Annotated in this window: 37 protein-coding genes (1 of these 37 running past the window's edge); 13 read left to right on the top strand and 24 right to left on the bottom strand. The window is 54.0% G+C overall.

Going from position 1 to position 57671, the window contains the following annotated elements; all coding sequences use genetic code 11:
* The 12 genes from ABGT88_RS11780 to ABGT88_RS11725 form a co-directional block, all read right to left on the bottom strand.
* On the bottom strand, positions 1 to 1880 hold the 5' portion of the coding sequence (locus tag ABGT88_RS11780; protein ID WP_298662483.1) for a family 20 glycosylhydrolase. Its footprint begins 193 nt before the window's first position; only the first 1880 of its 2073 coding nucleotides appear in the window; the start codon lies at positions 1878 to 1880; its stop codon lies off the left edge, out of view.
* 15 nt (positions 1881 to 1895) lie between these two features.
* On the bottom strand, positions 1896 to 4238 hold the full coding sequence (locus tag ABGT88_RS11775; protein ID WP_346702285.1) for a family 20 glycosylhydrolase: 2343 nt from the start codon (positions 4236 to 4238) through the stop codon (positions 1896 to 1898).
* A 38-nt stretch (positions 4239 to 4276) separates the two neighbouring features.
* Positions 4277 to 6547 carry a GH92 family glycosyl hydrolase gene (locus tag ABGT88_RS11770; protein WP_346702283.1) on the bottom strand — a complete coding sequence of 757 codons (2271 nt, stop codon included), beginning with the start codon at positions 6545 to 6547 and terminating at the stop codon, positions 4277 to 4279.
* Positions 6548 to 6611: 64 nt separating this feature from the next.
* Entirely contained in the window at positions 6612 to 9956 is a 3345-nt protein-coding gene (locus ABGT88_RS11765) for a beta-N-acetylglucosaminidase domain-containing protein (RefSeq protein ID WP_346702281.1), read from the bottom strand.
* A 211-nt stretch (positions 9957 to 10167) separates the two neighbouring features.
* Positions 10168 to 12198: a LamG-like jellyroll fold domain-containing protein gene (locus ABGT88_RS11760; RefSeq protein ID WP_346702279.1), complete on the bottom strand. Its 2031-nt coding sequence runs from the start codon at positions 12196 to 12198 to the stop codon at positions 10168 to 10170.
* Between the two features lie 102 nt (positions 12199 to 12300).
* Positions 12301 to 16086: an endo-beta-N-acetylglucosaminidase gene (locus ABGT88_RS11755; protein ID WP_346702277.1), complete on the bottom strand. Its 3786-nt coding sequence runs from the start codon at positions 16084 to 16086 to the stop codon at positions 12301 to 12303.
* A gap of 106 nt (positions 16087 to 16192) precedes the next feature.
* Entirely contained in the window at positions 16193 to 17893 is a 1701-nt protein-coding gene (locus ABGT88_RS11750; protein ID WP_346702275.1) for a SusD/RagB family nutrient-binding outer membrane lipoprotein, read from the bottom strand.
* 14 nt (positions 17894 to 17907) lie between these two features.
* Positions 17908 to 21465, bottom strand: a complete 3558-nt coding sequence (locus tag ABGT88_RS11745) for a SusC/RagA family TonB-linked outer membrane protein (RefSeq protein WP_346702273.1) — start codon at positions 21463 to 21465, stop codon at positions 17908 to 17910.
* A 127-nt stretch (positions 21466 to 21592) separates the two neighbouring features.
* The gene (locus tag ABGT88_RS11740; protein ID WP_087408363.1) at positions 21593 to 22525 is read right to left on the bottom strand and encodes a FecR family protein; all 933 of its coding nucleotides are present in this window, start codon (positions 22523 to 22525) and stop codon (positions 21593 to 21595) included.
* 140 nt (positions 22526 to 22665) lie between these two features.
* Positions 22666 to 23208 carry an RNA polymerase sigma-70 factor gene (locus ABGT88_RS11735; protein ID WP_087408364.1) on the bottom strand — a complete coding sequence of 181 codons (543 nt, stop codon included), beginning with the start codon at positions 23206 to 23208 and terminating at the stop codon, positions 22666 to 22668.
* 341 nt (positions 23209 to 23549) lie between these two features.
* Positions 23550 to 23675, bottom strand: a complete 126-nt coding sequence (locus ABGT88_RS11730; protein WP_346702271.1) for a hypothetical protein — start codon at positions 23673 to 23675, stop codon at positions 23550 to 23552.
* A gap of 112 nt (positions 23676 to 23787) precedes the next feature.
* Positions 23788 to 24378 (bottom strand): RNA polymerase sigma factor, encoded by a 591-nt coding sequence (locus ABGT88_RS11725; protein ID WP_087408366.1) that lies wholly within the window; start codon positions 24376 to 24378, stop codon positions 23788 to 23790.
* A gap of 330 nt (positions 24379 to 24708) precedes the next feature.
* On the opposite strand from ABGT88_RS11725, the gene ABGT88_RS11720 reads away from it, so the two are divergent.
* The 3 genes from ABGT88_RS11720 (at position 24709) to ABGT88_RS11710 (ending at position 28263) form a co-directional block, all read left to right on the top strand.
* Entirely contained in the window at positions 24709 to 25611 is a 903-nt protein-coding gene (locus ABGT88_RS11720) for a nucleotidyltransferase (protein WP_087408367.1), read from the top strand.
* Between the two features lie 640 nt (positions 25612 to 26251).
* Positions 26252 to 27613 (top strand): MATE family efflux transporter, encoded by a 1362-nt coding sequence (locus tag ABGT88_RS11715; RefSeq protein WP_258327088.1) that lies wholly within the window; start codon positions 26252 to 26254, stop codon positions 27611 to 27613.
* A complete protein-coding gene (locus ABGT88_RS11710) occupies positions 27610 to 28263 on the top strand; it encodes a helix-turn-helix domain-containing protein (protein ID WP_258327089.1) in 654 nt (217 codons plus the stop codon). The genes ABGT88_RS11715 and ABGT88_RS11710 overlap by 4 nt, the downstream gene beginning before the upstream one ends.
* An 82-nt stretch (positions 28264 to 28345) precedes the next feature.
* Here ABGT88_RS11710 and ABGT88_RS11705 read toward each other — a convergent pair whose 3' ends face one another.
* A complete protein-coding gene (locus ABGT88_RS11705) occupies positions 28346 to 30796 on the bottom strand; it encodes a phosphodiester glycosidase family protein (RefSeq protein ID WP_346702267.1) in 2451 nt (816 codons plus the stop codon).
* A 735-nt stretch (positions 30797 to 31531) separates the two neighbouring features.
* Here ABGT88_RS11705 and ABGT88_RS11700 point away from each other — a divergent pair.
* Both ABGT88_RS11700 and rpe read left to right on the top strand, forming a co-directional pair.
* Entirely contained in the window at positions 31532 to 32857 is a 1326-nt protein-coding gene (locus ABGT88_RS11700; protein ID WP_346702265.1) for a retropepsin-like aspartic protease, read from the top strand.
* A gap of 97 nt (positions 32858 to 32954) precedes the next feature.
* The gene (gene rpe / locus ABGT88_RS11695; RefSeq protein ID WP_258327092.1) at positions 32955 to 33605 is read left to right on the top strand and encodes a ribulose-phosphate 3-epimerase; all 651 of its coding nucleotides are present in this window, start codon (positions 32955 to 32957) and stop codon (positions 33603 to 33605) included.
* Between the two features lie 91 nt (positions 33606 to 33696).
* On the opposite strand, the gene ABGT88_RS11690 is transcribed toward rpe, so the two are convergent.
* The 5 genes from ABGT88_RS11690 to ABGT88_RS11670 form a co-directional block, all read right to left on the bottom strand.
* Positions 33697 to 34893 carry a transglutaminase family protein gene (locus tag ABGT88_RS11690; protein WP_087408373.1) on the bottom strand — a complete coding sequence of 399 codons (1197 nt, stop codon included), beginning with the start codon at positions 34891 to 34893 and terminating at the stop codon, positions 33697 to 33699.
* Between the two features lie 12 nt (positions 34894 to 34905).
* The gene (locus ABGT88_RS11685; protein ID WP_346702875.1) at positions 34906 to 35640 is read right to left on the bottom strand and encodes a copper homeostasis protein CutC; all 735 of its coding nucleotides are present in this window, start codon (positions 35638 to 35640) and stop codon (positions 34906 to 34908) included.
* Between the two features lie 371 nt (positions 35641 to 36011).
* Positions 36012 to 36641 (bottom strand): DedA family protein, encoded by a 630-nt coding sequence (locus ABGT88_RS11680; protein ID WP_258327095.1) that lies wholly within the window; start codon positions 36639 to 36641, stop codon positions 36012 to 36014.
* Between the two features lie 108 nt (positions 36642 to 36749).
* Positions 36750 to 37334, bottom strand: coding sequence for a uracil-DNA glycosylase family protein (locus ABGT88_RS11675; protein ID WP_346702262.1), 585 nt, complete (start codon positions 37332 to 37334; stop codon positions 36750 to 36752).
* Positions 37335 to 37349: 15 nt separating this feature from the next.
* Positions 37350 to 37700 carry a hypothetical protein gene (locus tag ABGT88_RS11670; protein WP_346702260.1) on the bottom strand — a complete coding sequence of 117 codons (351 nt, stop codon included), beginning with the start codon at positions 37698 to 37700 and terminating at the stop codon, positions 37350 to 37352.
* 112 nt (positions 37701 to 37812) lie between these two features.
* Here ABGT88_RS11670 and ABGT88_RS11665 point away from each other — a divergent pair, with 112 nt between their 5' ends.
* From ABGT88_RS11665 to ABGT88_RS11655, 3 genes are all read left to right on the top strand, one after another.
* Entirely contained in the window at positions 37813 to 39147 is a 1335-nt protein-coding gene (locus ABGT88_RS11665; protein WP_346702258.1) for a DcaP family trimeric outer membrane transporter, read from the top strand.
* Between the two features lie 277 nt (positions 39148 to 39424).
* Positions 39425 to 40150: a polysaccharide biosynthesis/export family protein gene (locus ABGT88_RS11660; RefSeq protein WP_158096847.1), complete on the top strand. Its 726-nt coding sequence runs from the start codon at positions 39425 to 39427 to the stop codon at positions 40148 to 40150.
* 5 nt (positions 40151 to 40155) lie between these two features.
* The gene (locus tag ABGT88_RS11655) at positions 40156 to 42567 is read left to right on the top strand and encodes a polysaccharide biosynthesis tyrosine autokinase (protein WP_346702256.1); all 2412 of its coding nucleotides are present in this window, start codon (positions 40156 to 40158) and stop codon (positions 42565 to 42567) included.
* Between the two features lie 237 nt (positions 42568 to 42804).
* On the opposite strand, the gene ABGT88_RS11650 is transcribed toward ABGT88_RS11655, so the two are convergent.
* Positions 42805 to 43995 carry an FprA family A-type flavoprotein gene (locus ABGT88_RS11650; RefSeq protein ID WP_346702254.1) on the bottom strand — a complete coding sequence of 397 codons (1191 nt, stop codon included), beginning with the start codon at positions 43993 to 43995 and terminating at the stop codon, positions 42805 to 42807.
* Between the two features lie 206 nt (positions 43996 to 44201).
* On the opposite strand from ABGT88_RS11650, the gene ABGT88_RS11645 reads away from it, so the two are divergent.
* Positions 44202 to 44879: an MIP family channel protein gene (locus ABGT88_RS11645; protein ID WP_087408381.1), complete on the top strand. Its 678-nt coding sequence runs from the start codon at positions 44202 to 44204 to the stop codon at positions 44877 to 44879.
* A gap of 222 nt (positions 44880 to 45101) precedes the next feature.
* On the opposite strand, the gene ABGT88_RS11640 is transcribed toward ABGT88_RS11645, so the two are convergent.
* From ABGT88_RS11640 to ABGT88_RS11630, 3 genes are all read right to left on the bottom strand, one after another.
* On the bottom strand, positions 45102 to 46022 hold the full coding sequence (locus tag ABGT88_RS11640) for an NAD(P)-dependent oxidoreductase (protein ID WP_087408382.1): 921 nt from the start codon (positions 46020 to 46022) through the stop codon (positions 45102 to 45104).
* 19 nt (positions 46023 to 46041) lie between these two features.
* Complete coding sequence (gene serC / locus ABGT88_RS11635) at positions 46042 to 47109, bottom strand: 3-phosphoserine/phosphohydroxythreonine transaminase (protein WP_087408383.1); 1068 nt, start codon at positions 47107 to 47109, stop codon at positions 46042 to 46044.
* A gap of 155 nt (positions 47110 to 47264) precedes the next feature.
* Positions 47265 to 48536, bottom strand: coding sequence for a replication-associated recombination protein A (locus ABGT88_RS11630; RefSeq protein ID WP_346702251.1), 1272 nt, complete (start codon positions 48534 to 48536; stop codon positions 47265 to 47267).
* Between the two features lie 187 nt (positions 48537 to 48723).
* Here ABGT88_RS11630 and ABGT88_RS11625 point away from each other — a divergent pair, with 187 nt between their 5' ends.
* Positions 48724 to 50355, top strand: a complete 1632-nt coding sequence (locus ABGT88_RS11625; RefSeq protein ID WP_346702249.1) for a sialidase family protein — start codon at positions 48724 to 48726, stop codon at positions 50353 to 50355.
* A gap of 207 nt (positions 50356 to 50562) precedes the next feature.
* Positions 50563 to 51054: a hypothetical protein gene (locus ABGT88_RS11620; protein ID WP_143240921.1), complete on the top strand. Its 492-nt coding sequence runs from the start codon at positions 50563 to 50565 to the stop codon at positions 51052 to 51054.
* A gap of 208 nt (positions 51055 to 51262) precedes the next feature.
* On the opposite strand, the gene clpB is transcribed toward ABGT88_RS11620, so the two are convergent.
* Together clpB and ABGT88_RS11610 are read right to left on the bottom strand one after the other, a co-directional pair.
* Positions 51263 to 53851, bottom strand: a complete 2589-nt coding sequence (gene clpB / locus ABGT88_RS11615; RefSeq protein WP_298662437.1) for an ATP-dependent chaperone ClpB — start codon at positions 53849 to 53851, stop codon at positions 51263 to 51265.
* A 282-nt stretch (positions 53852 to 54133) separates the two neighbouring features.
* Positions 54134 to 55015, bottom strand: coding sequence for a hypothetical protein (locus ABGT88_RS11610; RefSeq protein WP_143240922.1), 882 nt, complete (start codon positions 55013 to 55015; stop codon positions 54134 to 54136).
* 337 nt (positions 55016 to 55352) lie between these two features.
* Here ABGT88_RS11610 and tgt point away from each other — a divergent pair, with 337 nt between their 5' ends.
* Together tgt and ABGT88_RS11600 are read left to right on the top strand one after the other, a co-directional pair.
* On the top strand, positions 55353 to 56483 hold the full coding sequence (gene tgt / locus ABGT88_RS11605; protein WP_087408388.1) for a tRNA guanosine(34) transglycosylase Tgt: 1131 nt from the start codon (positions 55353 to 55355) through the stop codon (positions 56481 to 56483).
* 8 nt (positions 56484 to 56491) lie between these two features.
* A complete protein-coding gene (locus tag ABGT88_RS11600; protein WP_346702245.1) occupies positions 56492 to 57571 on the top strand; it encodes an LptF/LptG family permease in 1080 nt (359 codons plus the stop codon).
* The last annotated feature ends 100 nt before the right edge of the window (positions 57572 to 57671 follow it).

The following is a 57671-nucleotide window of genomic DNA, read 5'->3' as shown; positions in this document are numbered from 1 at the left end:
GAGATGGTCACCTGCTTGGGCAGCCATACATACGGGCCCTTCAGTTGCAGGAATTCGGCGCTCACCTCCTGGATGGCGGTCTCGCTGCCCAGGTCGATGGTCACGTCGAGGTCGCTGTTGAGGAATCCCTGCCAACGGTCGTCGTTGTACATCCAGCCGCCCCGTACGCCATCGACGAGCGTCTGGTCGCCCTGTGCGGCATATTGCTTGCTGTACGGGGTGGCATAGGTCACGCTCTTGTGCAGGGCCAGGTGCTCTACGGGTTGCAGCGACTCGGGTTTGTCGCCCACCTCCTTGTCGAGGGGGAAGGGGTTGTATCCCCGGCTGCGCAGGTAGTTCACAGCGTGGAGGGCACGGGTGTGGAAGCTGGACCAGTCTTTCAGTTCGGCCGGTGTCCAGCCCACCTCGGCCAAGGCCAGAATGCGGGGGTATATCATGTATTCGGTGTGCTCGGGGGTGGGCATGTACTCGGTCCACACGTTGCCTTGCACGCCCTTGATGAGGGCAGCCTCCTCGGTCGAGAGCGAGTCGGGGACAGGCTCGAACGAATAGGCCTTCTCGAGGGTGAGGTATCCACCGATAGCCAGCGGTTGGGTGTTGGGGGCATCCTGATAGGCATCGAGGTAGCAATATTTGCCGGGGGTCATGATGGCGGCGTTGCCGGCCTTGACGGCATGAATGGCACCCTCTTCGCCACGCCACGACATGACGGTAGCGGTGGGGGTGAGTCCGCCCTCGATAATCTCGTCCCAGCCGATGAGCTTACGGCCGTGGTCGTTGAGGAACCGCTCGATGCGGTGTATCATGTAGCTCTGCAGCTCCTCGACCGAAGCCAGGTGCTCGTCGGCCATCCGCTTCTTGCAGCGGGGGCAGTTGCGCCAGCCGTTTTTCGAAGCCTCGTCGCCCCCGATGTGGATATACTCCGAGGGGAAGAGGTCCATCACCTCGAGCAGCACGTTCTCGAGAAACTCGAAAGTCTTCTCGTTGCCGATGCAGTAGTCGGCATCGACATAGGGTTTGCCCGAGCAGGAGAGCTCGGGATAGGTGGCCAGCACCTCTTCGGAGTGGCCCGGCATCTCGATTTCGGGGATGACGGTGATGTGGCGCTCGGCGGCATAGGCTACCACCTCGCGGATGTCGTCTTGCGTGTAATATCCGCCCACGGCGCGCGGGTCGTCCTGGTCGCAGAAGGTGCGGCCGCCGGTCCACCAGTCGTTCAGCTTCTCAAAGGGACGCCAGGCGGCAAACGAGGTGAGGCGGGGGTATTTCTTGATTTCTATGCGCCAGCCGGCACCGTCGGTGAGGTGCCAGTGGAGGCGGTTCATCTTGAAGTAGGCCATGGCGTCGAGCTGTTTCTTCACAAACTCCTTGTCGTAGAAGTGGCGCGACACGTCGAGGTGCATGCCCCGGTAGGGGAATCGGGGTGAGTCGGCTATGGTCACGGCGGGGAGGCTCTTGCCGTCGCCGTTGTTCAGCAGCTGGAGCAGGGTCTGTATGCCGTAGAAGATACCCGTCTCGGTACTGGCCGAGAGGTGTATCCCCTTCTTGCCGATTTCGAGGCGGTAGCCCTCGGCTTCGGGCACGGTGGCCGTGTCGCAGAGGGTCAACTCGATGCCGTCGTTACCGGTGGCCTCGTCGGCAAATGCAACTTGACCGAGAGCCGTACCCTCGAGGTAGCGGGCCAGGGCCTGTTTGCTCTCGGGCGAGAGCGACGCGTAGAACTTCGTCTCGGGCGAGAGGGTGAATGTTCCCCGGTGATACTCGACCGACCGGGGCATGGGGATGATGTCGAGCTCTTTGGGTTGTTGGCTGCAACTGCTTGCCCCCACCAGCAGGAGGAGGGCAAACAGTGCGCTATGGAATAGATTGCGTTTGGTCATGTGTGTGCAGGGTGATTAGTTGATGGAAATTTCGTCGACAAAGAGCCAGCCCTTTTCGCCATGGGCGCCGTGCCAGGCGGGAATCTGGCTGGTGGTCTCGACTACGACCCGTATCTTGGAGGCCGGTACCGAGGGGAATTCGCAGGTGTATTGGCGCACACCGTCGGCATCTTGTTTGGGTGCCACGGGTATGTCGAGCTTGCCTATCTCGGTCATGGGGTTATCGCCGTCGGCGGCATAGACCGTGATTTTCGTCGGGGGGAAGATATACTCGGAGTATTGTACGAGCGAACCTATCTGCACGCTGCTTACCGACTGGGTGTCGCCCAGGTCGATGGTGGCATCGAGCGGGGTGTCGATAAAGCCCAGCCAGCAGCTGTTGCTGTAGTTGAAATCGCCGCGGATACCGTCGGTCAGTACCGAAGCTCCACCAAACGTGTATTTCGGGTTGGGAGCATCTTTGAGTTCAGCCAGGTGCCCGGTCGCTTTGTTGAACGAGAAGGGGCGCACCAGGGTGCGGGTCTTCACCTGATCGCGCACGACGATAGCCTTCAAGGTGCAGGTGTCGCTGTCGGTGCTGATTTCGATCGGGCCCGTGTAGAGGGTGCTGGCCGTGGTGGGCTCGGAGCCGTCGAGGGTGTAGTAGATGGGGGCATCGCCCTGCGTGCGCAGCGTAGCCTCGATGCAGTTTTTGCTGTCGTTTACGGTGTACTCGCCCTCTACCTCGAAGAGGTGTTTGGCGTAGTTGAGTCCCATGGCGTTGTAGATTTCCAGGATGTGGCCGATGTGGTTGAGGAATCGGTCGTAGTCCTTATTCTCCAGTTGGTCCCACTGTACTTCGCTCAAGGCGGCGAGACGGGGGAGAATCATGTATTCGAGCTGTTCGTTGGTGAGCATGTATTCGGTCCAGACGTTGGCTTGTGTACCCAGAATGTGCCGGGCCTCCTCTTCGGTCAACTCCTCGGACACGGGGTTGAACTTGTAGACCAGGTCTACCGGGTTGTATCCGCCGATGGCGAGCGGCTCGCTTTGGGTGTCGCGCGACTGGTAGTAGTCGAAGTAGAGCGGGTTGGTGGGGGTCATAATCACGTCGTGTCCTTGTTTGGCAGCTTCGATGCCGTTGCTTACACCGCGCCACGACATGATGGTGGCATGGGTCGAGAGTCCGCCCTCCATAATCTCGTCCCAACCGATCATCTCACGGCCGTGGTCGCTGAGGAACTTCTCGACACGCTCGGTTACGTAGCCTTGCAGGTAGTGTTCGGCCGTGCCGTGCTCATCGTCTTTGAGACCCAGTTGCTTGATGCGGGCCTGGCAGGCGGGGCACTTCTCCCAACGCACTTTGGGGCACTCGTCACCACCGATATGAATGTATTTCGAGGGGAAAATATCCATCACCTCGAGCAGTACGTTGTCGATAAATTCGAAAGTCTTGTCCTTACCGGCGCAGAGCACATCGTCGCGGATGCCCCACTGTCCCGAAACCTCATACGGGCCACCGGTACAACCCAACTCGGGGTAGGAGGCCAAGGCGGCCATCATGTGGCCGGGCAGGTCGATTTCGGGGATGATGGTGATACCCAGGTCGGCGGCATACTTCACGATGTCGCGCAGTTCGTCTTGCGTATAGAATCCGCCATAGGGGGTGTTGTCGTAGTTGTCCCACTCTTTGGCAATCATCGTTTTGCTGCGCATGCTGCCCACTTCGGTCAGACGGGGGTACTTCTTGATTTCGATGCGCCAGCCCTGGTCGTCGGTGAGGTGCCAGTGCAACGTGTTGAGCTTGTGCACGGCCATGACGTTGAGAATGCGTTTCACCTCGTCGGTCGAGAAGAAGTGACGGGCTACGTCTAAGTGCAGGCCGCGGTATCCGAATCGCGGAGCGTCGTCGATGGCGGCGCAGGGAACCGACCAGTTGGCACCTGTTGCCAGCGTATCGCCGTAGACAGCTGCTGGGAGCAGTTGTTTGACGGTCTGCAAGGCAAAGCGTACGCCGTTGGGGGTAGCTGCGGCAATTTCGATTTTGTTCTTACCGATGTTCAGGCGGTAAGCTTCGTCGGCCAAATCGGGGTTTGCCTTCACCACGATGGCGTTGTTGCGTTCTTCATCGGCAAACTTCAACTCCATGCCGCTGGTCTTTTGGAACTGGTCGGCAAATTGTTGCAGTACGCCGGTTACCTCGTCGCCGCATTCGGGCGAGACAAATATCTGTGTCCCTTTGTCAAAGGAGAATCGCCCCGGTATCTGTTCGATGTGGTTGGGGTAGGGAATCAGGTCGTAACTGTTTTCTTCGCTCTGGCAGGAGATCAAGGCCAGGACTGCTGCCACGAGTGCGAGATAACGATTGAATCTTTTCATACTGGATTGTGTATTATGGATGATTATTGCTTAAGAATTTATTGCTTTACCGGGGTGTTGCCCATGTCGACGACAATGCGTCCTCCCTTCATGATGTCGCTGTGCATGAAGAAGGGCGACTCGAGCAGGATGTTGTCGAGACGTATGCTTTGTATGTACTTGTTGGTACGCGAGTTGTTGTTGGCTACGATTTCGAACTTCTTGCCGTTCGACAGGTTGATGGTGACCTTGTCGAAGATGGGGCGGCCTACCGAGTAGATGGGCGAGCCGGGGCATACTTGGTAGAAGCCCATGGCGTTGAGTACGTACCAGGCCGACATCTGTCCGCAATCCTCGTTACCCGAGAGACCGTTGGGGTCGTCGAAGTATTGGTTGTAGAGGATGGTGTCGATGAGCTGTTGCGTCTTCCACGACTGGTTCACATAGTTGTAGAGGTGGGCGATGTGGTGGCTGGGTTCGTTGCCGTGGGCATACTGGCCGATGAGGCCCGAGATGTCGGACGACACGAGGTCACCCTCGAGTTTCGAGTCGGCCAGGAAGAGCGAGTCGAGCCGGTCGATGAATTGCTCCTGACCGCCCATCAGGGTTACGAGGCCGTCTATATCGTGGGGTACGAACCAGGTCCACTGCCAGGCGGTACCCTCGCAATAGTCGTCGTTGCGGTGGTCCGACGAACGGGGGTGGAAGGGCGAGTGCCATTTGCCGTCGAGGTCTTTGCCCCGCATGAATTTGGTCTGGGCATCGTAATAGTTGGCATAGGCTTGGCTGAGACTCTTGTATTTTTCGTAGGTGGTCGTGTCGCCTATGGCTTCGGCCAGTTGGGAGATGCACCAGTCGTTGTAGGCATATTCAAGACCTTTGGCTACCGATTCGTTTTCCTTATCGTAAGGAATATAACCGATTTTGTTTTTATAATATTTCGAGATGGGTACCAGGCCGTTGACCATGCGGCTGGGGGCAATGATACCGGTCGTGTCGTATACCGAGCTTCTGATGCAGGCCTCGAGCAGTTCGTGGCCGTCGATTTTGTTGAATCCTTTCATGTAGGCATCGACAATGACCGGTACGGCGTGGTAGCCGATCATGGTGGCGGTGTAGTTGCCGGCCAGCTCCCACATGGGCAGGATACCTCCCTCGTGATATTTCTCCATGAGCGACATGATCAGCTTGTCGTTCAACTCGGGTTGAGTGATGGTGAGCAGGGGGTGCAATGCTCTGAAGGTATCCCACAACGAGTATACGGTGTAGATTTCTTTCCCCGGTTTGGTCTGGTGTATCATCTGGTCGAGTCCGCGGTAGCGACCGTCGGCATCGGAGAAGAGGCTGGGGTGTATGGCCGTGTGGTAGAGGGCGGTATAGAAGATGCGCTTCTGGGTCTCGTTGTCGGTCTCGACCTCGATGGTACCCAGGTAGTCGTTCCACTTCTCTTTGGCCTGTATGGCAATGCTGTCGAAGTCCCAGTGGGGGATTTCGGTCTCGACGTTGCGACGGGCCCCGTCGATGTCGACAGCCGAGATACCTACCTTCACGAGCACCTCTTCGTCTTGGGTCGTGGCAAATTGAAGCAGGGCTTTCTTCTGCTCCAGTTTATACGGTTTGCCGTTGCGCATGATGTCGATTACCGTGTCGACAATCTGGCAGGTGAAGGGTTTCGAAAACTTCATGTAGAATCCGATCGACTGGTTGTCGGCCCACCCTTTGGTGCGTTTCCAACCCACGATTTCGGTATCGCTCAGGGTATTGAGTTTCATATCGAGATTCTGCTGCCCTTGCAGGCTGTAGTCGAGGTCTACGATAAAACCGGCCTGCTGGCTCTCGGGGAAGTGATAGCGGTGCATGGCGGCCCGTTCGGTGGCCGTCAGTTCGGCTTTGACTTGGTAGCGGTCGAGCATAACCGAGTAGTAGCCCGGGGTGGCCGTTTCGCGGCTGTGCGAGAAGGGCGAGGCGTAGGCCGTTTGCTGACTCTCGGCACCCAGGTATCGGTAGTCTTGTTTGCCTACGGTCGGCATCAGCAGAATGTCGCCGTAGTCACCGCACCCGGTACCGCTCAGGTGAGTGTGGGAAAAACCGTTGATTGTGCTGTCGGAGTAGTGGTATCCCGAGCAGGCATCCCACTCGTAAATGCGGGTATCGGGACTCGGTTGTATCATTCCGTGAGGAACCACTGCACCGGGAAACGTGTGTCCGTGACCACCCGTCCCGATGAACGGATTCACAAAATCGGAATATTGTAACTGGGTTTCCGATGAATTGGTACAGCTCGAAAAGAGGAGCAATCCCAATCCCAGCCAAAGCATTGTTTGTTTCATGTTGTTTATTTATAGATGTTTATATTCTTTCTTGTTTTTCTCCTTTATATATTAACTGATTGGATTACCATATTATTTTATAAGTCGAGATGTTTTGATTGCCGTCGCTTACTCGAGCAATGAGTACCCGGGGCATGGTGGTGTCGAGCATCGTCTCGAATGTGCTTGCCTGAGGAGCGAAGCGGGCTACGATACGGCCGCTCAAGTCGTACAGCGTAAGGCTGGTGATGGTAGCATCGGACTCTACATGCAGACGGTTGTCGCGGGTATAGAGGCGTGTGCCTGCACTGGCGGGTTGCTCGATGGCGGTAGCGGTTCCGGGCTTCTCTACATAGGGGGTACCACAGGGGAGTATCTCGTACAGAGTGGGAATGTTCTCTTCGTTCCACTCGATTTTGATGGCTGTAACCAGTTCCATTTCGTGGGTGTCGATGATGGTGCAGAGCGAGCTGAGTTGCCCCGTCTCTATCCATTCGGTACCGTTGTTGACGTAGATGGTGGGGAGCTCATACCGGTTGTCGAACGTCGTGTTGTGGAAAATCTCGATTGTCTCGATGTTGAGGTTTTCGATGAAGCGGTGCTCGATGTATCCGGCTGCGGTGGGACGATAGCTGGTCGTAAGGTCGCGGTCTGAGAGGGTGGCAATCTGCTTGCCGTCCTGGTCGGCGGTTTGGGTCTCTTTGGCGGCCATCTCGCTCTTGAACTCGGCTACTTGCAGCCAATAGCCGCCGGAGTAGCTGCGGATGACGAACCGCACATAGCGGGCCGACTCTCCGTTGGCGTTGCAGGTGAACGAGTAGGTATCGTCGAGCTGCTCGGCGGTAAATTCGGCTATGGGAGTCCACTGGGTATTGTCGTCCGATATTTCGATGGCGACCGTTCCCGAGGGTTGGTCGTTGGCGGTAAAGGTGACCGTAATCTCGTATTGCGGTTGCGAGTTGGGGTAGGTGAGCATGATGTATTGCCCTTCGGCCTGGGCTTCGCTGCTCCAGAAGAAGGAGTCGGGGTTACCGTCGATAACGCGGTCGAGGTCGTAATATTCGTATTGCGGTATGTTGGTCGATACCGTGGGGGTGGTGCTTACCGGGGTGAACAGGCACGAGCCGCTCAGCCGGTCGGAGCCGACGGTCAAGCTCTCGTCGCCGGTATTCTTGAGTCGTATGTAGGCTACGGTCTGTTCGCTGACGGGCAGTTGTACTGCGCTCCACTGTTTGCCGTTGACCGATACCTCTACCTCAATGCCGGGCGTGAGCTCGGTGGCGGCCACGTCGATTTTCTCGAGGTTGCCGAAGTAGATACCGATATATTCATTCGGGTCGAGGGTGAGGGCGTCGAGTCCGCTCAACTCGAACGAGGTAGACTCGGTCGTGAGGTTCACCCCTTCCCAACTCTCGAGGTTGGAGATGATTTGAATGGTATCCTTTTCGGGCCATGTTCCCGGCACGTTGTTGCCGGCTTTCCCGACCAGGTATTCGACAAACGGCCGCAGGTAGCTGTCGCCCGGGGTCACTTCGTAGTGTACCTCGTAGGTCGATGTGCCGTACCCTTCGAGTGCGCTGATGAGGTAGGTCGAGTCGTTGCTCATGCCGTTGTAGAGCTGTTGCAGCGAGAGGTATTTCTCCCACCCTTCGGCCCGCGACATGGAGCCGTCGTTTTCGAGTATGTCGAGGGCGGTGAGAGCAATCGCACTCAAGGTTTTGAGCTTGGCATTCCAGCAGCGCAGGTCTTCGTAGATCAGACGGTAGTCGTTGTATTCGCTGTCTTTCAGGGTCTCGATGTAGTTGCAGGCCTGGTTGAGGTTCCCCAGCTCGGTGCGCAGTTGGGCAGCTTCGGCCGGGAAGGTCGAGCCCCCGAAGTGCGATTTGAAACCGTCGTAGAGGGCAATCATCTCGTCGTCCTCGACCAGGGCGTCGGAGAAGCGGGCAAAGCATTTGAGGGCTTCGGCCGTTTGACTATCGCCCGGGCGAGCCATGCGGGCAAAGACATCTTCCCAGTTCTGGTGCACGTCGAAGGTGTTGGGGTTCCAGCTGTAATCGGCGGCGCCGAAAAGAGCTACCTTCGAGGCCTGGGCCTGGCTCATGGGGTTGAGTATAAGTCCGTTGAGAGTATTGATGGCCCCCGAGTTCTCGATGGTCCAGTGGGTAGTCATCTCGCGCATGTAGATGCGTTCGTCGTGGTCGTCGTTCACAGGGTTGTTCCACCACATCACGGGGTTGCGGCCCACGCGGCCGGCCATGTCGTTGATGGCCGAGGCCCGGATGTTGGAGAAGCAGTCGTATCCGGTAAAGGCGATGACCACCTCGCTGTCGACACTCTTCAGGTCGTTGAGGGTATAGGAGCCTCCGTAGTTGAGGGCATAGGCGGTAGGTACGAAGAAGAGGGGAGCGATTTCGTCGTCGGGGTCGTCGGTGACGAAGCGTTCGCGCAACCGCTTCTGGGTCTCGTCGGCCAGGTAGGCCTGCATGCTGCCGCTGGGGGTATACCTCATGTCGTCGATAAATACGCCGAATCCCCGTACGCCGAGGTTGTAAAGATGCTCAAATTTGGTCATCAGGGCATCGATGCCTTGGTCCATCTGGTCTTTGTAGTTGAAGTTGATGCCGTTTTGCAGGCCGGGGTGAGCCGCCCAGATGAAATTGACGTGGCAGGCTTTGGCGGCCTGGGTGATGGTGCGGAGGTCGTCCTGGGTAATCATGCCGAAAAAGCGTTGTTGCTCGGTGAGCGAGGTGGGGTAGTCGTCGCGCCAGTTACCCAGGTGGTAGGGGTCTGATTTGGGACCGTATACAAATACGTTCAGTTTGAATCGTTTGCAGAATTCAAAGAGGCTGAGTCGGTTTTCGACCGAGTAGGGGTGTCCGTAGAAACCCTCTACGATACCGCGATATTGTGTGTGAGAATAGTCTTCGAAAGTAATTTGACGGATTGAGTTCCCGCCGGCTTGCTCGAATATCTGTTCGAGCGTGGCGAAGGCGTAGTATTCCGAACCTTCGCTATTGCCCAGAACGACGATGTCGCCATGGGGTGAGTTGCTGTTGATTTGCAACAGGTAGGGGTCGAATTTGTTGCTGCCCGCATCGAATACGGTGAGAGGCAGGCTATGTTCGGAGGCATATTGTGCGGCAGCTCCGTCGGAGCCGCTCACACCGAGGTAGAGGTTGGTTGCGGTTTGCGAGGCCTCGTCGGCGTAAGTGATGGTGTATCCTGCTTTTTCCAGAACCTCTTCCATGCGGTTGCGGCTCACATCGCCGATGCTGCTTTCGCAAATTACGTTGATGAGGCTGGAGAGTTCTATGGAGTTTTCACCTTCTACGACCTTTTGCGGGGCAGGGTATATGGTATAAGATTGTGCTTGACTGCAAAAAATGGAGCTCGAGATGAATAAGGTAAGCAGGATAAATATGTTTTTCATTGCTACAAAAGAGTAAAAGTATCGGTTTTTCTATGACGTATGATAGTTACTTGCATTGAAAGTTTCAATTGTCTTGTATTCTTGTTTCTCATGGTTTTGAGGATAGTGAAATGGAAGATTCTCAGTCCCGCGATTCCATGAAGTCCGTTCTGTTTTTGAAAAACGCCCCGCACTCGTAAGAGCCGGGTACGGGGCGCACTGCAAAGGTAAATTATTTTTTGAAACGAACAATCGTGTGATTGCCATTTATCGAAACCTTGGCCAGGTAAATACCGGCGGGCAGGTTCGAGAGATCGGTGGCCGGTTCGGCACTTTCGGCTACGGCACTACCCAGCAGGTTGTAAACTACGGCTGTTGCACCTTGGGGCATGTAGAGCACGTTGCTGTTAAAGTAGATGGTCTCGGCGGCTACCTCGTCGATGGCCGAAGCCAAAGAGAAGGTAACATCGACAGTTACATCTTCGGTTCCTACTTGAATGGGGTCGGTTACGTTGGCGAGAGCTTCACCGTTTACCGTAATCGAGTTGATTTCGTAGGTGTTGCCTTGGTTTACAGCATAGAGGTTGCTGTATGTTTTCACGGCAGCAGGCGATTGAGCCAGAGCCACGTTGTAGCGTTGCAGCTCATAAGCGGCATTCTCTTCGGCCGGGGTGTTGTAGGTTACGTTCACCGTTTCACGACCGTTGGTCATTTGGATAGCCGAAGCCATGGGGAAGCTCTTGTTCGAGAGTGTTCCGTTCTGACGATAGTAGGCATCGACATCGCCGGCCAGATTCTCGACCGTAGTGCTCGTGGCCGATTCGGGGCGATAGTAAGCTACCAGACCGTCGGGGATTTCGTTGAAGCCGTACATCGAAGCTTTGATCTCCTCGGGCGTAAGCGTGCGGTTCCAGAGCTGAACCTCTTCTACTTTCGAGGCCATCTGGTTGTATTTCGAGTCGCCAAGAGCAAAGTCGCAAGCATCGTAGAGCAGGGCCAGACCACCTTGACCTACCTCTTGCGTGAGGGCTACCTCACCGTTTTTGTAGACGGTGAATGTATTGCCGTTGTTGCTGGTTGCCAAGGTAATGAAGGCAAATTCGCCGGGATAGAGCGTAGTTGTTTCCGATACGGCAGGGGCCGTAGCACCGGCACAAGCCGTCGAGTTGCCATCCCAGATACGATACCATACGGCCAGTTTACCGTCTTGTACACCTATACCGTAAGAGCCTTCGACTTTCCAGGTAATGCTGTTTTGTACGTGACCCATGAATACACCGTTGTAGCCCATGGGCGAAACCCAGGCCGAGAAGGTGTAGTTGTGCGACCGTTGATCGCTCGATACTTGATTTTGATCGGTATTGTGAGAGCCCAGAGCCGTATCGCTGAATCGCAGTTGAGCCTCTTCGCTTCCGTAACCGGGAGCCGACATCAACATGGCGTCGCCCGTGGTGGCCAGTTGTTTGAACTCGGCGGTGAAGTTGGCAGCAGCATTGACCGTATAGGTCGAGTTGGGATAAACCTCGCCGTTATTCTTTACCGATACCAGTTCATAACCGCTGTTGGGGGTAGCGGCGATGTCCAGGATAGTACCTTCGGCAACCTCTTCGCCCGGAGTAATGGCGGTTTCGCCGTTCTTGATCGAGAGCGTTCCGTTCTCGGGAGCGGTAAAGTTGATGGCATATCTCTGGATATTCGATTTGACGGTTATCTTCACGTCGTAGTAAGTACCCTCGGCATAGCTGCCATCGTAGGTAGTGACGTTGTCGGTTCCACCGATGAACATCATACGCAGCAGATAGACGGTACCCTCTTCGGCCGAAGCAGGAACCGTGAACGAGGGAAGCGTACCTTCCGATACTTTCGAGGTATTGTCCTCGACATATACCGTCACGCCATTGGTTTTATCTTCAAAACCACCTTTTCCCGAGTTTCCGCAGAGGATGAGGCGGGTCATCTCTTTCGATTCGTTGGCATCGCAGAAGGTAACGAATTGTCCCCACCACGTGTTGATCTTGATGGTGAGATCTACTTTGCTACCCGGAGCAACCAACAACTCTTGAGCGATTTTACCACCGGGTTCTTTAGGAATAGAAACATTGTTCAGATCTTCCAAAGCACCCGATGTGCTGAATGATACAATGTTCCCTACGTTCCCTACTGTGGGATAGGTAGGAGCCTCATACCCTTCGAGAGGGCTCTGGGCATTGGCTATGGCCCCGCCCAGCAGAGCCGTAAGCATCAAAAGGTAAAGTTTTTTCATAAATAAAAAAGCTATTAAGAATAAAGTGTATGAATGAAATTTATGTAATAAACTCCACCGTACACGACGGAGCGTGTGCGGTGGAGTTGAATTACTCTATGATTACTCGGCTACTACTTTGAGTGTTCTGATACGTTTGTTGTCTTTCGAGACAGCTACGTAGTAAACACCCTTGCCTCCGTTGATCGTGAGCGTGCAGATTTCACCGGCCATGGCCTCGTGTTTGCGGGTAGTTACCAGGCGACCCTGTGCATCGTATACGTCGATTACATAGTTGCCGGTGGCAGCAAATTGCAGGTTCACATTGTCAATGAAGGGGTTGGGATATACGGTGAGGTTGTTCACCAGATTATCCTCAACGGCATCGGGCAGAACCACCACGATGTATTCGTCTTTGGTCATCACGTCCTCACCCCAGCCATTGGCCAGTGTAAGCGTTACGCTGTATTTGCCGTCCTTGTCGAAAGTAACCGTAGCCTCGTCGCCGTCGTTGCTTACCTGGGCATCGGGCACGGTAAAGGTCGATGTGGTGGTGATGGGCAGTGTTCCCGACATAGCGGGGTTACCCTCTACGTTGATGTTGGCAGGCATGAGGTACTCTTCGTTGAGCGATGTATTCTCGCCACCGGCACCTTTCACCTCTACATAAGCGGCTTTGTTGTTGGCTTCGAGAGTACCTTTGTTGTCAAAGGCTTTTTCGCTTGCATTGTAGTTGTCGCTTTCGAACGTCCAGTAGCCTTTCAGGTCGCTGGGTATCTCTTTACCGACATAGCCCTTCATGGCTTCTACCACTTCTTCTTCGTTCAGAGCTTTGTGCCAAACCTGTACATCGTCGATGACTCCGGTGAATCCCGATTTGTACACGCGCGAACCGCCGATGTAGATAGGACAGTCGCCACCGATGTAGGAGTGTTTCGTAGCGTTGTCATCGGCTATTTTCTTACCGTTGAAATAGATGGCTTGAGAGTGTCCGTCGAACGTGATGAGGATATGCGTCCATTGACCTTCGGTCAGGCCGTAAGACTCACCACCGAACAGGAGTCTGTCGGTGCAGCAGTTCAAGTTGGGAATCTCGTGCTTGTTGCTGTTGCCGTTGAACGAGTTTTTGGCTTCGTTGTTGTACATCGTGTACGATACGATGTTGTTCCCCAAAATCTTGGTGCCTTGTCCGTTGTATGTCTCGGGCCAGATGTCTACCCAGATAGCGCCCCAGTTGTTGTTGGGCCAGCCGATATCCATGTTGCGTTGGTTGATGAGGCCGATACCATATTTGGCATGAGAGAATTTTTCGGGTTTGATCCACATACCTATCGAGTAGGTGCTTTGTGAGTTGGGCAAGAACTCGGCCGGGATACGGAACATGTAGGGGTCTTCTACCTGCAAGCCGCGCGATACGGTACCTTCGCCTTTCTTACCGGTATAGCTCAGGGTGACGGGCTCGCCGTTGTCGGTCAGCGTGATGTTGGTCTCCGAAGCGGTGAAATCTTCAATCGAGGGGATAGCACCCGTGCTCTCGGGCGAGATTTGTACATAGCCGCGGTACATGAGCTCGCTCAAATCCGTCTTGGTTACTTTCACGTCGTAGTAACCCTCTTCTTCGAGCGAGGTCGTGAACGAACGGCCTCCATCTTGGAATGCGACAGCGTTACCGCCGGTAACTGCGTTGTAAATCTCCCAAGTCATGGGTTCTTCCTGGTTGGGGTCGATGAGCGAGAGGGTGAACTCTTCGCCGGCTTTGATTACCGGTTTGTCGCATTGGATACCGTCGACCAGCGTCAAGCCCGTAGTCAGGTAGTTGGTCCAGGTGATTTCGCTCTTGGTTTTTCCATCGGGAGCTACGGCACATACACCCACGCGGTAGTCGGTTACCTCGTTGTTGGCCGATACGGGAGCACCCACTACATAGTGAGCCCACGACGAGGTAGTACCGCAGAGGATAGGATCTTCGCCCTTGGCCTGTACATATACTTCGAAATACCAGGTATCTACATCTTCGTTATAGACGGGTATCGAGGGATCGTTGTCGTTTTTGGTCGATGCGCAGTCCCAGCTGAACTTGAAGTCAAGCGAGTTGTAGGTACGTTTTTTCAGGATATTGCTTTCGGCCGTTGTGATGGTGGGTTGTACCGGAGCAAACGTTTTGGCGGGGATGATAGACATCTCGCCGATGAGGATTTCGTAGTTGGCAGGGGTGTTTTCGAACTTGAGACCGATGAGAGCTACGTTGCCGTTCATGCCGATTTCGGAAGCTTTGGCCGAGATGGTGGTCCATTCGCCTTCCTTGGCACCGGTGATGTCATAGTAGTGCAACGTGTTTTCGCTGCCTACGAACGACCAGAAGAGCTTCATGTGGGTGTCGGTACCGCTTTTCAGTTTGATGGTCATCGAAACGGCATCGTCTTCCGATACGTTGAAATTGGTCTTGAACAGGCGTACGTTCGATACGGTGGTGGCGCCGTTGAATTTCATGGCCGAACCGCCATACCAGGCATCGTCGAAAGTAAAGCCGCCCTCGATACAGTCTTCGGGCACGTTTTTATTGTCGTCGGTAATCCACCAGCGCCAGGTGGGCATGTAATCCTGTACACCCACGTTGAACCACTTGTTGGGGAAAGTCACTTCACCTTTTTCGTAGAACGATTTACCGTTACCCAGGCAGAAGCGGGTTACGAAGGGGAGTTCTTGCAGTACGCTTCGTGCCGGCAGGAACTCGGCGATACCGTGGAATCGCTCCATGGCAGCTTCGCTCGAGCTGGTGATTCCGTCGGCGACAGCCGGACGTTTGGCCGGGTTGCGGTAACCGCCCGAGAATACCTGCTCTTGTTTTTCGAGGTAGCAGGCTTGTACGGCTTCGTCGCCCGAACCGAACTCCGACGAGTTCTGGTAAATCATGTTGGTGGTGTGGTTACCCCAGAAAGCGATAGACATTTTGTTCTTTTTCAGCATTTTCCACGAGCCACGGCCCAGCCAGTTGCCCTGAATGTCATAACCGGCATAGAGGGTATAGGGGTTGGCTCCGATCTCTTCGGCAACCGATACCGACTGGCTGGCATAGCCGCTCCAGCTGTAATTGAGCATATACATATCGACCACTTGCTTGCCGTTTTTCCACAACCAGTCCGATTTGGATTTGTTGAAATCCGAGCCGAGGTTCATATAACCGTCGTTGGTGTTGGTTCCATACCAGTATACGTGGAACTGCCAGCCAATCGACTCGGCATACTCGCGGCATTGCGAGAAGAAATCTTGCAGGGCCGAAGCATTGGGCACGGTACCCTCGGGGTTGATACCTACACCGTCAAGACCGTAGTAGCGCAGGAATTTCACGAATTTCTCAACCCATTTGAATTGGCCTCCCTCTTTTTCAACCAGCATATTTACGCTGTTGTTGGACTCGGTGTTGTCACCACCCCAAGAGTCGAAGAACACGAGACCGCCACTGTTGGCCACACCGTTGCGGTGGGTTACGTCGCTGTATGCTCCCGGCACGCGCACCCAGGGCAACGACCAGCCGCCTTGCGAGTCTACATAGGACCACATGCTGAAGTTATCGCCGTCGAACACATAGCGGGGCAGCGATTGCCAGTAGGTATCGGAGATACCCATGGGAGTCCACATACAGAATTTGCGATCCTGGGTCATGGTGGGATCTACCTGTGTGGCAGCGTTTACAAAGCGCTCTTTCATGGGAACGCGCGCGATGTAGAAATTCTCGTCTTCCGAGAGGGGAGTACCCGGTTCCCACTCTCTGAAGTATTCGGAGAACGGTTTGGATTTTCCGTCATCGAAAGGCATCACGTAAGAATCGTGTGTCGGCACGTTTTGGGCATAGCTTCCCACCACGGCGGCACAAGCGAACACGGAAAGTAGTAATTTCGGTGCTTTCATGTTTTTGGTTTTTTAGTTAAATAATAGAATCTCAAAAAGTTGTTTTATTTGTGGTAGAATAGGAGAGACCGCAGCCGGTGAGCCGCAGCCTCTCCGTTGTTACAGATTAGTTCCCGATAGCCTCGGTTTCCCAGCGGCGGTTGTCGCCCAGTCCGGCGGGGTCTTCTACGTCCCACCACAGGTAGGTACGCATCAAGTTGCTACCACCCAGAGCCTCGATACCCGATGTGTTGACATCCTGGGCAGCGGCGGCGTCGGTCATGTTCCAGGGGATACGGCGAATCATGCGGCCGTTGCCCAGCGATCCGTCACCGATGTCGTTGACGGGGAAGATGCGGGGATAGCCCGTGCGGCGCAGGTCGTTCCAGGCCTCGAGACCCATGGGGAACTGGGCCAGCCACTTCTGGGTGATGATTTTTTCGAGCTTCGTCTTGTTGTCGTCGCTGTTGTTGAGTTTTACACCGATGGTGATCAGACCGGCCTTGTTGTTGCGCTCGTTGTGCGGGTCGACATAGTCGATCGAGGTATCGGCCGATTCGAGGTTCCAGTAGTCTTTGAACTCCTGGTCGGTCTGTGCGATGCTATAGTCACTGAACATGGCGGCAACACCTCTCAGATAGCTCGTCGAGAGCGAGCCTCCGATGTTCCAGCGCAGGGCGGCTTCGGCCTGGAGGAAGTAGCGCTCCGAGAGTTTGAAGATAGCCAGCGGGAAGTTGGCAAAGGCACTCGATACACCCGAGTATTTGGTGTACTGGTTGTTGTCGTCGCGCGGGGTGAGCTGGATACCGGCAGGTACGCCTACGATGGCGGTACCGGCTGTCATCGTCACTTCGCCGTCTTCGTTACGGATGTCGTCGCTGTTCTTGTCGAATATCTTGTCCATGAAGGGGACTTTGAGCCGCTTCATGATGTTCTCGAGCGAAGCGTTCATGCGGGTGTCGTTCCACAAAATCGAGATGAAGGCCAGCGGGTGGTTGGTACCGTTGATAGCCATCGTGTTGTACTCGATGTTTTTCTCGATGAGACCGTCGTTGATAGCGGCTTCGGCTTCGGCTTTGGCGCGGTCGGGATCGACGTTGCTCATGCGCATGGCCATACGCAAGCGAATCGAGTTGGAGAACTGGCGCCAGGTCTCTACGCTGCCGCAAATCTTGTCGTACTGGGCCAAGATGGTGTTAATCGTATCCTGGTGTTCCTTCGAGGTGTTGGTGAAGTCTTTCAGGATTTGACCGGCATCCTTGAGGTTGACAAAGAGCGAGTCGTAGATCTGGTCCATGGGCTCGTAGGTAACGGGCGGTTCCTGCACGTCGTTTTTGTAGTCGGTCCAGGGGAAGGGTCCGTATACGTCGGAGAGCTCGAGGGCCGAGAAGCAGTACATGATGTTACACATGGCGCCGAGCTCTTTCAGGTTGAGCTGGGATGCCGACCGCATGACGGGCAGGGCAGCCTGTGCTACCAGGAAGAAGCTGGCTTTGGGACCGTCGCAGTATTGGGCGAAGTAGCGGTAGGTCGAGGGCAGGTTACCGCTGAAGTTCTGGGTACCGGCCATGTAGCCCGAGTAGTTGTCGATATGGATGTTGAACTGCACCTGGTAGATGTGTGCACCGTTCGAGGCGCCCACGTCGTGCATTTTCTGCTGGGCCGTCAGGAACATACCGGCAGCTTGTTCGTAAGTCTCGGCCATGGAGAGGTCGCCCGACCCTACCTCGATGTTGGAGTTCAGGTCGTCGAGCAGGGGGTCGCCGCAGCCTACCAGGGTTACAGCAGCGGCCAGTGCAAATACGGAAGAATATATTGTCTTTTTCATAATGTTACCTTTCATTAGAATGATGCTTTAAGTGAGATACCGAACGAGCGGGTAGTAGGCATGCTGAAGATGTCGACGTTACCCAGGGCATTTTGCGTACTCAACGACGTATCAGGGTCGATGGGGGCGTCGAGGTAGAGGAAGAAGAGGTTACGGGCGTTGGCCGAAACCGTCAGGTTCTTGCTCGGGCCGAAGAGGTTGCGGAATGTATAGGCCAGCGAAATTTCACGCAGACGGAAGTTGGTGGCATCGTATACATAGTTGCGGCCTACCGGCGAACCACCGCCGATGGTCTGGTAGTATTGGTCTACCGGTACCAGGGTGTTGGTGCCCGGGATATACATGCCGGGTTTGGTTACGGCGCCGTCGGACGAAGTCCAGTAGAGGTTGTTGGCTACGGCGTAGTCGCGGGCATCGGCCGTGCGTTGCGAGGTACCGAAGTAGTCGAGGTAAGCCTCGGTGAACGAAATAACCTTACCGCCTACCTTGCCATCGATGAGGAAGTAGAACGAGAAGTCTTTGTAGTTGAAGGTATTGGACCATCCGAGGGTGTGCTTGGCATTCATGTTGCCCAGGTATTCGTTGGCCTGTCCGTTGAGCTTGAAGGGAGCACCCGTGTTGGGGTCGACTACAATTTCGCCCGTGATTTCGTCGCGCATGAAGTCTACGGCATAGAGGTCGCCATACGAGCCGCCCTCTTCGAATTTGATTTTCAGACCGCTCAGGTTACCCATGTCGATTTCGTGGATATACTTCTGACCGTTTTGCTTGCGGGCTACGGTGAGGATCTTGTTGTCGTTGTAGGCGTAGTTGAAAGTGGTAATCCAACTGAAGTCGTTGTTGGGAGCAAAGATATACGATGCGGTCAACTCGACACCTTGGTTGCGCACTTTACCACCGTTAATATAGATCTCTTTACCGGCGGCACCTTCGTATTTCATGAACTGGTTTTTCATGATGGCGTTGTAGTAGGTAGCTTGCAACGAGATGGAGCGGTCGAGCAGGCTTACATCGAAACCGGCCTCGAACGATTGAGTCGTTTCGGGTTTGGGATCCTTGAAGTTGATGATGGCGCTACTGATGTAGGCACCGGTAGCCGGGTTGCGCGAGGCCGAAGCCAGGAACAAGTTGTTGGGAATCGAGTTACCTACCTCGGAGTAAGAGGCGCGGAGCTTCAGTTCGTTGATCTGTTCGGGCAGAGAGAGCAGTTTGTTCATTTGGGCCGAAGCACCTGCCGAATAGTAGGCGAAGTGGGGGTCCATGTCTTTGAACTGCGTGAAGGCGCGATACCAGTCGTCGCGGTAGCTACCCTCGACGGTCACCTTGTCTTGCCAGGTTACCTGAGCGGTAGCGAAGATGGCGCGTTCCCAGTTCTTGGTGGTGAGGCCTCCGTAGTTCTCTTTGCTGTTGATGTAGATGTCGGAGAGCACAAACTGGTTGCACGAGAGGTCTTCGGTATAGGGGGCTCCCGATTTGGCGATGGGGGTAATCATCCATTGGTCGTACGACGAGTTCATCATGCTACCGCCGGCGTTTACACCGATGGTGAAGTCTTGAATCTGCTTGTTGTAGCTCAACATGAAGTCGCCGTAGAAGTCGCTCGATTTGGTGTGGTCGAGGATGAGGCGGCCGCGGTCGATCATCTCGGCATTACCCCAGGTGGTGGCGTATTGACGATTCTCGTCGTTGCGCTCGTTGTAGTCGTATTTGATACGGGCCTGCAGGTTCAGGTCGGGGATAATCTGCCAGTTGGCCGTGATGCTGCCGAAGGTACGGTTGATTACCTCTTCGCTGGTCATGCGGTTGAGCAACCACCAGGGGTTGTTCAGGTTGATGGCGTCGGTATACCATACCTGTTTGCCGTAGTTCGAGTCGGAGAGTGTCGAAGTCTTACCGCTTTCTACGACCGAGATGGGCAGACCGTCGGAACCGGTTTGCGACACGATGTAGCTATAGGGGTTCGAGGTCCAGGTAGCGTTGGTGTCGTAGTAGTTCTTGCGGTACCAGTTCATATCGAGGTTACGCGGCGAGGTGTAGAGCTGATAGATGGGGTTGAAGAAGGTACCACCGGTGGGGCGGTTTTTGGTCTTCTGGTTGATGTAGTTGGCCGAGATGTCGATTTTGAGTTTGTCCTTGAAGAAGGAGAAGCTCTGACGCAGGGCGATGTTGTGACGCTCGAACTTGTTGGTCTCGACGATACCGTTGGCCGTCGTATTTCCGTAAGAGAAATAGGTCTGTGCCACTTTCGTACCACCGCTCAACGAGATGGAGTTGTTGAAGTTGGTACCCATGCGGTAGAAGTCGCTGATGTCGTAGGCGTTACGGGTGAGGTGATAGGGCGAATTGGCCGTATTGTAGTACTCGTCGCCGAGGGTGTTCATGCGTTGGCCCCAGCTGTTGGAGTTCATCGAGAACCCGTTGGCTACCGAACCCGACATCTGTGCACCGTATACGCTTTGTATCTGGGGCAACTTGAGCGGAGTCTCGAAAGTGGTGCTGCTCGATACGTCGATACGCAGCTGACCCTCTTTACCTTTCTTGGTAGTAATCATCAGTACACCGTTCGAAGCGGCACTACCGTACAGGGCGGCCGAGTTGGCACCCTTCAGCACGGTAATCGACTCGATGTCGTCGGGGTTGAGTTGCGAAAGGGCGTCGCTGCTCTCTTTCGAACCGTCGGCCATCATCGTGGCACCGCCGCCGTCCATGTCCATCTGACCGTTTACGCTGTTCTGCATGGGCACACCGTCGATAACGATAAGGGGCGAGTTGTTACCCAGCATCGAGGCGTTACCACGCAACAGGATTTTCGAGGCACCACCGGCACCACCCGAGTTGGGCGTGATGACCAGACCGGCGCTCTTGCCTTGCAGCGAGTTGATGAGGTTGGCCTCTTTGGCGCGGGTCAGCTCGTCGCCGCCTACGGTTTGGGTCGAGTAGGAAAGTGTCTCTTCCTTACGGGCGATACCCATGGCGGTAACCACTACCTCGTCGAGCAGCTTGGTGTTGTCGCGCATGACGATGTCGATTTTATCTTTCCCGTTGATGGGTTGTTTCACGGTTTGGTAACCGATGTAGGAGAACTCCAATTCGTTGCTCCCGGCCGGAACCTTGATCGAGTAGTTGCCGTCGATGTCGGTGGCGGTGGCTACGCTGGTACCGGCTACTTTTACGGTGAGGCCGATGAGGGTTTCGCCCGAGGCGTCGGTCACGTTACCGGTTACGATTCTCGAGCCGTTGGTGGCTTGAGCGGCAGTGGCAGCACCCTTGTTGCCTTTGCCCTGCTCTTGAGCGACAGCTCTTTTTGAAAGCATGATGTTGGGGTTCTGTATCGAATAGGATACGTCGGTCCCTTTGAACATGATGTCGAGAACTTCGCTGACGGTTTTATTCTTGACGTTTAGGTTTACTTTACGCTGGGTATCCACTTGTGTATTGAAGACAAACAGACACTTCGCTTCTTTTTCGATCTTTTTCAGAACGTCTTCTACCGGAGTATTCACTTCGGATAGGGAGATGCGAGAATACGCATCGGCGCTGGCTTCGAATGCGTAAGCCAGAGCAAAAGCCATGATAAGTGCTTTTAAACTTTTTCTATACATATGTGTGTTTATGGGTATTCAACAAGGATTGTGAATAAAAAATGTTTTGGGTGTTTCAGGGTAATAGGTGTGTTATATGTTCATAGGCATGGAGATGTTATTTGTGTTTTGCAGTTATGTAAATGGTATTATGTTCGTTGTTCCATTTGAAATCGAAATCGAAGTCGTGTTGCAGGGCGTGTAAGGCATGTTGTACACCGTTGTAGCGATAGAATTTACCGGTATAGCGCTCGTTGCTCTGTATCTCTCGGTCGATACTGATTTTTACGCCGAAGCACTTTTCAAAACCATCCATGAGCTCGGCGAACGATTGGTTTTTGAAATAGTAGATACCGTCTTTCCACAGTTCCGACTCGAGCGAGCGGATGACCGATTGCTTGAATTCGCCGTCTTTGAATTGAGCGCGGTAGCCCGGTTTGAGGGTCGCGCTCTTGTCGCCCGACGAGATTTTTACCGAGCCTTCGATGAGCGATACCATGAAGTCTTTCTCTTCGGTGGTTGAAGTGACGTAGAATTTGGTACCCAGCACCTTTATCTTTCCGTTGGGGGTGTTGACGATAAAGGGTCTCCATCGGTTGTGGGCAACTTCGAGGTAGGCTTCGCCCTCGATTTCGATGTTGCGTTGCAGCCCCATGAACGACGAGGGGTATTTGATGGTCGATTCGGCATTGAGCCATACTTTGGTACCGTCGGGCAAGAGCAGGGTGTTGCTGTTACCGGCGGGAACCGTGAGTGAGTAGAGGGGAACGATACGGTCGCTCAGCGTGAAGTAGAAGGCTCCGAAGGCTACCGAAAGCAGCAGAATGACTACTGCGGCAATGCGCAGAAGCTGTATGCGGTAGTGGCGGCGGAAGTCGTACTGGGTGTGCTGTATGGCGTCGGTCGATAATAAAACGGCATTGTATATGTTGCGTTCCCGGCAAAATTCCTTCAGGTTTTCGGGCGAGGCCTGTGCCCATGTCACGACCTCATTGCGCTCTTCTTCGGTGGCGCAATTCCCAAAATATCTATATAATGTTTCTTTTTTCATATATTATATAAACCTTATAAATCTTTGTATCCCTAGTTATAAAATAAGATTTTTTTATAAGGGGGGAGTTAAGGCGGGTCGTGGATGTCTGGGGTGAGGCTCTGCTTCTCTTTCGTTGGAAATACGGAGGCTGTTGTCGGTTACAAATAGTCTTTCAGGTTTTTGCGCAGCATGTTCAGACTTTTTGAGATGTGAAATTCCACACCTTTGACCGATATGCCGAAGTTCTCGGCGATGGTTTTGTAGGGTTTCTGTTCGAGGTACCGTTCGTAGAAGATTTCGCGGGTACGGTTGGGCAGGGTTTTGATGGTGTCGTTTACAATCTCTTCGATTTCGCTGGTGAAGAGCTCGGAGGGGTCGCACCCTTTGAGCGAGGAGATGTTGATTTCGATTTCGCCGATGAGATGGCGGTGCAGTTCGTCGTTCTTTTGCAGCAGGTTTTTGCGCTCTTCGAGTACGTCGATACACCGGTTGCGGATGATGGTAAAGATATATCCTTTTATGTTGGTCGACTTGAAGGTCTCTTTGTCTTTGTTTTCCCAGTATTGAATGTATGACTCCATGACTACATCTTCGGCATCTTGCATATTCCCGAGATAGGAGTATGCAAATTGAATGAACCCATTTTTAGAGCTTCTAAAAATGTGGTTGAAATCGTTTTCTTCTTGAGTTATCGGTGTCATTAACTTTGAATTATATCAAAATCTATACCTCTCTTGAAAAGCATATCAAAGGTTTGCAATTCGTCTATTTTGTGTTTTTTTTCAATGATACTTAGATTTTTAAGGTCATAAATCGTGCATTCCATAAGGAAAATCGGCGTGCTAATATAATATTTATAGAATAAAAACGGAAATAGGCAACCTAATTTTTTTAAAAAAAGTTGTTGCACAAAGAAATGTGAAGAAGATAAAGGAGGGGTGATTGATTGTCTGTCTGGAGCAGGACCGATTCAGACGGAGAGAGAAGGGGTGGGGCCGATACTCAAAGGGGGAGTCCCTGTTGGCAGGAATCCCCCTTTGTATCAGTTATTCACGAATCCGCCCAATGAGGTCGGAAGTTGCGGCTCGAACGAGTAGGCTCTGGCAAATTGCCTGATAAAGTCGATTGTCGAGGCCGACGGCTGTTGTTGCGTCTTTGAGCTTCTCATTGTCAGGGTGTCTTTGGGAGTAGAGGTTTTTTTCATAGGCCGAAGTGTTGATGTTTATATATGGTAAACGTCGTCGGCCTGTGATTTATTATCTGTGAGGTGCTCTTTTTTATTACAGAGTGAGAACAATGTTGTTCTCTTCGGCCATTTTCCGCAGGTTGAGTATGGCATAACGCATCCGCCCCAGTGCGGTGTTGATGCTTACCTGGGTGAGGTCGGCAATCTCTTTGAAGCTCATGTTTTTGTAGTAGCGCATGATGAGAACCTCGCGCTGCGAGTGGGGCAGAGCTTTGATGAGTTTGCGTATGTCGGCCTCGATTTGGTTGTGTACGATGGCGTCTTCGACCGTACCCTCGCTCAGCTCCTTGCGGTTGAAGATGTCCATGGTTTCGTTGTCCGATACGACGTAGTTGTCGGCCTTCTCCTGGCGGAAGAAGTCGATGATGAGATTGTGGGCGATACGCGAAATCCAGGCCGGGAACTTGCCGTTCTCGGTGTAGCGTCCCTGCTTGATGGTCATAATGGCCTTGACAAAGGTCTCCTGAAAGATGTCGTTGGCCAACTCTTTGTCTTTGACAATGTAGAAAATATAGTTGAAAGTACGGGCCTGATGACGCTTGAGCAATACATCAAAAGCTCCATTATTACCTTCGGCATACAGCGCAACCAATTCTTCGTCGGTGCGGTCGAATAAATCGTTCATTACTACCTCTCTTTTTTTTATTCCAGCGTAATGTTTTGTCGATAGGCAATCTTATTTTAGAGTGATTCAATAATTATTATTCGTTGCAAATAAAGATGTTTTTTTTGAAAACGGAAAGCAAAAATAGAATTTTTTTGTGCTATCGTTTCATTTTTAACATAGTTGCCGTGAACAAAATCGGTTTGTTAGCATTGTGTTTCTTCTGTTTCCGAGCCGATTAACGAGACCTTCCTCAGAGCCGGAGGTGAAAAGTCGGGAGCGCATGGGTGCATTATCATAAAAAATAATTACATTTGCAACTCATGGAAAACTAAAAAACAAGAAACTGTTATGAAACCAACTCTTTTTGTATTGGCCGCCGGTATGGGTAGCCGGTATGGGGGCTTGAAGCAACTCGACGGACTGGGCCCCAATGGTGAAACGATTATGGATTATTCGATATTCGACGCTTTGCGTGGGGGATTCGGTAAAGTAGTTTTCGTCATCCGCAAAGATTTCGAACAAGATTTCAGAGAGAAGATTCTTTCCAAATACGAAGGACATATCCCGTGCGAACTGGTGTTCCAGTCGATCAACGACCTGCCCGAGGGCTTTACCTGCCCCGAAGGCCGCACCAAACCGTGGGGTACCAACCACGCCGTGCTCATGGGCAAGGATGTGATTAAAGAGCCGTTTGCCGTCATCAATGCCGACGACTTCTACGGCCGCGAGAGCTTTGCCATCCTGGCCGACTATCTGAAGAATCAGGAGGGTAAGCAAAACGACTATTGCATGGTGGGTTACCGGGTAGGCAACACTTTGTCGGAGAGCGGTACCGTGGCTCGCGGTATCTGCGAGACCAATGCCGCCAAACACTTGACTTCGGTGGTTGAGCGTACGCAAATCGAGCGTCGCGACGGCCGGGTCATGTACAAGGAGGACGACGACAGCTGGACGGCTATCGACGACAATACGCCCGTGTCGATGAACATGTGGGGCTTTACGCCCGATTATTTCAAATACTCCGAAGAGTATTTCGTTAAATTCCTCCAGGAGAATGCCGGCAATATCAAGGCCGAGTTCTTTATCCCGCTGGTAGTCAACGACCTCATCCAATCGGGTAAGGCTACGGTTACGGTACTCGACACGCCGTCGAAGTGGTTTGGGGTGACTTATGCCGCCGATCGTCAGTCGGTTGTCGACAAGATTCAGGCACTGGTCGATGCCGGTGAATATCCTGCCAAGCTCTTCTAATCGAGCGGCTTGACATAAAAGTTTATCAGAAGAGAGAGGTTGTCTCGCGTGAGTGCAACCCCTCTCTCTTTGTCTCTCGGTGGGGTGGGGCAGGATGTTGGGCCCGTGGGGGGCTGAATGGAGAATCAGATAGGGATGGGGCGAATTGGGATAGCCAAACTCTTGAAAACAGTGTTTTCGGTTTGTCTCTGCTCTCGCCTTTCACTATCTTTAGATAAGATAGGATGCGGCTCGGCCAAGCAAATAATGCAAGTATCTTTGCTTGTCGCTCACCTTTCACTATCTTTATAGAAGATAGGATACGGTTCGGGATAAAAAATATCTGAAACGATGTTTCGATATTTTATTCTCCTCTCACCTTTTCGTATCTTTGTTACACGAAGACAGGATGCGGCTCGGCCAAGCAAATCATGCAAGTATCTTTGCTTGTCGCTCACCTTTCACTATCTTTATAGAAGATAGGATACGGTTCGGGATAAAAAATATCTGAAACGATGTTTCGATATTTTATTCTCCTCTCACCTTTCACTATCTTTGTTACACGAAGACAGGATGCGGCTCGGCCAAGCAAATCATGCAAGCATCTTTGCTTGTCGCTCACCTTTCACTATCTTTGCACGCTGTTTTTGAAATGGTATTTATGAATGCGATTCCACTATTGCCTTATAAGCAACAGGTCGTTTCGTTGCTGAAACTGGGACTCCCCATTGTCGTGGGGCAGTTGGGCATGATTATATTGGGACTGGCCGATACGGTGATGATCGGGCACCACAGTACCGAGGAGCTTGCGGCTGCTGCCTTTGTCAACAACGTATTTAACCTGGCTATTATTTTTGCGACGGGTTTCTCGTACGGACTTACCCCTCTGATCGGGATGTTGCAGGGGACCGGCAACGTGCAGGGAATCGGGCGGGTTTTCCGCAATGCCCTCGTGGCTCACACGGCAGTGGCGGTGCTGCTCACGGTTATCATGTATGTGGTCTACTGTTTTGTCGATCGGCTGGGACAGCCGGTGGAGTTGTTGCCTTACATACGGCCCTATTTTGTCTTGCAGCTCATCTCGCTCATTTTCGTGATGCTCTTCAACAGCTTCCGGCAGTTCTCCGAGGGGCTCACCGATACACGCACGCCCATGTGGATTTTGCTGGGGGGCAATGCTCTCAATATCATAGGGAACTATCTGCTCATCTACGGTAGCTTCGGTTGCCCCGAATGGGGGCTGTTCGGTGCCGGCGTGAGTACGCTGGTGTCGCGGGTAGTCATGCTGCTGGTCTTTGTGGGGATGGTGTGGTGGATGCCTCGCTACCGGGCCTATCGGGAGGCGATGCGCCATTCGCGCTTCAACCGCAACGACTTCGTGCAACTCAATGCCCTGGGGTGGCCGCTGGCCTTGCAGATGGGTATGGAGACGGCTGCCTTCTCGCTGAGCGCCATCATGGTGGGTTGGCTGGGCAGTGTGCCGTTGGCGGCTCACCAGATTATGATTTCGGTCAGTACGCTGGGCTTTATGATTTATTATGGTATGGGTGCTGCCCTGGCGGTGCGGGTGAGCCACTTTATGGGACAGCGCGATTTCCCCAACCTGCGCCGGGCCGTACATGCCGGGCTGGGCATCATTCTGGTGCTGGCCGTGGCAGCCAGTCTCTTCTTCTACCTGGCTCGGGTGCCTATCGTATACAGTTTCACCGAAGACCCCGCGGTGATGGCTCTTGTGGTGGTGCTCATCTATTCGCTCATCGTCTACCAGTTTGGCGATGCCTTGCAGATTACCTTTGCCAACGCCCTGCGGGGGACGGCCGACGTGAAGCCCATGATGTGGATTGCCTTCGTGGCCTATTTCGTGATAGCCTTGCCGGTAGGATACCTGTGTGGTTTCACGCTCGACGGTGGAGTCGTGGGGGTGTGGGTCGCCTTCCCGGCAGGATTGTTCTCGGCCGGCTTCCTCTTTTGGCTGCGGTTCCGCTACCGCCTGCGTAGATTGATGAAGGAGGGGCAGGTATGAAGCCGGTATCCGACAAAGCCTATCTGCAACAGCTCATCGACGAGGGAGAGCACCAGCAGCAGGATTTCAAGTTCGAAATCTCCGATGCCCGCAAGATAGCCCGCTCGCTGTCGGCCTTTGCCAATACCGACGGTGGCCGGTTGCTCATCGGGGTGAAGGACAACGGCCGCATTGCCGGGGTGCGCTCCGAAGAGGAGATTTACATGATCGAGGCGGCGGCCCGGCTCTACTGCCAGCCGCAGGTCGATATTGTCATGCACACCTATACGGTCGATGGCAAGACGGTGCTCATTGCCGAGATTCCCAAGGCTCCGGAGAAACCGATACAGGCCCAGGTGGCTCCCGGCAAATACATGGCCTATGTGCGCATTGCCGACGAGAACATACTGGCTACGGCCGTGCACCTGGCGGTGTGGCGGCAGAAGAACAGCAAGCGCGGGTCGCTTGTGGAGTATACCGAGCGCGAGCAGATGTTGCTCGACTATCTGGCCGAGCATGGCGAGATAACGGTGAGCAAATACAGCCGGTTGGCCCGGCTTTCGTATCGGTCGGCCGTGGAGCATATAGCTCGCTTTGTCCGCTTCGGGTTGCTCGAGGTCTGCTTCGAGCATCACAAGTTTTATTATCGGTTGCGGCAAAGCGAAGAGTGAGGTTGAATAAGCTCGAATGATAACATAAAACGGGGGAGAGTGGTCGCACACCGCTCTCCCCCGCTGTTATAATAACCTTATCTTATTTTACCCTGAATTTCAAACTTTGAGTCTGGCCGTTGGCCCGAATTGTCACGAGGTATATCCCGGGCGTGAGGAAGCGGTCGGGCAGGGGGTAGGTGTAGGAGCCCGGCAGTTCGCGGGTGGTGGTGTAGGCGGTGAGTTGCCGTCCGTCGAGGGTCCACAGCGCGATGTCGGCCGCACCGGTGCGCGACAGGCGGTAGTGCAGCACGGGCGAGCCCTCGGTCGAGATCCAGGCAAAGCGACTCTCGGCAACGGGGGTCGTTACGGCCGAGTTCTCCTTCACGGGGTAGTAGGCCCGCAGGTCTCGCAGGGGTATGGCTACCTCGGACCGGCTGCCGGCGTTGAGCACCAGGCGGATGGCCTGCAGCGTGAGGGGGAAGTCCTCGATGGGATATTCGCCACCCTCTTGGGCAAAGGCCCACGTGATAGTCTGGTCGCCGGTGTGAGAGGGCACATACTCGGGTTGCCAGTAGTTTTTACCCCCTTGGTGGGTGAAGTCGCAACGGATGTGTTTGATGGCGGCCAGCGCCTCGTCCGAGAGGTTGATTTGCAGCGAAATGGAGTCGGGCAGACTGTACAGCCGGTAGCTCTTGCCCAGTTCGACGTAGGGGTTGCGTCCCGCCTTCTGGTCGAACCGCAGCACGGCTCCGTCGCTCCATCCGGCCGGCAGCCCCTCGTGCGTGAGGGTGAGGGTGTTGGCTACGGTCGAGGCGAGGGGGTAGTCGGTGAGGTCGGCAAAGTCTTCGTGTACGAGTGTAGCCGGGGTCACCTCTACCGTTACGTGCAGATTTACCGTGAGGTCACCGAGGGTGCCGGTGAGGGTAGTCTCACCGTTGGCCAAGCCTTTGATTACCCCCTCGTCGATGCGGCAGCACGAGGGGTTGGTCGAGCTCCAGGTGAAAGCTGCCGGGTCGAGCGTATATACCTGGCCGTTGATGCTCCCCTCGAGGTTGATGCGGTAGGGGCGCACACTGTCGATGAGCACTTCGTCGACAGCGATATGAATGCCTTCGACCGGTCGGGTCGATACCGGCAGCTCGGCCGAGATACCGTCCTTTTCGGCAATGATTTTACCCGCCATCACCGTTTCGCCGGCATGGAATACGGCCTCGTCGTCGACCCAACCCAGCTCGGCCGGTTCGCAGCGGAAGGTGAAACCTTCGACGTTACGCTCGACAATATCCTTGTATTGGTTCTGAGCCATGAGGGTGAGCGGTGCCAGCGAGATAATGGGTACGTTCAACTGACTTTTCGAGAAGGTGTAGTGGGCCACCACGCTGTCTTCGGGGGCATTCGATACCACCAGCACGCCGTCCATGACCGGACGCAGCGAGCCGCGCCCCGGCAGGTTGAGCATGGTGTGGTTCACCACGATGGCCGTGGAGCCTCCGCTGTCGAAGTTGACCACGTTCCAGGCGCCGTGGGCCAGCATCCAGTTGGCTATGTCGATGCAGTTGATACCCACGCTGTTCTCCGAGAGTTCGGTGGCTACGAAGTAGACCGTCTTCCCGTCTTGCGACATGCCGGCCATGGTGCGGCACGAGAGCTCGTATTCGCGGCCGTTTTCAAAATCGTTGTATTCGCCCTCGTGCAGTTTCCCCTCGAAGGCGATGCTGGGGTAGCCGTGGAAGGCCTGCAGGATATTCTCGGGCGGGGTGCCGAACTTGCCGGGTATCAGTTTCTGCGAGATAGTGATTTCGCTGCCGACAGCCACACCGGGCAGGGCATCGCGTTTCGTGTTGCGCAGGAAGAGAACGAAATCGCTCTCGGAGGTTTGCAGCGGCGAGTCCGATACCTCGAGCACCTCGCACGCGGTAGGCTCACCGTTGATAATCCAGTCTCCGAGCGGGCGCAGCTTGATATACCGCCCCTCGGCATCGAGCGTGAGGGCGTTGAGGTTGGTAAAGAGCACGCAGTCGCCGTTGGTGTAGCCGATACCCCAGTTGAACTGGTCGATGGCTACCGACTCGCCGGTAGGCAGCGAGGCCGAGCACTGAGGCACGGGGAAGAATACCGAGGCCGTTTTGTCTTGTGTGATAGCAAAGGTAGAGCGACCGCTGCCCGACGACCAGGAGATGAGGCCGTTGCTGGCGTTGAGCCCGATGCAGATGCCGGCATCATAGCTGAAGAAGTCGTGGTTGAAGGCGGCACACACCTTATGTCCCGGCCGGGTGAGCCGTTTCGACATGTCTTGCACCAGTTCGCGCGAGAGGTCGGGCACGGCGTTGTTCGACTGCACCTGCTCGATGGCATTGTAGGGGTTGGTCATGTCGATGGTGGTAGCCCACAGCGTGAGGGGTACCGATTCGTACCGTATCTTGATGTATTGGATGCCGGGGCCTATTTCGTAGTGTTCCAAGGTATCGGCCACTCCCCAGTCGGGAGCGGCAGCCTGTCCGGCCAGAATACCCATGGCTATCGAGGCAAGGAGAGTAAATCTTTTTCTCATGTGTTTTTATATATTAGTAAGACTTCTGTCGTTGGTCAAGTGTCCGCACAAGGCATGTTATGGGATTGTGCGGCCTGGTACGTCAGCGACTACTGCCTTGTGAGGCAGAACTCTGCACGTATTGACACTAACAAAGATAAAGTGCTTTTTTGGAAATCACTAAATAAATTACCCTAAAATATTGTATCTAAATATTATTTATTGTGATTCATGGGGTAGCTGTATTCGATATGAGAATATAAGTGGAGATGGAGTCGGCTCGGGATAGACAAATTTTTGTTTCGTCGTATGGGTATTTCTGGATACCGCATCGGGGTGCGGTATGACGGGGTGTCACCCCGCGCTGCGACGCGGGGTCCAGGAGGAGGGGTGTAGAATAGGAGTCGGTTCGGCATAGCCAAATATCGAAAACTGCGTTTCCATTTGTCCCTGCCCTCACCTTTCGCTATCTTTGGATAAGATAGGAGGCGGCTCGGCCAAGCAAATTTTGCGAGCAACTTTGCTTTGCCCTCACCTTTCACTATCTTTTCATAAGACAGGAGTCGGTTCGGCATAGCCAAATATCGAAAACTGCGTTTCCGTTTGTCCCTGCCCTCACCTTTCCCTATCTTTGTTTCACGAAGATAGGATGCGGCTCAGTATAAAAATCAAGCAAGCTTGTTTTTCTACCTTCGACTTTCACTATTTTTGTAATTACGATAGTAATGATGAAGTTAAACAATAATACAACAGATTATGAAGAAACTCATTCTTACATTAGGGATATGTTTAGGTTCATTTTCATTTGGATACAGTCAAAGTTCAGATGAAAAAATAGCTGATGCAATGAATAATTCAGACTGGTTTGCATTGGACTCTTTATATCAAACAGAGCCCAGAGATTCAATCAGCGATTTTTTTGAAATATTTTCTCGTTGCCTTATTGGAAATAGGTTGAATCGTCCAGATGTTTCTATTCCTGCCTTTACGGAATTATTCAACACTCAGTCAGACAATCTTGATTTGGGTAATATGCTCAGTTCGTCCATGATGTTTGCCATGGACTTAAGCAGGACTGGAGATAATGAGGCTGCTGCAAACATGTTATCTTCAACTCTTGGTTCAATACGCTCGTATCTTGATAGTACAACCATTGCAGGGGTTCAGCAATTTATCGATCAATACGAAGCTCTATCCAAATACAATCCATATAAAATCACATTTGAAAATTCGGCAGGGACTATTCCGTTTGAGATTGTACCGGTTGGTCCGGAAAAGAACAATTCGGTATTGATGCATCTAAGAGACAGTTATATAAATGGCGTTGAAGCCGATATTACTTTTGACACAGGCGCAGGAGTAAATATTATTACCGAATCATTAGCCCTTAAATATAATTTAATTCCACTCGAAGCATCCAGTACTGTTGGGGGAGTAGGTATACAAAATGGAAACTATGCAATAGCCAAGGAATTGAAAATTGGAGATATGATTGTTACGGATGTTCCTTTTTATGTCATAAACATAACAACTCATAACGAAGAGGCAGACCAATATATTGACTGTTTCGATATTGTGGTCGGTAGCGAACTGATGTTACAACTCAAAGACCTAACCCTTGATTTTGTCAATCATAAAATTACAGTTCCATCAGCCGCTCCCAAACGAAGCCAAGTGTCTCCAAACATGTGTTTTTCATCCAGTATGAATTTATTGGGCAAGGGTATCGTACACGGTAATAAAATGTTGATGAATATTGATACCGGTGATGCTTCATATGGTTCGTTAGACGAAAGATTCTTTGCGAATAACAAAGAATACATCACTACTCATTGTAAATTGGATACTGTCAGAGGTGCAGGAATTGGAGGTGTGCACATATCGGAGTGTTATCGAATGCAAAACATAGCACTCGAATTGGGAAATAGTCAAGTGTCTGTACCTGAAATGGTTGTTTTGTTGGAAAAGAATACAGACGGTGTATTGTATTCTTATCAATGTAATTTAGGGCTCAGATCGTTGATGCTTTTTGACAAAGTACGATTCAATATGGTCGATTTTGTATTGACGACATTTGAATAGAAACGATAATAATCTATTATGCAGACGAAAGAAAATTATTGTTATCTTCTTTTCGTCTGCATTTCTTTTTGTACTTTTGTATAAACAAGATAGTGATATGAGCGTAATAATTTCTCCGTCGTTGCTGTCGGCCGATTTCGGAAATCTGAACAGCGAGATAGACATGATTAACGAGAGTGCGGCCGATTGGCTGCATATCGACGTGATGGATGGCGTATTTGTGCCGAACATCTCGTTCGGGTTTCCTGTACTGGAGTTTGTGAACCGTCGGTGCAAAAAGCCGCTCGACGTGCATTTGATGATTGTCGAGCCGCAGAAGTTTATCGCCGAGGTCAAGCAGATAGGGGGCGCCATCATGACGGTGCACTACGAGGCTTGCACGCATCTGCACCGGGTGGTGCAACAGATTCATGCGGCGGGCATGAAGGCGGGCGTTTCGCTGAACCCGCACACGCCGGTGTCGCTGCTCGAGGATATTATCGAGGATGTCGACGTGGTGCTGCTCATGTCGGTCAATCCCGGTTTCGGCGGGCAGAAGTTTATCCCCCGTATTCTCGACAAGGTGCGCGACCTGAAGGCGATGATTGCCCGGCGCAATTCGCACGCCCTCATCGAAATCGACGGCGGCGTGAACCTCGAGACGGGGCGGCAGCTGGTCGAGGCCGGTGCCGATGCGTTGGTGGCCGGCAGCTTCGTGTTCCACTCCGAGGCTCCGCTCGATACCATAGCCCGGCTGAAACAGTTGTAACGAAAAAGAGAACTTGAAAGAGGATAAAGCAGAAGCCCTCGCTTGCACATCGGTTGGCAGGCGAGGGCTTCTCTTTATGCAGTTGGTATCGTTATTCCATATAGGCTGTGACGGTTACGGGGTCGGCTCCGACGGTTGCCTCGACGGTAGCGCGTTCGCCCCGGGCGTTTTCATAGACAAAGGTGTAGGTCTGGTCCTTCTTCAACAGGAACTTGAGGGCATCGTTCATGTCCTGCAAGGGACCGGCGGTGCGGCCGCCACCCAATTGCACGCCGTTGCAGAAGACGTCGACGTTGGCCTCGACCCGGTCTTCCGATTGGGTGCTATGCTGTTTGTCCTTGTACATGACGAAGGTCACCACGGTGTGGGTATTCTCCCGGGCAATGGTTTGGGTCTGCTGGCCGTAGAGGTCGATATAGCGTTGCGACACGTCGACGGCATGCACGTCGCGCGACTCCTGATTCCAGACCATCGGGAACCAGTCGCCCGTGGGGCGGAACGATACGGCATAGATGGCGTGGATGCGGTCGCCCGGAGTCGACTGTCCGGCATCGGCCATGAACCAGGCGCCGTCGAGGGCAGGGGGGTAGTAGTATTCGGTCGAGTACCAGGCCCCGTCGAGCCATACCTCGGTCCAGCTGTGGTTGCCCCGGTTGTCGTGCCAGGCAGCCGTGCCCACGAAGCGGGCCGGGATACCTACCGAGCGCAAGGCATCGACCAGCAGGATGGAGAGACCCGTACACGAGGCCATGCCCTGGCGCATCGATTCCGACGGGCTCTGGTTGGTCTTTTCGCGCAGGGTATTATATTCAACTCCCACTACTTGCGGAATGATGCGGTTGATGGTGTCGAAGGCCGCACGCATATCTTTACAGTCTTTCACCCGAGGGGCAAAGCGCTCGTAGAAATCTTTCCGCCAGGCATCGCGCACCTCGTCGACTGAGGCGTAGGGCAACACTTCGTTGAGGAAAATCGAGTCGGGCAGCGCCTTGGTCCAGGGAAATTCGGCACGGGCTCGGCAGGCGTAGGTCACGTTTTCGCGCAGCAGTGCCAGGTCCATGGTGTCGCGGTCGCCCTGGGGCATCCAGGCCAGCAGATAGGCCATGGCTTCCTGTTCGTCGCGGGGTGTCTCCTTGAGTAGAGTGCGCAGGCTGTCGGCTCGGGGCGAATCGTCGAGCACGGTTTCGAGTTGTCGCTGACTGTCGGCCGAGATTCCCGACGAGGTACAGCCTGCAACCGTGCAGGCCAACCCGGCGCACAGCAGCAGGAGGGCATGAGTTTTTTTCATATCGGATGGTTTTTATTGAGTTAATTGATTGAGAATTTCGCGTATCTTGCGTTCGTCGGCGCCCACCGAAGCATATTCGGGGATACCCTCCACACCCCCCATCGAGACGGTGGGGTTGCGGTAGGTCATGCGGCTCTCGATGAGGCAGCGGGCACTGAAGTGCACGGCGTCGACTCCCGCTTGAGCCAGAGTCCGCACGTTCGACGGACTCACGCCGCTGCCGGCCATGATGGCTATGCGGCCGTCGGCCTGACGCACCAGCGAGTGCAGGGTGTCGATTCCCTCGCTGACGGTGTTGCGTCCGCCCGAGGTGAGTACCCGGTAGCAGCCGGTGCGCACGAGAGCTTCGAGGCCCTCGGAGGTGTCTCGCACCATGTCGAAGGCCCGGTGGAAGGTAAACTGCATCGAGCCGCAACGCTCTACGAGTCGGGCGGTGCGGGCTTCGTCCACACGGCCGTCGGGGGTGAGGATACCCGCCACGGCACAGTCGGCGCCGCATTCGCGCACGAAATCTATCTCGTCGAGCATCAGGTCGAACTCGTCGTCGGTATAGAAGAAGTCGCCCCCGCGGGGACGAATCATCACACTCAGTTGCAGGTGGGGTATCTGGCGGGCCCTTCGTATGAGGGCCGCCGAGGGGGTGGTGCCCCCTTCGTAGGGCGAGGCGCACAGTTCTACCCGTGTCACGCCGGCGCGGGCTGCCGCCCGACAGGCTTCGAGGGAGAAGGCGCAAAGTTCGGTTTCGATCATGGCGATGGTTTTTGTGTGTTTGCTACAAAGATAGCGAAAGGTGAGCGACAAGCAAAGATGCTTGCATTATTTGCTTGGCCGAACCGCCTCTTTTCTTCTGAAAAGATAGTGAAGGCGAGGGCAGAGGCAAACCGAAAACGCAGTTTTCAGTATTTGGCTATGCCGAGCCGAATCCTGTCTTATGAAAAGATAGTGAAAAGAGAGAGCAGTGACAAACCGAAAACGCAGTTTTCAGTATTTGGCTATGCCGGGCCGACTCCTGTCTTCTAAATTTTGTTGCCGTGTCGGAGAGGTACGACAAAAGCCGCAGCTACGGGTGTTGCCCCGCCAGTCTACGGCTTTTGTACCGGATGGCAAAAGTATCTTTTTTATTTGGTCTTTTTCGTGCCTTTGTAGATGAGGAAGCCCACGATGAATACACAGATGGCGATGAGTATGTAGAGTATCTCGTGGCTGTAGGTCTGCACCTTCAGGATGAGCTCATCCTCGGGAATGACGGCGTGGAATCCGTATCCGATGGCGGCCAGCACGATGTTCCAGCACATGGCACCCAGCGTGGTGAAGAGGATAAACTTCGAGAACTTCATGCGGGCCAGACCGGCGGGTATGGAGATGAGCTGACGCACGGCCGGTATGAGTCGGCCGATAAGGGTCGATATGCTGCCGTGCTTGTCGAAGTAGCGTTCGGCCGTCTCTACCTTGCCTTGGTCGAGCAGGCACATGTGGCCCACGCGGCTGTTGGCAAACTTGTAGACGAGCGGACGGCCTATCCAGAGGGCCAGGTAGTAGTTTATGATGGCACCTATATCGGCACCGAGGGTACCGAAGAGGATAACCAGATACATATTCAGTTCGCCATAGGCAGCTTTGTAGGCGGCGGGTATAATCACGACTTCGGAGGGGAAGGGGATAAACGAACTCTCGATCATCATAAGGAAAGTGATGGTCCAATAATTGATATTATCGAGACACCACTGTATGAAAGATAACGATTCCATATAAAAAGAGTGTATAGAATTAAAATTTTTGAGACTGCAAAAGTAATATAATTCTGCTTAGAAATGAAAATGTTTGTAAAAATGTAACATAAATGTAATATGGTAATATTACTCTATTGCCGGGGCTTGAAAGATGGTGCGATAGATGGCCGCCTTCTCGGGCAAGGGTTTGGGATAGGCTCGCGAGGAGGAGGGCATGCGGTAGATTCTGAGTGTTCGGTCGTGGTAGACAATTTGGTTGTAGCTACCTATCGGGGGCGGAGTGGCTCCGGTGATGGCACAGAGGGTATCGGTGGCCTTCTGTCCGGTGGTGACGATGGTGTGGCAGCGGGGTATCTGGTCGAGCAGACGGGCCAGGTCGAGCGGCTTGACCACCTCGAGCGTGAGGTCCGAGGCGTTGCCGTTCAGTCTGCGGGCCACGGCCACGGTGTCGCTGATGGCGATGCCCTGTTCGCGCAGAAACGATTCGATGGCCTCGCGGCGGAAGCACTTGTGGGCCGTGTCGACAAAGTGGTCCTTGTCGTCGAAGAAGATAAGGCCGAAGATGCGCCACATGTCGTTGGTATAGTTGGGGTAGAAAAACTCCATCGACCAGCGTTTGCGGGGTGGCGGGAAACTGCCCAGCATCAGGATGCGAGCCTGCTGCGGCAGAAACGGGGCGAGTGGGTGGATTTCGACAGATGCGGTGTCCATAACGGTAAGTTGGGTTTATAGAAACGAGTCGTCCGAATCCATGTCGGTTTTCCAGAAGGCATCTTCGGCTGCATCGTATCGGTAGTTGCCGCTCGGCAGTGAGTCGGCGATGAAATTCTCCTTCTCGAGCAGGTCTGCTTCGTCTTCGAGCAGATAGAATTCGTTGTCGGGGTCGTCGTTCTCGAGGGTGGCTCGATAACCCTCGGGAACCTCGAAGGTCTCGCCGTCGGCTACCTCGATGAGCTGGCGGTCGTATCCCTGTTGAAACATGATGTCATAGGCATCGAAATCTTCATACTCGTCGTATCCCAATTCATCTCTCAACATCTCGAATTCGGGAGTGAGTGCTAACAAGATTGTATCCATGGGTATAGTCTCTTTTCGTCGGGGGCAAAGTTACTTATTTTTACGATTGCTTCAACAATTTGACCCGCCTGTTGTTTTAATTGAAAATAAAACTTATAAATCCTGAGTGTATATGAAAAAATTGTTCTTTTCTTGTGCCTGCGCCCTGTGCCTCGTGGGGGCTCCGGTATATGCTGCCGATGCTGCCGATGCCGCCGACACGCAGGCGACCGAGGCGGTCGAGCAGAGAGGTCGTCAAGTGCCCTCCGAAGTTTCGGATCGTATCGTCTTCCTGTGGGGTGGAAATGCAGCCAACAGTGAGCTGATAGGCATGTTTTACGACACGCGCCAACTCCACTTCCAAGACCCGCGTGCCCCCCGGTTCCTCTTTGTCGACCGCAAGGGCAAGGTGGCTTTCGGTGTGGGTGGTTATGTGAAGGTGACCGCGTCATATGACTTCGACGGAGCCGTGCCCAATCGCGACTTCCTCACTTACGATATTCCCGTGCCCGGCAATCCGGCCGAACGCAACCAGTTCCAGATGGATGCCACCACGTCGCACCTCTTCTTCAAGTTGGTGGGCGACAACTCGGTGTTGGGCAAGTATACGGTCTTTATCGACGGTGACTTCCGGGCGGGACAAAACTACGGCTTCCGGCTCGACCAGGCCTATGTGCAGGCTCGTGGTTTCCTGATAGGTCAGACGTGGAGCACCTTTGTCGATGCTGCTGCGGCGCCTCCTACCATCGACTATGAGGGGCCTACCGGCATGACCAGCGTGCGCAACGTGATGATGCGTTACACGTTCAATATGGGCAAACACTGGCAGATGGCCCTGGCGGCCGAGGCTCCGTCGGTCACCTGCACGCTCGACGGCGACTACAACGCCGCCATCAACCAGCGCATGCCCGATATACCCTTCTATATCCAGTATGGCTGGAACGGCGGTCACAACCACATACGGGCCTCGGGTCTGTTGCGCGGCCTCTCTTACCGCGACCTGGTGGCCCAGCGCAACCGCTCGGTGCTGGGGTGGGCGGTACAGCTCTCGGGCGTCACCCACATTACCCGCAAACTCTCGCTCTACTACCAGGGAGTCTATGGCTATGGCTACGGTGAGTATCTGAACGGATTGAACGATGAGGGCTTCGACCTGATTCCCGACCCCGATACGCAGGGCAAACTCTATGCCCCCGAAACCCTGGGCTATGTGGCCGGTTTGCAATATGCCTTCTCGCCCAAGTTCTTCATCTCGGCCTCGTACAGCCAGAGCCGGGTGTACAGCAAGCAGGGGGCACTCTCGCCCGACTCGTATCGCTATGCCCAGTATATCGTGGGCAATGCCTTCTACAACCTCACGAGCGATTGCAGCATAGGCATCGAGTATCTCTATGGCCGACGTTCCAACCTCAATCGCGAGGATGGTCAGGCCAACCGCATCAACACCATGATACGTTATAATTTCTAAGCCAGTACGATAGCTTTTTTTAGCGAAGCCCGTTCTCTCGTTGTTTGCGATAGTTGCGAGAGGGCGGGCTTTTGCTGTCTCCTTTTGAGGCCGATTGGGAATAGGTTTTTCTTGTAAAAAATGTTGCAGGCCGTATAAAAAGTGCTATTTTTGCAAATTGGTTATAATAGACCTTTACTTAAATTAAAAGGAGAAGATGAAGTATTTGTATCGGGTGTTTATTGCACTTCTTGTTTGGGGAATCACGTCGTGCTCTTCCTCGAAGAATGTACCCTATATGATTGATGTGGAAAATATTCCGTCCGAGGTACTGAATGCCGCTACGCCGCAACCGTCGCCTATTTTGGCGCCGGGCGATATTCTCGACATTTCGGTGATGGCCAAGAACCACGAGGTGGTAATCCCGTTCAACAAGCGGTTGAACCAGGGCGAGGCTTATGTACGAGGCAATACGTCGAAGGCTGTGGAGTATTATCTGGTCGACCAGAACGGCGATATTGAGTTCCCGGTAATCGGTCGCATCCACGTAGCCGGCAAGACCAAGAGCGAGCTGGAACTGATGATTCAAGAGATGCTCTATCCCAAGTATCTGAGCGAGTTGCCCCAGGTGTCGGTGTGGATACAAAACTTCAACATCTCGGTGTTGGGCGATGTAAACCGTCCGGGCATGTTTACCATCGAAAACGAGCGGGTGAGCATTCTCGATGCGATAGCTCTGGCCGGCGACCTGGCCATTACCGGCCGGCGCGACAATGTGCTGCTGGTGAGAGTCAATGCCGACGGAACCAAGTCTATTGCCCGTATCAATCTGAATGACAAAAATCTGATCTCTTCGCCCTATTTCTATTTGCAACAAAACGATGTGCTGTATGTGGAGCCCAACAAGTCGAAAGCCAATTCGGCCGTAGTGGTACCGCCTACGACTACGCTCATATTCAGTGCCACATCTATTTTGCTGACGATTGCTAACTTGATTATTACGGCCTGGAGTATTTCGAAATAACAACTATGGAAGAAGATAAGCGAAAGAATACAGAGGAGAAAAACTCGGAGGAGTCGTTCGACGTCACGGGTTTTCTGCTGGAGTGCCTTGCGCACTGGAAATGGTTCGTCGCCTGTGTGGTGGTGCTGGCTGCGGTAGCGCTCTTCTACTGCTTCAGGCAGACCCCGCTCTACGAGGTGACCTCGGCCGTCTATATTCAAGACAACAAGAGCGACAACGGCAACGTGCTGTTGGAGAGTCTGGGTTTGTCGCCCTACAAAAACAATATCGACAACGAAATCGAGGTATTCCGCTCGAAAAATCAGATAACGGCCGTAGTCGAAGCGCTGGGGTTGTACAAGTCGTATGCGTGGAAATCGTTCATGCGCACCACGCCGCTTTATGGCAATTCGCCGGTCGAGTTTGCGCTCGATTCGATTGACCTGCGAGCAATACAGTCGCCGCTTCAGGTCGAGCTCAAACCGTTGCATGGGGGTAAGTTTCACCTCGAAGCCAAGACTCACACCCTCGATGGTGATAAGGTGATGCTTTGCGACCAGGTTATCGACGGGTTGCCCTATGAGCTGCCGTTTGCCGGCGGTACGGTGCAGTTGCGCTACACGGGCGATACGATTCCCGTGCTGGAGAAGACGCTGTTGATGACCCTTTCCAACCCGCGAAGCGTGAGCAAGGCGATTACCTTGAACCTGACGGTAGCCTTTGCCTCGAAAGATGCAACCATCCTCACCGTGATTTACCGCACCCCGGTCGTTCAGGAGGGTAAGGACTTTGTCAGTACGCTGGTCGACTTCTACAACATCGACGCAGCCAACCTGAAAAATATGGGAAATGAGAAGACTCAGGAGTTTATCGATTCGCGCCTTTCGTCCATCTCGGAAGAGCTGGCCCTTGTCGAGGCGCAAGTCGAGGCTTATCGCAGCCACAACAACCTGATAGACATTTCGACCGAGGCCCAGCTCTACCTCGAGCAGACCGGCTATGCCGATGGTCAACTGGCCGAGTTGGAGTTGCAAAAGAGTCTGGTCGACTATGTCGAAGAGTTCCTGGCCGTCCCCGAAAACGAGTATATGCCTATCCCCGTGCTGGGTATCGACAACGAAGATTTTGCCGCATTGATAAACGAATACAACAAGAGCCTGCAGCAGCGCGAACGGCTGTTGCTCTCCTCGTCGGAGTCGAACCCCGTAGTGGCCGAACTGACTCGCAGTGTCAAAACCCAGCGGGCTCTGTTGCTCAAGGGCATCGAGAGTATCCGCAAGGGGGTCGAAATCAAGAAACGGGATATTTCGAAACAGGACAGACGCCTCGAAGACAAGATTAAGAATGTGCCGGTTTACGAGCGGGAGCTCTCCGACATCATTCGTCAGCAACGTATCAAGGAGAACCTCTATATCTTCCTGCTGGAGAAACGCGAGGAGAACTCCCTGGCCAAGAGCATGGTGGTGCCGGTAGCCCGCATCATCGACGACCCCGACTCGACCAACGAGCCGGTATCGCCCAAGAAGGTGCTGATTCTGTGTGCGGCCGTCTTGTTGGGCTTGCTGATACCGGGCTTTGTCATCTACCTGCGCATGGTCTTCTACCCCGTATTGAAAGACAAGAAGACTCTCGAGCGTCTCACCTCCATACCCATTCTGGCCGAGATTTCGCGCAAGCCTGAGGGCAAGTTCTTCGTGGTCGAGAAGAAGAGTGTGGAGCCCATTGCCGAGCTCTTCCGCTTGGTGCGCAACAACTTGCAGTTTGTACTCACCAGTTCCGACAAGAAGGTGCTGGCCGTCACCTCGTCGGTCATGCACGAGGGTAAGACCTTTATCGCTTCGAACATGGCCCTGAGCTTTGCCATCACCGGCAAACGGGTGCTGCTCATCGGGGTGGATATTCGCCGGCCCCGCCTCTCCGAGAACTTCCACATACCCAATCGCGAGGGTGTTACCACCTATCTGTCGGGCGTTAATACCGACTTGGCTTCGCTCATTCACCCCTCGGGTGTCGACCCCAATCTCGACGTGCTCATGGCCGGTCCCATACCGCCCAACCCCAACGAGCTGTTGATGAGCAAGCGTTTCGACCAGATGATTGACTATGCCCGTGCCCACTACGATTATGTGATACTCGACACGGCACCGCTGGGCATGGTTTCCGATACCTTCCTGCTGACGCGTGCCGTCGATATCGTGGTGTATGTGGCTCGTGCCAACTATACCAACAAGGCGGCTATCGAAATGCTGAACGGCTGGATTCGTTCCAAACGCATCGCCGTGCCTACCTATCTCATCTTGAACGATGTGAACATGAAGTCGAAAGCCTACTCTTACCGGCAGTATGGCGGTGGCCGATATGGTTACGGATATGGTTACGCCAACCAGTCGCGCGAGATGTTGCCGTGGTACAAGCGGTTGTTCAAGAAGAAAGATTAAAGGCCGGTAAGGCTGTAAGATAAAGCGGCGGGGGCGGCTCTTGGCAAAGGGACCGCCCTCGTTGTTGTTGGTCGGGGAGGAGAAGAATCACACATTTCCTCCGATAATCACACACTTCTTTTTTCTCCCCCCCTTTTGATAAAACGAGAAACCCTCGAGAGTACCGCAATAACGGTTCTCGAGGGTTTCTTGTTAGGGGTATGTCGGCCCGATGCCGGAGCGTCGAGCAGTAGTGTGTCAGGCTTTGTTGATGCGAGCGGCCATTTCGTGCCCCAGAGCCCGGCAGAGCTCTTTGATTTCGGGGGTGAGACCCTGTTTCATCTCCACGCAGCAAGGCAGAGTCTCCCACTTCATCGACTCGCCGAAGGCGGCCAGATGCTTCACGGCGGCACCGGCCCACGAGAAGGAGCCGAAGTAGCCGAATACCCGGTTTTTGATGTCGCGGGTGGCAATCATGCTGGTGAGCATCTCGACCTCGGGGTAGAGACGATTGGAGTAGGTAGGGCTGCCGATGATGAGACCCTGGTAGCGGAATATGCTTTGGAGAATGAACGAGGGGTCGTCGTGCGATACGTGGTGCATCACGATGTTCTTGACGCCGTTTTCGGCCAGTTCGCGGGCAATCACCTCGGCCATCTGTTCGGTGTGGCCATACATGCTGCCATAGGCAATCACTACACCCGGCTCGGCCTCGTAGCGGCTCAGACGGTCGTAGATGTCGATAACCCTATTCACCTCGTTTTCCCACACGGGACCGTGAGTCGAGCAGATGGTTTTGATTTGGAGGCAGGCCAACTTCTTCAAGGCTGTTTGTACGGCCGAGCCGTATTTGCCCACGATGTTGGAGTAGTAGCGCACCATCTCGTCCCAATATTTGGCGGTGTTCAGTTGGGTGTCCTTGATGCCGCCGTCGAGAGTCCCGAAGCAGCCGAAGGCGTCGCCCGAGAAGAGCGTTTGGGTTTCGTTGCAATAGGTCATCATGGTCTCAGGCCAGTGTACCATGGGCGTGAGGTAGAAGGTGAGCGAGTGTTTGCCCACGGTGAGGGTATCGCCGTTCTTCACACACAGCGTGTTGTCGTCGATGCCGTAGTAACCCTTCACCATTTCGAGGGTTTTGGCGTTGCCCACGATAGTCATGTGGGGATATTTCTGGCGGATAAACTGGATCGAGGCCGAGTGGTCGGGCTCCATGTGGTTGATGACCAGATAGTCGATTGTGCGGTCTCCGATAATTTCGGCGATGTGGTCCAGCAGACGGTCGGTATAGGCGGCATCGGCCGTATCGACCAGAACATTCTTTTCGTCGGTAATCAGATAGGCGTTGTAGGAAACTCCGTAAGGGAGCGGCCAAAGGTTCTCGAACTTGTGTTTACTGCGGTCGTTGACTCCTACATAGTGTATTCCTTCTGCGATTTCTGTTATCTTCATAATCCAATTAAATTAACCCGATATGATATAAATTCAAACCTAAAAATCAATCCTTTTGTTTAAAAAAGGCCTCAAAAGTAAGAAAAAAAGTGCGAATCTATATGCAAATTAGAATTTATTTTTTTTCTTTGTATAGAGAATCTTAATCGCTGAATCAACTAATTACTAACCAAGGTGCAAAATTGTACCGGAAAAACATTGAAATTATGAAAAAGTATTTGGCAGAAATGTTGGGTACCATGGTACTCGTATTGATGGGTTGCGGAAGCGCCGTCTTTGCCGGTAACATAGCCGGTGTTTGCGGTGCAGGTGTAGGAACATTGGGCGTGGCTATGGCCTTCGGCCTTTCGGTAGTAGCCATGGCCTATACCATCGGCGGTATTTCGGGCTGCCACATCAATCCGGCCATCACGTTGGGCGTGTGGCTGTCTAAACGCATGAGCGGGAAGGATGCCGCCATGTATATGATTTTCCAGGTTATCGGAGCCATTATCGGTTCGGCCATCATCTATGCACTGGTGTCGACGGGCGGCTCGTCGGGAGTAACCATGACGGGAGCCAACAGCTTTGGCGAGGGTGAAATGTTGCAAGCCTTCATTGCCGAGACGGTCTTTACCTTTATCTTCGTGCTGGTCGTGCTGGGTGCGACCGACGAGAAACGGGGTGCCGGCAATTTTGCCGGTCTGGCCATTGGTCTGGCACTGGTACTCATTCACATCGTTTGTATTCCCATCACGGGAACTTCGGTCAATCCGGCCCGCAGTATCGCCCCGGCTCTCTTCGAGGGTGGCGTGGCTCTCTCGCAACTGTGGCTCTTCATCGTGGCACCCTTCTTCGGGGCAGCCATTTCGGCCATCGTTTGGCGTGCACTGACCAACGATTGATAAACAGAATCGTATAGATACAGGAAGAGCGGGGCTCCAGTCAAGGGGCTCTGCTCTTTTTTTTGTGATTGTATAGGGCGACCGATTGTCGTTGGAGGGGTGTTGCGCGGGTCGTGCTTGTGAGGCCTGTCTCTCTTAATCGGGTATTGCGACAAAAGCAAGAGCCCCTCCCGCGCGTGGCGGGAGGGGCTCTCTATTCGATACGGTAACTCGTGGGAGAGTTTATTTGTTGACTCTGAATTTGTCGATACCCTCTTTGAGGAATCCTACCGATTGACGGGCGGCGGCGATACCGGCGTTGATGTTGGCCTCGGCCGTCTGGGCACCCATCTTCTTGGGGGTGAAGAATACCCGGTCGCCGAATTTCTCGGTCAGTGCGGCGGCTGTCGACGGAGCCACGTCGGCTACATAGCGGAAGTCGGGACGCTCCTCGAGCACGCGGGCCAAATCCTCTTCGTGAATCACCTCCTTGCGGGCGGTGTTGATGAGCACGGCACCTTTGGGCATGAGCGACATCAGGGCGTGGTTGATCGACTGTTTGGTCTCGGCTGTGGCCGGGATGTGCAGCGATACGAACTGGCAGGTGCGGTAGAGCTCCTCGACCGAAGCCACGGGTTTCACGCCGTCTTTCTCCATCACCTCGTTGGGGCAGTAGGGGTCGAAGGCGTAGAGCTCCATGCCGAATCCTTTGGCGATGCGGGCTACATTGCGGCCCACTTGGCCATAGGCGTGGATACCCAGCTTTTTGCCTTTGAGTTCGGTACCCGAGGTCCCGTTGAAGTGGTTACGAATCATCAGGATGGTCATGCCGAATACCAGCTCGGCCACGGCGTTGGAGTTCTGGCCCGGGGTGTTCATTACACACACGCCCTTGGCGGTGGCGGCGTTCAGGTCGATGTTGTCGTATCCGGCACCGGCGCGAACGACGATTTTCAGATTCTTGGCGGCGTCGAGTACTTCGGCGTCGACGATGTCACTGCGTACAATCAAGCCGTCGGCATCGGCGACAGCTTTCAACAGATCGGCTTTGGCGGTGTATTTCTCCAAGAGAGCCATTTCGATACCGGCGGCATCGAGTACCTCTTTAATACCGTTCACGGCTACGGCGGCAAACGGTTTTTCTGTGGCAACCAATACTTTCATGTCGATATACTCCTATGGATTAGTGGTTCTTTTCAAATTCCTTCATGGCCTCGATGAGCACTTCGACGCTCGACTTGGGCATGGCGTTGTAGATCGAAGCTCTGAAGCCGCCTACCGAGCGGTGACCCTTAATGCCTACGATGCCTTTGGTGCCGGCAAATTCGATGAAGGCGCTTTCGAGTTCCTTGTACTCCTCTTTCATTACGAAGCATACGTTCATGATCGAGCGGTCTTCGTGAGCGGCGGTGCCTACGAACATCTTGCTCGAGTCAATGGCATCGTAGAGGATAGCGGCTTTTTCGAGGTCGCGGCGCTCCATCTCTTTGATACCGCCCAACTCCTTGTAGTATTTCAGGGTTTGCAGGGCAGCGTAGATGGGCAGACACGGCGGGGTGTTGAACATCGAACCCTTCTTCACGTGGGTGCGGTAGTCGAGCATGGTGGGGATGGCACGCTCTACATGACCCAGGGCCGACTCTTTGACGATGACGATGGTCACACCGGCAGGAGCCAGGTTCTTCTGGGCACCGGCGTAGATGACGTCGTATTTCGATACGTCGATGGGACGCGAGAAGATGTCGGACGACATGTCGGCTACCAGAGGTACTTTCACATCGGGGTCGAAACGCATTTCGGTACCGTAGATGGTGTTGTTCGAGGTGAAGTGGAAGTAGTCCACGTCGTCGGGTACGGTGTAGCCTTTGGGGATGTATGAGAAGTTGGCGTCTTTCGAAGAAGCTACTACGTCTACTTCGCCGAAGAGTCGGGCTTCTTTGATGGCGTTGACGGCCCAGGTACCGGTCTCGAGGTAGGCCGCTTTTTTGTTCAGCAGGTTATAGGGAACCATGCAGAATTGCAGGCTCGCGCCGCCGCCCAGGAACAGTACGGAGTATCCGTCGGGGACCTCGAGCAACTCTTTGACCAGCGCTTGAGCCTCTTCGATAACGGCTGTAAACTCCTTGCTGCGGTGCGAAATCTCCATCAGCGACAGGCCTGTACCGGCAAAGTTGAGGACGGCGTCGGCCGTGTTTTTGATGGTGTACTCGCTCAGGATAGAGGGTCCTGCATAGAAATTGTGCTTCTTCATAACGATATTTGTTTAGTGGTTGGTATAAATTGGGTATTGATAGATTGCAAAGGTACTTCTTTTTCTCTATGTTTTTGTTTAATTTATATCTTTTTTGTCGCTATAAAAGGCGATTTTGTGTCTATTTGCTAACTTGAGTTGGTATTCCTGACATCTTATTTATATCGACCTTTCCATAGTTCGTTCAGGTGCTCTTTCAGCTTGTTCTCGGCCGGATTGTTCTGCGGTTTCCACCACCCGTGGTTTTTGAGGGCGTCGGGCAGGTATTGCTGGTCGACGAAGTGGCCGGGATAGTCGTGGGCATATTTGTAGTTCTTGCCATAGTCGAGCTCCTTCATCAGCTGGGTGGGAGCGTTGCGCAGGTGCAGAGGTACCGGCAGGTTACCCGTTTCGCGCACGGTCTCCAGAGCCTGGTTGATGGCCATGTAGGCCGAGTTGCTTTTGGGCGAACTGGCCAGGTAGATGGTGGTCTCGGCCATGATGATGCGGCTCTCGGGCCACCCGATGTTCTGCACGGCATCGAAGCAGGCGTTGGCCAGCAGCAGGGCGTTGGGGTTGGCCAGACCGATGTCTTCCGACGCTGAGATGACGAGCCGTCGGGCAATGAATGCCGGGTCTTCACCTCCCTCGACCATGCGGGCCAGCCAGTAGATGGCACCGTCGGGGTCGCTGCCCCGTATCGATTTGATGAAGGCCGATATGATGTCGTAGTGCATCTCGCCGTTTTTGTCGTAGGCGGCCGGGTTTTGCTGCAGCCGCTCGGTGACGATGGTATCGTCGATGACAATCTTTTCGTCTTCGCCTACGGCCTGCGAGATGAGGTCGATGATGTTCAGCAGCTTGCGGGCATCGCCTCCCGAGTAGCGGAAGAGGGCGTCGGTCTCGCGCACCTCAAACTCGCGAGTCTTTAAATAGGTATCGCAGTGGATGGCGCGGTCGAGCAGCTGTTGCAGGTGTTTCACCTCGAGCGGCTTGAGCACATAGACCTGGCAGCGCGAGAGCAGCGGGCGGATGACTTCGAACGAAGGGTTTTCGGTGGTGGCTCCGATGAGGGTCACCGTGCCGTACTCGACGGCTCCCAGCAGCGAGTCCTGCTGCGATTTGCTGAACCGGTGTATCTCGTCGATGAAGAGGATGGGGCGCACCTTCGAGAAGATGTTGGCCTTGCAGCGGTCGAGCACCTCGCGCACCTCCTTTACGCCCGACTGTACGGCGCTGAGGGTGAAAAACGGGGCCTGTAACTGTTGCGAGATGATGTGGGCCAGGGTGGTTTTGCCTACACCCGGGGGGCCCCACAGGATGAACGACGAGATCTTGCCCGAGTCGATCATGCGGCGCAAGACGGCACCCGGGCCTACCAGGTGTTCCTGCCCGATGTATTCGTCCAAGGTCTTGGGCCTGAGTCGTTCTGCCAAAGGTTGTAACATATTCGCTTCGTTCCGTTGATACAAATATACTCCTTTCGGCCCGTATTTCCAAAGGAAAGTGGCCGAAAGATACACCCGTCACCCCGTTTTGTCGGAGGCGTAAAAGCGGGGGTAAAAATTGAATGTTTCTTGGAGCGATTCGTGAAAAACTGTTATCTTTACCCCCGACAATTTAATGAAATGTATCATGCGTAAATTTATTCTTCTTTTGTGTCTGGCGGGGTTGGCTTCGATAGCCCCGGCAGCCGACACGGTCTTTGTCAAGGAGGCCCAGGTGCCTGTACTGCTCGAGCGGCAGGACAATGTGATGTTCTATCTGCGTATTCCCGCCCGGGAGAGCCGCGTGCTCGACCAGGTGGTACTCGATTTCTCACGCTGTGCCGACCGGGCTTCGGTGGCTGCGGTGAAGCTCTACTACGGGGGTGTCGAGGCTCGGCAGGACGAGGGGAAGAATCGGTTTGCGCCGGTAGGTTACATATCGAGTTTCAGTGCCGGGAAGACCCTCTCGGCCTATCCCTCCTACTCGGTCAAGTGTGCCGAGGTGACCCGTCCCGACAAACGGGTGGTGCTCCAGGCCGATTACGAGTTGTATCCGGGTGTCAACTTCTTTTGGGTGAGCCTGCAGATGAAGCCGGGCACCTCGCTCTCGGCGAAGGTCGGTGCCGAGCTGGCCTCGGTCTCGCTCGACGGTAAGAAAGCCTTGTGCCATAGGGTTTCGCCCGACGGTATCGTGCATCGCATGGGTATCGGGGTGCGTCATGCCGGTAACGACGGGGCTGCGGCTTTCCGCATTCCCGGGCTGGTGACGACCAACGAGGGTACGCTGCTCGGTGTCTACGACGTGCGCTACAACAGCAGTGTCGACTTGCAGGAGCATATCGACGTGGGGTTGAGCCGCAGCACCGACGGCGGTAAGACGTGGGAACCCATGCGCCTGCCGCTCTCGTTTGGCGAGTATGGCGGATTGCCTGCCGCACAGAACGGGGTGGGCGACCCCTCGATTCTGGTCGATACAAAAACCAACACGGTGTGGATTGCCGCCGCCTGGACACACGGCATGGGCAACCAGCGGGCCTGGTGGAGTTCGCAGCGGGGCATGGACTTGGACCACACGGCACAACTCGTGCTCACCAAGAGTACCGACGACGGCAAAACCTGGTCGGAACCCATCAACATCACCTCGCAGGTGAAAGACCCCTCGTGGCGATTCCTGCTGCAAGGGCCTGGGCGGGGCATCACCATGCACGACGGCACGCTGGTATTCCCCATCCAGTTTATCGACTCGACCGACGTGCCCAATGCCGGCATCATGTACAGCCGGGATGCGGGCAAGAGCTGGCATATCCACAACCTGGCCCGCACCAACACCACCGAGGCGCAGGTAGTCGAGATTGAGGAGGGGGTGCTCATGCTCAACATGCGCGACAACCGGGGCGGCAGTCGGGCCGTGGCCATCACCCGCGACCTGGGGCGTACCTGGACCGAACATGAATCGTCGCGCAAGGCGTTGCCCGAGCCGGTGTGCATGGCCAGCCTCATTCGGGTCGAGGCCCAGGACAATGTGCTGGGGCGCGATATTCTGCTCTTCTCCAACCCCAACACGACGAAGGGGCGCAACCATATCACTGTCAAGGCCAGCCTCGACGGTGGGGTGACCTGGCTCCCCGAGAACCAGATTATGCTCGACGAGGAGGATAGCTGGGGCTATACCTGCCTGACGATGATCGACCCCGAGACGGTGGGGATTCTCTACGAAAGCAGTGTGGCTCACATGACTTTCCAGACGTTGAAACTCACCGAACTAATCCGTAAGAAATAGTATAAATTATTGATTATAAACCTATAAATGGAGGTAGACCCACCGAAGGGTTTACCTCCTTTTTTGTTAAAAGTCTTAAATTTAAGAATAAACATCCGGGACGGATTAAACTTTTGGGGCAAACCGTAGTCATATAAGCAGAAACGCAATTCGAATTAGCAGACCAATAGATGAATTACTTAACCATTTAACGAAAGGAAAACGATTATGAAAAGAACAGTTGTATCGGTAGCGTTGGTATTGGCTTTGACCATGAGTGCTTTTGCCGGAAATCAAAATAAAAAACAGCCCCGGGAAAAATGTGAGTTCCCCTGCGAACAGATGGTGAAAAACTTGAACCTGAGCGACAAGCAGGTGAAACAGTTGAAAGAGGCCGATGAGACCTTCGATGCCGAGGTGAAAGCGCTTCGCGAGAAAAGCAAGGAGTTCCAAAAGAACAATCGCGAGTCGATGAAGGCTGCCAAGGCTCGCCGCGACTCTACGTTGAAATCGGTATTGACCAAAGACCAGTATATCCAGTATCTGGAGCAGAAAATAAAACGTCTCGAACGTCGTCCCGATGTCCGTTTCGACCGGAACGCTCGTCCCATGAACAAACGCTTCGACGGCAAGCAGATGCGTCAGGGGCGTTGCCCGATGAGTCCGGCCTCCGATGCTCCGGCCATCAATCCCCCGGCTCCTGATGCCGCAGCAAAGTAAACAACCACTTCATACATGATTTATAGGTTTTTTAGGTAGGCTGAAAAAAAATGAGAGGCTATGCTTCCTCACGGGAACGTAGCCTCTCTGTTTTTGCCCGGTTCACTCCCTGGCGGGAGCTCGGGCTTCGAGGGAGGGAAAGAATATAAAAAAAGGAGCCGTGTCGCCTCAGGCAGCACGGCTCCGTATGGTTTATTTCACACCCGCATCAGTTGCGGAATACGATTTGATCGTTTTCGGCATCGACCACAATAGGTTTCGACCGATCCACTTTCTGGGCCAGCAGGTCTTTCGACAGCTGGTTGAGGATGAGCCGGTGGATAACCCGTTTTACAGGACGTGCACCGAACTCGGGGTCGTAGCCCTCGGTAGCGATGAGGCTCAAGGCCTTGGGCGTGATTTCGAGCGTAACACCGTTCTTCTCGAGCATTTTCTTGATGTTGTCGATTTGCAGCGATACAATCTGTTCGATTTCGTTCTTCGTAAGCGGCGTGAACATGATGGTCTCGTCGATACGGTTGAGGAACTCGGGACGTATGGTCTGTTTCAACATCTCCAGAACCTGCTCCTTGGTCTTTTCGATTACCTCGGCCCGGTTGGCATCGGTCATCTTCTCGAAGTTCTCACGAATCAGCGACGAACCCATGTTGGAGGTCATGATGATAATCGTGTTCTTGAAGTTGACCAACCGCCCCTTGTTATCGGTCAGACGGCCATCGTCGAGTACCTGCAACAGGATGTTGAAGATGTCGGGGTGAGCCTTCTCGATTTCATCGAACAGCACTACCGAATAGGGCTTCCGGCGGATAGCCTCGGTCAACTGACCGCCCTCTTCGTAGCCCACGTATCCGGGAGGCGAACCGATGAGTCGCGTAGCGCTGAACTTCTCTTGATATTCGCTCATATCGATACGCGTCATCATGTTCTCGTCGTCGAACAGATACTCGGCCAAGGCCTTGGCCAGCTCGGTTTTACCTACACCCGTCGTGCCCAGGAAGATGAACGAACCGATAGGTTTGCGGGGATCGTTCAGGCCGGCACGGCTCCGACGCACGGCGTCGGCAATGGCGGTGATGGCTTCGTCCTGACCCACTACCCGTTTGTGCAACTCCTCTTCGAGGTGGAGCAGTTTGTCTTTTTCGCTCTGCATCATCTTGTTCACGGGGATACCGGTCCACCGCGATACGACGTCGGCAATATCTTCGGCATCGACCTCCTCCTTGATCATGGCCTTGTCGCCCTGCAACTCGTGCAAGCGTTGCTGGGTAGCGTGTATGTCGTCCTCTTTGGCTTTGATTTTGGCATACCGTATTTCGGCCACCTTGCCGTAATCGCCTTCGCGTTCGGCCTTATCGGCTTCGAAACGCAGGTTCTCGATGTCGATCTTGTTCTGCTGTATGCGGTTGACAAGCTCTTTCTCCGATTGCCATTTGGCGCGGAACTTGGTCTCCTCCTCTTTCAGGTCGGCAATCTCCTTGGCCAGCTGTTGCAGCTTCTCGGTATCGTTTTCACGCTTGATGGCCTCGCGCTCGATTTCGAGCTGTTTGATACGCCGCGTGATTTCATCGAGGGCCTCGGGCACCGAGTCGACCTCGATACGCAGTTTGGCGGCAGCCTCATCCATCAGGTCGATGGCCTTATCGGGCAAGAACCGGTCGGTGATGTACCGCTCCGACAACTGTACGGCAGCGATGATGGCATCATCTTTAATCCGCACCTTGTGGTGGTTTTCATACCGTTCCTTCAAACCACGCAGAATCGATATACTGCTCATCTCGTCGGGCTCGTCGACCATAACGATCTGGAACCGACGCTCCAGAGCCTTATCCTTCTCGAAGTATTTCTGATACTCGTCGAGGGTAGTGGCACCGATGGCCCTCAGTTCGCCACGGGCCAGGGCAGGTTTCAAGATGTTGGCGGCATCCATGGCACCGTCGCTCTTGCCGGCACCTACCAGGGTGTGAATCTCATCGATGAAGAGGATGATTTCGCCCTCGCTCTGGATTACCTCGTTGACTACCGATTTGAGTCGTTCCTCAAACTCACCTTTGTATTTGGCACCGGCGATAAGGGCACCCATGTCGAGCGAGAAGATCTGTTTGCTCTTCAGGTTCTCGGGCACATCGCCACGTACGATACGGTGAGCCAACCCCTCGGCGATAGCCGTTTTACCGGTACCCGGTTCACCTATCAGGATAGGGTTGTTTTTGGTACGCCGGCTCAAGATCTGCAGCACCCGACGTATCTCGTCGTCACGCCCGATAACCGGGTCGAGTTTGCCGCTGCGGGCACGCTCGGTCAAGTTGATGGCATATTTGCTCAGCGCATTATAGGTATCCTCGGCCGAAGCTTCGGTTACTTTCTTCCCTTTCCGCAGCTCATCGATAGCAGCTCCCAACTCCTTCTCGGTAACGCCGGCATCCTTCAGGAACGACGAAGCCGAACTTTTGGTCAGGAACAGACCCATCAGCATGGCTTCCAGAGCCACAAACTGGTCGCCCAGTTTCTGAGAGTAGTCGATGGCTTTTTGAAGAGCGTCGTTAGCCTCGCGGCTCAAGTAGGGTTCGCCCCCGCTTACCTTTGGCAACGATTCTATCTCACGATCGAGCTGGCTGTTCAGCAAACCGGCGTTGACACCCAGCTTCTGGAAGAGGTACGAAGTAAGGCTTTCGCCCACTTGCAAAATCCCTTTCAGCAGGTGCACCGGCTCGATCGACTGCTCGTTGTGGTCGCGGGCAATCTGCACGGCCTTTTGCACGGCCTCTTGCGATTTGATTGTAAAATTGTCAAAGTTCATATGATGTTCTCCTTTCTAATTTCTTGGTTGTGTTTACGCCCTTGTATAGTCAAAAGAAGTGCCAAACCCAAAAGGATGAAATATTGTCTGAAAATCAGTCGGTTAATATGACAAAATGTCCTCGTTTATCCGTCCGTCCGTGGGGGCGTAGGGTAACGGGGTCATTTGTAGCATGTTCTGTTTCTGACAAAATGTCGTCACTCCACACGCTACAACACGCACGGCCCTCGAAAGTTCGAAGGCAGGCGGGTGATTATGGGGTGGAAACGGGTAAAGGCGGAGTTATTTCCGAGGTTGGACCGAAAGGGAATCGGGGCGGTCGGTAGACGTCGAGTCGGGCAGGGCGAGGGTATCGGTTGCGATGGCGGGAAGCTCCGGCCGCCGGGCGCTCGAATCGTTGGTCGTGGCGGGCAATTCGAGTTTGAATTGGGGGCGCTCCTTGCCCCAGAGCGGAGCCGTAAATTTCGGTTTCGACGGGGCCACGATGGTATCGTTGGCCAGCAGGGTAGAGATGAGCACCGGGTTGGCGATGCGGCTCACCGGGGCATTCCGTTTCTTCTCGAGGTTCTGTTTGATAGAGTCGGTCTCCTGTTTGGTGAGCAGCCGGTTGTCGTCGCCGAAGAGGGTCATCAGCACCATCTTGGTGCGCAGGGCCCGCTTCTTGCGTTTCCATTCGCGATAGAGCTCCACGGGGTCGATAATCCCCACATAAGCTATACTTGCACCGAATGGCATGGTGTTGGGTGCCCCCATTGTGAAGTTGTTGACCGGGCCGGGCCGGTCGTCCGAGAGGGGACGCAGCAGGTTGCGCACCAGAAAATGGTCGACCATGCGGGCAATCGTTTCGTCGTGCAGACTGGCGATGCTGTCCTTCACGGCGTGCAGCAGGATGACGTTGAGCATGAACTCCGAGGGGTTTTCGGGGAAGAGGGTCGAGGGTCTCATCATCTGAATCGAAGCCTTCTCGAGATGGTCGTCCAGCCGACGTTGGATAAAGTGGTCGTTGGGGGTAGAGGTAGGCATCTGCTCGGTGCGGGGCCACGACTGTTCGCCCCCTTTGATTTCCAGCTCCGAGCCGTTGCCCGGTCGCATGGGGGGCGGGGTGGATTGTGCGCACACGGTACCGACGGCCGTCAGAAACAGGCCGCACAACCATAGTCGCATATCTCTTGTCGTTCGTGGTTTCACCATACCATTTGCAAAGATACCCGCAATTTGGTAACCTTTTGGCGATTCTCCCGAAAATTAACCGTTAATAATATTATAAAAATATTTAGAAAAAGTCGGGCCATGACCCCGAAACAGCAGAGCCCCTGATCTCTTCCACATCTATATAAATGCTTGATGCTTCTGGCAAAACACAAATAAATTTGATTTTACCCGCGGCTTGCACTATCTTTGCCCAGGAAAAATCTGAGCCCGGGGCTTCCGGCGGCTGCACCGAGGTGCGGGTCGGGGCAGTGCGGTGTCTCCCCTTATTTTCAAACTTGAACGACAGACGATGGATTTTGAGCTGATACATACCGATGAGCGTAGCAGCGCGCGGGCGGGCGTCATCACGACCGACCACGGTACGATACTGACGCCTATCTTCATGCCCGTGGGCACGGTGGCGTCGGTCAAGGCCGTGCATCAGCGCGAGTTGCGCGACGACATCAAGGCCCAGATTATCCTGGGCAATACCTACCACCTGTACTTGCGGCCGGGCCTCGACATCTTGCACAAGGCCGGCGGACTGCACAAGTTCAACGGGTGGGAGCGCCCGATTCTTACCGACAGCGGGGGCTTTCAGGTATTCTCGCTCTCGGACCGCCGCAAGCTCACCGAAGAGGGGGCTCACTTCCGCTCGCACATCGACGGGTCGAAACACCTCTTCACGCCCGAGAATGTGGTGGACACGCAGCGCATCATCGGGTCGGACATCATGATGGCGCTCGACGAGTGTACGCCGGGCGATGCCGACTACGACTACGCCAAGAAGTCGCTGGCCCTTACCCGCCGCTGGCTCGACCGGGGGTGGAAACACTTCTGCGAGACCGAGGGGCTCTATGGCTATCGGCAGACATTCTTCCCCATTGTGCAGGGGTGCGTCTACCGCGACCTGCGTACCGAGGCGGCCAAGCATGTGGCCGACCTGGGGGCCGACGGCAACGCTATCGGCGGTCTGGCCGTGGGCGAACCTACCGAAAAGATGTACGAGATGATCGAGGTGGTGAACGATATTCTGCCCCAAGACAAGCCCCGCTATCTGATGGGGGTGGGCACGCCGGCCAATATTCTGGAGGGTATCGAGCGCGGGGTCGACATGTTCGACTGCGTGATGCCCACGCGCAACGGCCGCAACGGCATGCTCTTCACCCGCAACGGCATTATGAACATGCGCAACAAGAAGTGGGCCGACGACTTTTCGCCCATCGACCCCGAGGGTACCTCGTTTGTCGATACCTGTTACAGCAAGGCCTATCTGCGCCACCTCTTCATCAGCGAAGAGATTCTGGCCATGCAGATTGCCTCGATACATAACCTGGCATTTTATGTATGGCTCACCCAGGAGGCCCGTCGCCAGATTCTGGCCGGCACATTCAAGCCGTGGAAGGACGAGATGGTGCGCCGGGTGACTACACGGTTGTAAAACGTCGCATGATGAAGGTACTGAAGAAAATAGACATCTATATCATCAAGAAGTTTCTGGGAACGTACTTCTTTGCGATAGCCCTTATTCTGGCTATCACCATCATGTTCGACATCAACGAGAAGCTCGATTCGTTTCTCAAGGCGCCGTTGTCGGCTACGATATTCGACTATTTCTTCAACTTTCTGCCCTATTTTGCCAACCTCTTCAGCCCGCTCTTTACCTTCATTGCCGTCATCTTCTTTACCTCGAAGCTGGCCGACAACTCCGAGATTATCGCCATGCTCTCGAGCGGCATCAGTTTCAAGCGGCTCTTTGTGCCCTATATGATTTCGGCGGCCATCATTGCGGCGCTGAACCTCTATTTGAGCTGTTATGTGATACCGCCGGCCAACGTGACCCGCATCGAGTACATGAATACCTATGTGAAGAACAAACGGGTCGACTATGCCAGCAACATCCAGTTGCAGGTCGAGCCCGGTGTCATCGCCTATATCGCCCGCTACGACAACAGCAACAAGACCGGCTACCGATTTTCGCTCGAGAAGTTCGACGACAAGGTGCTCAAGTCGCGCCTCACGGCCCAGACGGTCAACTACGATTCGGCCTACCACTGGCGGGTCAACAATTACCTGATTCGCAACTTCAACGGCATGCGTGAGGAACTGGTGCGCGGTACTTCGCTCGATACGATTGTGCCCATCGAGCCCTCCGACTTCCTTATCTCGCAGAACGACAGCGAGATGATGACCACCCCCGAGCTGCGCCGCTACATTATCCGCCAGAAGGAGCGGGGGGTTGCCAACATCAAGAATTTCGAAATCGAATATGAACGGCGCTTCGCCATGGCGGCTGCCGCCTTTATCCTCACGGCCATAGGCATGTCGCTCTCGTCGCGCAAGGTGAAGGGGGGCATGGGTATCAACATCGGTATCGGGCTGCTGTTGAGCTTCTCCTACATTCTCTTCTCGACCGTGACCTCGACCTTTGCCGTATCGGGAGCCACTTCGCCCATGCTGGCCATGTGGATACCCAATATCCTCTACACGGTAATCGCGGTCGTGCTGTATAAAAAGGCTCCTAAATAGGAATAATTTCTTATTGTCTGAAAATAAATGCCTTTTTATTTTTTGCTGTGGAAATAATAGCCTACCTTTACCACCCTATTCTTTTATTTAATTTCAAGTA

It is taken from the genome of Barnesiella sp. An22 (assembly GCF_963931395.1).
GTDB classification, from domain to species: domain Bacteria; phylum Bacteroidota; class Bacteroidia; order Bacteroidales; family Barnesiellaceae; genus Barnesiella; species Barnesiella merdigallinarum.
This window is presented reverse-complemented; position numbering and strand designations above follow the sequence as displayed.

Excerpts from the sequence above, each read along its gene's own strand:
- ABGT88_RS11775 (WP_346702285.1), bottom strand. The coding sequence starts at position 4,238 with ATGAAAAGATTCAATCGTTATCTCGCACTCGTGGCAGCAGTCCTGGCC.
- ABGT88_RS11770 (WP_346702283.1), bottom strand. The coding sequence starts at position 6,547 with ATGAAACAAACAATGCTTTGGCTGGGATTGGGATTGCTCCTCTTTTCG.
- ABGT88_RS11765 (WP_346702281.1), bottom strand. The coding sequence starts at position 9,956 with ATGAAAAACATATTTATCCTGCTTACCTTATTCATCTCGAGCTCCATT.
- ABGT88_RS11760 (WP_346702279.1), bottom strand. The coding sequence starts at position 12,198 with ATGAAAAAACTTTACCTTTTGATGCTTACGGCTCTGCTGGGCGGGGCC.
- ABGT88_RS11755 (WP_346702277.1), bottom strand. The coding sequence starts at position 16,086 with ATGAAAGCACCGAAATTACTACTTTCCGTGTTCGCTTGTGCCGCCGTG.
- ABGT88_RS11750 (WP_346702275.1), bottom strand. The coding sequence starts at position 17,893 with ATGAAAAAGACAATATATTCTTCCGTATTTGCACTGGCCGCTGCTGTA.
- ABGT88_RS11745 (WP_346702273.1), bottom strand. The coding sequence starts at position 21,465 with ATGGCTTTTGCTCTGGCTTACGCATTCGAAGCCAGCGCCGATGCGTAT.
- ABGT88_RS11740 (WP_087408363.1), bottom strand. The coding sequence starts at position 22,525 with ATGAAAAAAGAAACATTATATAGATATTTTGGGAATTGCGCCACCGAA.
- ABGT88_RS11735 (WP_087408364.1), bottom strand. The coding sequence starts at position 23,208 with ATGACACCGATAACTCAAGAAGAAAACGATTTCAACCACATTTTTAGA.
- ABGT88_RS11730 (WP_346702271.1), bottom strand. The coding sequence starts at position 23,675 with ATGAGAAGCTCAAAGACGCAACAACAGCCGTCGGCCTCGACAATCGAC.
- ABGT88_RS11725 (WP_087408366.1), bottom strand. The coding sequence starts at position 24,378 with ATGAACGATTTATTCGACCGCACCGACGAAGAATTGGTTGCGCTGTAT.
- ABGT88_RS11720 (WP_087408367.1), top strand. The coding sequence starts at position 24,709 with ATGAAACCAACTCTTTTTGTATTGGCCGCCGGTATGGGTAGCCGGTAT.
- ABGT88_RS11715 (WP_258327088.1), top strand. The coding sequence starts at position 26,252 with ATGAATGCGATTCCACTATTGCCTTATAAGCAACAGGTCGTTTCGTTG.
- ABGT88_RS11710 (WP_258327089.1), top strand. The coding sequence starts at position 27,610 with ATGAAGCCGGTATCCGACAAAGCCTATCTGCAACAGCTCATCGACGAG.
- ABGT88_RS11705 (WP_346702267.1), bottom strand. The coding sequence starts at position 30,796 with ATGAGAAAAAGATTTACTCTCCTTGCCTCGATAGCCATGGGTATTCTG.
- ABGT88_RS11700 (WP_346702265.1), top strand. The coding sequence starts at position 31,532 with ATGAAGAAACTCATTCTTACATTAGGGATATGTTTAGGTTCATTTTCA.
- rpe (WP_258327092.1), top strand. The coding sequence starts at position 32,955 with ATGAGCGTAATAATTTCTCCGTCGTTGCTGTCGGCCGATTTCGGAAAT.
- ABGT88_RS11690 (WP_087408373.1), bottom strand. The coding sequence starts at position 34,893 with ATGAAAAAAACTCATGCCCTCCTGCTGCTGTGCGCCGGGTTGGCCTGC.
- ABGT88_RS11680 (WP_258327095.1), bottom strand. The coding sequence starts at position 36,641 with ATGGAATCGTTATCTTTCATACAGTGGTGTCTCGATAATATCAATTAT.
- ABGT88_RS11675 (WP_346702262.1), bottom strand. The coding sequence starts at position 37,334 with ATGGACACCGCATCTGTCGAAATCCACCCACTCGCCCCGTTTCTGCCG.
- ABGT88_RS11670 (WP_346702260.1), bottom strand. The coding sequence starts at position 37,700 with ATGGATACAATCTTGTTAGCACTCACTCCCGAATTCGAGATGTTGAGA.
- ABGT88_RS11665 (WP_346702258.1), top strand. The coding sequence starts at position 37,813 with ATGAAAAAATTGTTCTTTTCTTGTGCCTGCGCCCTGTGCCTCGTGGGG.
- ABGT88_RS11660 (WP_158096847.1), top strand. The coding sequence starts at position 39,425 with ATGATTGATGTGGAAAATATTCCGTCCGAGGTACTGAATGCCGCTACG.
- ABGT88_RS11655 (WP_346702256.1), top strand. The coding sequence starts at position 40,156 with ATGGAAGAAGATAAGCGAAAGAATACAGAGGAGAAAAACTCGGAGGAG.
- ABGT88_RS11650 (WP_346702254.1), bottom strand. The coding sequence starts at position 43,995 with ATGAAGATAACAGAAATCGCAGAAGGAATACACTATGTAGGAGTCAAC.
- ABGT88_RS11645 (WP_087408381.1), top strand. The coding sequence starts at position 44,202 with ATGAAAAAGTATTTGGCAGAAATGTTGGGTACCATGGTACTCGTATTG.
- ABGT88_RS11640 (WP_087408382.1), bottom strand. The coding sequence starts at position 46,022 with ATGAAAGTATTGGTTGCCACAGAAAAACCGTTTGCCGCCGTAGCCGTG.
- serC (WP_087408383.1), bottom strand. The coding sequence starts at position 47,109 with ATGAAGAAGCACAATTTCTATGCAGGACCCTCTATCCTGAGCGAGTAC.
- ABGT88_RS11630 (WP_346702251.1), bottom strand. The coding sequence starts at position 48,536 with ATGTTACAACCTTTGGCAGAACGACTCAGGCCCAAGACCTTGGACGAA.
- ABGT88_RS11625 (WP_346702249.1), top strand. The coding sequence starts at position 48,724 with ATGCGTAAATTTATTCTTCTTTTGTGTCTGGCGGGGTTGGCTTCGATA.
- ABGT88_RS11620 (WP_143240921.1), top strand. The coding sequence starts at position 50,563 with ATGAAAAGAACAGTTGTATCGGTAGCGTTGGTATTGGCTTTGACCATG.
- clpB (WP_298662437.1), bottom strand. The coding sequence starts at position 53,851 with ATGAACTTTGACAATTTTACAATCAAATCGCAAGAGGCCGTGCAAAAG.
- ABGT88_RS11610 (WP_143240922.1), bottom strand. The coding sequence starts at position 55,015 with ATGCGACTATGGTTGTGCGGCCTGTTTCTGACGGCCGTCGGTACCGTG.
- tgt (WP_087408388.1), top strand. The coding sequence starts at position 55,353 with ATGGATTTTGAGCTGATACATACCGATGAGCGTAGCAGCGCGCGGGCG.
- ABGT88_RS11600 (WP_346702245.1), top strand. The coding sequence starts at position 56,492 with ATGATGAAGGTACTGAAGAAAATAGACATCTATATCATCAAGAAGTTT.